Source organism: Streptomyces sp. NPDC005791 (genome assembly GCF_042871485.1).
Taxonomy (GTDB): domain Bacteria; phylum Actinomycetota; class Actinomycetes; order Streptomycetales; family Streptomycetaceae; genus Streptomyces.
In genome coordinates, this window is the sequence record NZ_JBIAIP010000005.1 from 338519 (window position 1) to 396189 (window position 57671).

The 57671-nt window shown below is 74.1% G+C and carries 19 protein-coding genes (2 of these 19 running past the window's edge); 11 read left to right on the forward strand and 8 right to left on the reverse strand.

The window, feature by feature from the left end; genetic code table 11:
- Both ACFYSH_RS13160 and ACFYSH_RS13165 read left to right on the forward strand, forming a co-directional pair.
- Nucleotides 1-1890, forward strand: partial view of an SDR family NAD(P)-dependent oxidoreductase gene (locus ACFYSH_RS13160; RefSeq protein ID WP_388752267.1) — the 3' portion only. The gene continues 8925 nt to the left of window position 1, outside the view; 1890 of the gene's 10815 nt are visible here — the last part of the coding sequence; its start codon lies off the left edge, out of view; the stop codon is at nt 1888-1890.
- Nucleotides 1891-2009: 119 nt separating this feature from the next.
- Nucleotides 2010-12557 (forward strand): SDR family NAD(P)-dependent oxidoreductase, encoded by a 10548-nt coding sequence (locus tag ACFYSH_RS13165; protein ID WP_388752269.1) that lies wholly within the window; start codon nt 2010-2012, stop codon nt 12555-12557.
- Between the two features lie 232 nt (nt 12558-12789).
- Here ACFYSH_RS13165 and ACFYSH_RS13170 read toward each other — a convergent pair whose 3' ends face one another.
- Nucleotides 12790-15561: an AAA family ATPase gene (locus ACFYSH_RS13170; RefSeq protein ID WP_359478150.1), complete on the reverse strand. Its 2772-nt coding sequence runs from the start codon at nt 15559-15561 to the stop codon at nt 12790-12792.
- Between the two features lie 639 nt (nt 15562-16200).
- Between ACFYSH_RS13170 and ACFYSH_RS13175 the strand changes: the two genes are divergently transcribed.
- The 4 genes from ACFYSH_RS13175 to ACFYSH_RS13190 all read left to right on the forward strand — a co-directional run bounded on the left by ACFYSH_RS13175 (nt 16201) and on the right by ACFYSH_RS13190 (nt 45856).
- Nucleotides 16201-21648 carry an SDR family NAD(P)-dependent oxidoreductase gene (locus ACFYSH_RS13175; RefSeq protein ID WP_388752271.1) on the forward strand — a complete coding sequence of 1816 codons (5448 nt, stop codon included), beginning with the start codon at nt 16201-16203 and terminating at the stop codon, nt 21646-21648.
- Complete coding sequence (locus ACFYSH_RS13180; protein ID WP_388752273.1) at nt 21645-26399, forward strand: type I polyketide synthase; 4755 nt, start codon at nt 21645-21647, stop codon at nt 26397-26399. Before ACFYSH_RS13175 ends, ACFYSH_RS13180 begins: the two co-directional genes overlap by 4 nt.
- A gap of 67 nt (nt 26400-26466) precedes the next feature.
- Nucleotides 26467-41949, forward strand: coding sequence for a type I polyketide synthase (locus ACFYSH_RS13185; RefSeq protein WP_359478141.1), 15483 nt, complete (start codon nt 26467-26469; stop codon nt 41947-41949).
- Between the two features lie 13 nt (nt 41950-41962).
- Complete coding sequence (locus ACFYSH_RS13190; protein ID WP_388752275.1) at nt 41963-45856, forward strand: type I polyketide synthase; 3894 nt, start codon at nt 41963-41965, stop codon at nt 45854-45856.
- Nucleotides 45857-45956: 100 nt separating this feature from the next.
- Here ACFYSH_RS13190 and ACFYSH_RS13195 read toward each other — a convergent pair whose 3' ends face one another.
- Nucleotides 45957-46205, reverse strand: a complete 249-nt coding sequence (locus tag ACFYSH_RS13195; RefSeq protein WP_359477757.1) for a hypothetical protein — start codon at nt 46203-46205, stop codon at nt 45957-45959.
- A gap of 466 nt (nt 46206-46671) precedes the next feature.
- Here ACFYSH_RS13195 and ACFYSH_RS13200 point away from each other — a divergent pair, with 466 nt between their 5' ends.
- The 5 genes from ACFYSH_RS13200 to ACFYSH_RS13220 all read left to right on the forward strand — a co-directional run bounded on the left by ACFYSH_RS13200 (nt 46672) and on the right by ACFYSH_RS13220 (nt 52849).
- On the forward strand, nt 46672-47475 hold the full coding sequence (locus ACFYSH_RS13200; protein WP_359477760.1) for an ABC transporter ATP-binding protein: 804 nt from the start codon (nt 46672-46674) through the stop codon (nt 47473-47475).
- Nucleotides 47475-49985, forward strand: a complete 2511-nt coding sequence (locus ACFYSH_RS13205) for an FtsX-like permease family protein (protein WP_388752277.1) — start codon at nt 47475-47477, stop codon at nt 49983-49985. Before ACFYSH_RS13200 ends, ACFYSH_RS13205 begins: the two co-directional genes overlap by 1 nt.
- An 86-nt stretch (nt 49986-50071) precedes the next feature.
- A complete protein-coding gene (locus tag ACFYSH_RS13210; protein WP_388752279.1) occupies nt 50072-51346 on the forward strand; it encodes a sensor histidine kinase in 1275 nt (424 codons plus the stop codon).
- Nucleotides 51310-51954: a response regulator transcription factor gene (locus tag ACFYSH_RS13215; protein ID WP_359477769.1), complete on the forward strand. Its 645-nt coding sequence runs from the start codon at nt 51310-51312 to the stop codon at nt 51952-51954. The genes ACFYSH_RS13210 and ACFYSH_RS13215 overlap by 37 nt, the downstream gene beginning before the upstream one ends.
- A gap of 127 nt (nt 51955-52081) precedes the next feature.
- Complete coding sequence (locus ACFYSH_RS13220; protein WP_359477773.1) at nt 52082-52849, forward strand: alpha/beta fold hydrolase; 768 nt, start codon at nt 52082-52084, stop codon at nt 52847-52849.
- Nucleotides 52850-52972: 123 nt separating this feature from the next.
- Here the strand turns inward: ACFYSH_RS13220 and ACFYSH_RS13225 are convergent, their stop codons facing one another.
- The 6 genes from ACFYSH_RS13225 to ACFYSH_RS13250 form a co-directional block, all read right to left on the reverse strand.
- On the reverse strand, nt 52973-53794 hold the full coding sequence (locus ACFYSH_RS13225) for an endo alpha-1,4 polygalactosaminidase (protein ID WP_388752282.1): 822 nt from the start codon (nt 53792-53794) through the stop codon (nt 52973-52975).
- Entirely contained in the window at nt 53791-54453 is a 663-nt protein-coding gene (locus ACFYSH_RS13230) for a spherulation-specific family 4 protein (RefSeq protein WP_359477779.1), read from the reverse strand. Before ACFYSH_RS13230 ends, ACFYSH_RS13225 begins: the two co-directional genes overlap by 4 nt.
- A complete protein-coding gene (locus ACFYSH_RS13235; RefSeq protein WP_388752285.1) occupies nt 54450-55376 on the reverse strand; it encodes an NAD-dependent epimerase/dehydratase family protein in 927 nt (308 codons plus the stop codon). Before ACFYSH_RS13235 ends, ACFYSH_RS13230 begins: the two co-directional genes overlap by 4 nt.
- Nucleotides 55377-55383: 7 nt before the next feature.
- The gene (locus ACFYSH_RS13240; protein ID WP_359477785.1) at nt 55384-56097 is read right to left on the reverse strand and encodes a nucleotidyltransferase family protein; all 714 of its coding nucleotides are present in this window, start codon (nt 56095-56097) and stop codon (nt 55384-55386) included.
- A gap of 32 nt (nt 56098-56129) precedes the next feature.
- On the reverse strand, nt 56130-57131 hold the full coding sequence (locus tag ACFYSH_RS13245) for an SDR family NAD(P)-dependent oxidoreductase (protein ID WP_359477788.1): 1002 nt from the start codon (nt 57129-57131) through the stop codon (nt 56130-56132).
- A 100-nt stretch (nt 57132-57231) separates the two neighbouring features.
- A protein-coding gene (locus ACFYSH_RS13250; protein WP_388752289.1) for a hypothetical protein crosses the window boundary here: on the reverse strand, nt 57232-57671 show its 3' portion. It continues 967 nt past the right edge of the window; only the last 440 of its 1407 coding nucleotides appear in the window; the start codon falls outside the window, past its right edge — the gene reads right to left on this strand; the stop codon is at nt 57232-57234.

Consider the following 57671-nt stretch of genomic DNA (forward strand, 5'->3'; position numbering starts at 1 on the left):
ACCGAGGGCAGGCCGCTGGCCACCGTCGAGTCCTACGTCACCCGGCCCGTCACCGCCGACCGGCTCACCGGACGCGCGCGTTCCCTCTACGTCACCGAGGGGGAACCGCTGCCGGACTCCGCCGGGCGGCCGGAGCGCCGGACCTGGGCCGTGCTCGGCCCCGACGACGCCGGCCTCGGCGCCCCCGCCCACCCCGGCCTGGCCGCGGTCGACGGCCCCGCGCCCGACGTCGTCGTCCTCCCGGTGCGCGCCCCGCACACCGACGGGGAGCAGCTGCCGGAGATCGTGCGCACCACGCTGGAAGCGACACTCCCGACCGTCCAGGAGTGGCTGGGCGACGAACGGTGGGCCGGCTCGACGCTGATGGTGCTCACCGCCGGAACCCTCGCCGACGCCGCCGTGCACGGGCTAGTACGGGCCGCACAGGCCGAGGACCCGGGCCGGATCGTCCTCGTCGGCCGGCCCGGCCCCGACAGCTCCGTACCGGACCGCGCCGCACTGGCCGCCGTCCTCGACTCCGGCGAGCCGGAGGTGCTGTGGCGGGACGGCCGGGCCCACGCCCCGCGCCTGACGCGCGTCGTGGAACCGGACGCCCCGCGCGCCGCCCGCCCCTGGGGCACCGTCCTGGTCACCGGCGGCACCGGAGGCCTCGGCGCCCTGCTGGCCCGCCACCTCGTCACCCGGCACGGCGTCACCCGCCTGGTCCTGGCCGGCCGACGCGGGCCCGACGCCCCCGGAGCAGCCGAACTGGCCCAGGAACTGGCCGCCCTGGGCGCCCGTACCGACGTCGTCGCCTGCGACGTCGCCGACCGGACGGCACTCGCCGCACTGCTGGCCGCGCACCCCGTCGACAGCGTCGTGCACACCGCCGGCGTCCTCGACGACGGGCTGGTCCCCTCGCTGACCCCCGAGCGTCTGGACACCGTGCTCCGGCCCAAGGCGGACGCCGCCTGGTACCTGCACCAGCTCACCCTCGACCGGGACCTGGCCCACTTCGTCCTGTTCTCCTCGGCCGCCGGCACCATCGACGCCGCGGGCCAGGGGAACTACGCCGCCGCCAACGTCTTCCTCGACGCCCTGGCCGCCCACCGCGCCGCCCTGAACCTGCCCGCCACCGCGCTCGCCTGGGGCCTGTGGGCCGGCGGCGGCATGGGAGCCGGCCTCGACCGGGACGACGTCCAGCGGATCGAACGGTCCGGCATCGGCGCGCTCGACCCGGCAGAGGGCCTCGAACTGTTCGACGCGGCCCTGGAATCGGGGCTCCCCGCCCTGGTGCCGGTCCGGCTGGACACCGCCGCCCTGCGCCGCCGCGGTGACGACGTACCCCCCGTGCTGCGCACCCTGGCCGGAGTCACCGCCCGCGCGGCGCAGGACGACCGGATCCGTACCCTCGGGGAGCGCCTGGCCGGGCTGCCGGAGGCCGACCACGGGCACACCGTGCTCGAAGCGGTCCGCACCGAGGTCGCCGCGATCCTCGGCCATGACGGCCCCGCGGCGGTCGACCCCCGGCGCGCCTTCACCGAGCTGGGATTCGACTCACTCGCCGCGGTCGAACTGCGCAACCGGCTGAACGCCGTCAGCGGACTGCGCCTGCCCTCCACCCTCATCTTCGACTACGCCACCCCGACGGCCCTCGCGGACCACCTGCTCGACCGGCTCGCCCCGGACTCCGGCCCGCAGCCCGCCGAACCGAGGGCCGACGACGAGGTGCGGGACCTCATCGCCCGGATCCCGGTCGCGCGGATCCGCCAGGCGGGACTGCTCGAAGGGCTGCTGAAACTCTCCGCGCCCGCACCTGCCGAGGCCGCCGCCGAGCCGCCCATGGACATCAAGTCCATGGCCGTCGCCGATCTGGTGCGCGCCGCCCTCAACCGCAGCAGCCCCGAATGACCCGATCCGGTGCCGGACGACGCGCCGCGTCCGGCGCCGGCGATCCACGTCCGGCGCACCTCCATCGCACCTCCACCGCATCATCAGCGCCGCCGAGTCAGCAGGGAGCGACACCGACCGTGGACACATCCGTCGAGCAGATCGTCGAGGCGCTGCGCGAGGCCATGCTCGAGAACGAGCGGCTGCGCCGGCACAACGACCGGATATCCGAAGCCGCACACGAGCCCGTAGCCGTCGTCGCCATGAGCTGCCGCTACCCCGGCGGCGTCAGCACACCCGAACAGCTGTGGCAGCTGGTCGACGCCGGAGTGGACGCCGTGGGCGACTTCCCCGGGGACCGGGACTGGGACGTCGACGCCATCTACGACCCCGACCCCGACGTGCCGGGCCGCACCCATGTGCGCGAGGGCGGATTCCTCCACGACGCTCCGCGGTTCGACCCGGGTTTCTTCGGCATCAGCCCGCGCGAGGCCGTCGCCATGGACCCCCAGCAGCGGCTGCTGCTGGAGACCGCCTGGGAGGCGTTCGAGCGGGCCGGCATCGACCCGCACACCCTGCGCGGCAGCCGCACCGGCATCTACGCCGGCGTCATGTACCACGACTACGGCAGCTGGCTCACCGACGTTCCCGAGGGCGTCGAGGGCTACCTCGGCAACGGCAACCTCGGCAGCGTCGCCTCCGGCCGCGTGTCCTACACCCTCGGCCTGGAGGGTCCGGCCGTCACCGTCGACACCGCGTGCTCCTCCTCGCTGGTCGCCCTCCATCTGGCCGTGCAGGCCCTGCGCACCGGTGAGTGCGGTCTCGCCCTGGCCGGCGGGGTGACCGTCATGTCCACCCCGGACACCTTCATCGACTTCTCCCGCCAGCGCGGCCTCGCCCTGGACGGCCGCTGCAAGTCCTTCGCGGAGGGTGCCGACGGCACCGGCTGGGGCGAGGGCGTGGGGCTGCTGCTGCTGGAGCGGTTGAGCGACGCCCGCCGCAACGGCCACGAGGTCCTCGCCGTCATCAAGGGCTCGGCCGTCAACCAGGACGGTGCCTCCAACGGCCTGACCGCGCCCAACGGCCCCTCCCAGCAGCGCGTCATCCGCGCCGCCCTCGCCGACGCCCGCCTGGAACCCCACCAGGTGCACGCCGTGGAGGCGCACGGTACCGGAACCCCGCTCGGTGACCCGATCGAGGCCCAGGCACTCCTGGCCACCTACGGCCAGGACCGCCGCGAGGAGCCGCTGTGGCTGGGCTCGGTGAAGTCCAACATCGGGCACACCCAGGCCGCCGCCGGAGTCGCCGGCGTCATCAAGATGGTGATGGCCATGCGCCACGGCCGGCTGCCCCGGACCCTGCACGCCGAACGCCCCACCACCCAGGTGGACTGGGAGGCCGGAGCCGTCGAACTGCTCGGCGCGCCCCGCGAGTGGCCCGCCCCCGGTGAGCCCCGCCGTGCCGCCGTGTCCTCCTTCGGGATCAGCGGCACCAACGCCCACGTCATCGTCGAGGCGGCCCCCGAGCCCGAGCCGCGCGCCGAGGAGCCGGTCTGGGACCGCCCCCTGCCGCTGGTGCTGTCCGCCCGTGACGAGCCGGGACTCGCCGCGCAGGCCCGCCGCCTCCTGGACCACCTGGAGGCGGGCACCGACCCGGTGCCCGACGTCGCCCACTCCCTGGCCACGTCCCGTGCGGCCCTGGACCGGCGGGCCGTCGTCGTCGGCGCGGACCTGAGCGCCGTGACCGCCGGCCTCACCGCCCTGGCCGAGAGCGACCCGGCGTCCGGAGTCGTGCGCGGCGCACCGGCCGGGGAGTCCCGCATCGCGTTCGTCTTCCCCGGGCAGGGGTCCCAGTGGGCCGGCATGGCAGCCGACCTCCTGGACGCCTCTCCGGTGTTCGCCGCCACCATGGCCGACTGCGCCGAGGCCCTCGCGCCCTTCACGGACTGGGACCTCGTCGAAACCGTGCGCGAGCGCCGCCCGCTGGAGCGCGTGGACGTCGTACAGCCCGCGCTGTGGGCGATCATGGTGTCGCTGGCCGAGGTGTGGCGCGCGCACGGGGTGCGTCCCGCCGCCGTCATCGGCCACTCCCAGGGCGAGATCGCCGCCGCGTGCGTGGCCGGCGCGCTCAGCCTGTCCGACGGGGCCCGCGTCGTGGCCCTGCGCAGCCAGGCCATCGCCGAGGCGCTCTCCGGCCGCGGCGGCATGATGTCGGTGGCCCTGCCCGAGTCCCGGGCACGCGAACTCGTCGCGGCGCACGACGGGCGGGTCTCCGTGGCCGCTGTCAACGGCGCCTCCTCGGTGGTGCTCTCCGGGGACGCCGACGCCCTCGACATCCTGCGCGAGACGATCGTCGCCGACGGCGGACGCGCCAAGCGGCTGCCGGTGGACTACGCCTCGCACTGCGCCCACGTCGAGTCGATCCGCGAACGGCTCCTCGCCGACCTCGCGGACGTCCGGGCGAGGCCCGCCGACGTGCCGTTCTACTCCACCGTCACCAACAGCGTGCTGGACACCACCACGCTGGACGCCGGTTACTGGTACACCAACCTGCGCCGGAGCGTCCTGTTCGAGCCGACCACCCGGTCCCTGCTCGAGGCCGGCTACGGGGTGTTCGTCGAGTGCAGTCCTCACCCGGTGCTGCTCAACAGCATCGAGGAGACCGCCGACGCCGCGGACGCGGCCGTCACCGGCCTCGGCTCGCTGCGCCGCGACGACGGCGGCGCCGAACGCCTGCTCACCTCGCTCGGAGAGGCGTTCGTGGCCGGCGTCCCGGTCGACTGGTCCCCGGTGTTCGCCGGGATGCCGGTGCGGGCCGCCGACCTGCCCACCTACGCCTTCCAGCGTGAGCGCTACTGGCTCGGCCGGTCCGCGGCCGCCGGCGACGTCACCGCCGCCGGGCTCCGGAGCGCCGACCATCCGCTGCTGGGCGCGGCCGTCCCGGTCGCCGGCGGCGGCACCCTGTTCACCGGCCGGCTCTCGTTGTCCACCACGCCCTGGCTGGCCGACCACGCCGTCTCCGGCACCACCCTGCTGCCCGGTACCGCGCTGGTGGAGCTGGCGCTGAGCGCCGGCCACGGCCTCGGCTGCGGGCACATCACCGAACTCACCCTGCAGGCCCCCCTGCTGCTGCCTGAGCGCGGTGCCGTCCAGCTCCAGCTGCACGTGGCGCCCACCGACGACCACGGGCACCGCGCGGTGACCGTCCACTCCCGCCCGGAAAGCGACGACGAGGCCTCCTGGACCCTGAACGCCTCGGGCCTGCTCGCACCGCAGACCGCGCCGCCCGCCTTCGACCTCGCGGCCTGGCCGCCCCCCGGCGCCGCACCGGTCCCTGCGGACGACGCCTACGCCGAACTGGCGGCCCTCGGTTACGACTACGGGCCGGCCTTCCAGGGCCTGCGCGCGGCCTGGCGACGCGGCGAGGAGACGTACGCCGAAGTGGAACTCCCCGGCGAGGCCGGCGGCTTCGGCCTCCACCCGGCCCTGTTCGACGCCGCCCTGCACGCCGACGGTCTCGGCGCGCAAGGCCAGGGGGCGGCCCGGCTGCCCTTCGCCTGGACCGGTGTGTCGCTGTACGCGGCCGGGGCCACCGCCCTGCGGGTCCGCCTCCGCGGCGGCGACACGCTCTCCCTGGAACTGGCCGACCCCACCGGCGCCCCGGTCGCCGCCGTCGAGGCACTGGTCTCCCGCCCGGTCGACGGCGGAGCGCTGGCCTCCCCGGTCCACGCCGACGACCTGTACCGGCTGGACTGGCCCGCGGTGCCCGCTCCGGCCGCGGCGACCCCCGGCCACGCCCTCCTGGACGAGAGGGGTACGGCCGCGCTCGCACCACTTCCCGACTGGGTGGTCCTGCCGGTGACCGGCGGCGACGAGCCGGTGGCCTCGGTGCGCGAGGCGACCGAACGGGTCCTGACCGCCCTGCACGACTGGCTGGCGGACGACCGGACGGCCACGTCCCGTCTGCTGGTCCTCACCGACGGCGCGGTCGCCACCGGCGAGGAGAGCGCCGTCGATCTGGCGGGCGCCGCCGTGTGGGGCCTCGTCCGAGCCGCCCAGGGCGAACACCCTGACCGGGTCGTCCTCGTGGACGGGGACCCGGGAACGGCGGACGGCCCGGACGGTGACCGCGTCGCCGCCGCCGTACGCGCCGCCGCGGCGAGCGGCGAACCCCAACTGGCCCTGCGCGGGGACACCGTCCGGGTGCCCCGGCTGGCCCGCGCCGTAGTACGGGGGAGCGCCGCCACGCTCGACCCCGACGGCACCGTACTGATCACCGGCGGCACCGGCGTGCTCGGCGCCGTGGTCGCCCGGCACCTGGCCACCGGACACGGTGTACGCCGCCTGGTCCTGGCCGGCCGCAGCGGCATCGCCGCGGACGACTTCGCCGACCTCACCGAGCGGGGCGTCCAGGTCGTCGTCGCCCGCTGCGACGCCGCCGAGCGCGACGAACTGGCCGCGCTCCTGGCCGACGTGCCCGCCGCGCACCCCCTGACCGCCGTCGTGCACCTCGCGGGCGTCCTCGACGACGGGCTGGTCACCGACCAGACCCCCGAGCGCCTGGACGCGGTGCTGCGGCCGAAGGCGGACGCGGCCTGGAACCTGCACGAACTCACCCGGGACATGGACCTGGCGGCGTTCGTGCTGTTCTCCTCGGCGGCGGGCACCGTCGACGGAGCCGGACAGTCCGGGTACGCCGCCGCCAACGCCTTCCTCGACGCCCTCGCCGCGCACCGGGCCCCCCTGGGGCTGCCGGCGCTCTCGTTGGCCTGGGGTTTCTGGGAACAGCGCACCGGCATGACCGCCCACCTCACCGACGCCGACGTCGAGCGCATGACGCGCGCGGGGGTGCGGCCCCTGCCCACCGAGGAGGGGCTGCGGCTGCTCGACACGGCGCTCGCCGCCGACGAGCCGTTCCTGCTGCCGATCGGCCTGGATCTGCGCGCCCTGCGCGGCGCCGACGACGTCCCCGCCCTGCTGCGCGGCCTGGTGCCCGCACCCGCCCGCCGGGCCGCGGCCGCCCGGGCCACCGGGTCCTCGCTCGCCGACCGGCTGGCCGCCCTGGGCCCGGCCGAACGGGACGCGGAGCTGGTGGAGCTGATCCGCACCCAGGTGGCCGCGGTCCTGGGCCACGGCAGCGACATGGTGCTCGACCCGCGACGCTCCTTCCGCGAGGCAGGGTTCGACTCGCTCACCGCGGTCGAACTGCGTAACCGTCTGGGCGGCGCCGTCGGCCTGCGGCTGCCCGCCACCCTCGTCTTCGACCACCCCGACGCCGACGCCCTGGTGCGGTACCTGAAGACGGAACTCCTCGGCGACGACGCCGGGGACGCCCCCGGTGCCGCGGTACCGGAGACCGAGTACGCGGCGGACGAACCCGTGGCCATCGTCGGCATGGCGTGCCGCTACCCCGGGGGAATCACCACCCCCGAGGAACTGTGGCGGCTGCTGGCCGACGGCGGGGACGGCATCGGCGCCTTCCCCGACGACCGGGGATGGGATCTGGACGACCTGTACGACCCGGAGCCCGGCAAGCCCGGCCACTGCAGTACCCGTTCGGGCGGATTCCTGTACGACGCCGCCGACTTCGACCATGACTTCTTCGGCATCGGCCCCCGCGAGGCCCTCGCCATGGACCCCCAGCAGCGGCTGCTGCTGGAGACCTCCTGGGAGGCGCTGGAGCGCGCCGGCATCGACCCGCACAGCGTGCGCGGCAGCCGCACCGGGGTGTTCGCCGGCGTCATGTACCACGATTACGGCAGCCGGCTGCGCGACGTCCCGGAGGCCGTCCGCGACTACCTCGGCAACGGAAGCCTCGGCAGTGTCGTCTCGGGCCGGGTCGCCTACACCCTCGGACTGGAGGGGCCCGCCCTCACCGTCGACACCGCCTGCTCCTCGTCGCTGGTGGCGCTGCACCTGGCCGCGCAGGCGCTGCGACGTGGTGAGTGCACCCTGGCGATGGCCGGTGGTGTCTCCGTGATGTCCACCGTCGACACGTTCGTCGACTTCAGCAGACAGCGCAATCTCGCCGCGGACGGCCGCGTGAAGTCCTTCGCCGAGGAGGCGGACGGCACCGCCCTGTCGGAGGGCGCCGGTGTGCTGGTGTTGGAGCGGTTGTCGGATGCGCGGCGGGCGGGGCATCGGGTGTTGGCGGTGGTGCGTGGGAGTGCGGTGAATCAGGATGGTGCGTCGAATGGTCTGACGGCGCCGAACGGTCCGTCTCAGCAGCGGGTGTTGCGGCAGGCGTTGGTGTCCGCGGGGGTTTCGGCGGACGAGGTGGATGTGGTGGAGGCGCACGGTACGGGTACGGAGTTGGGTGATCCGATCGAGGCGCAGGCGTTGTTGGCGACGTACGGTCAGGGTCGTCCGGTGGGGCGTCCGTTGTGGCTGGGGTCGGTGAAGTCGAATCTTGGTCATACGCAGGCGGCCGCGGGTGTGGCTGGTGTGATGAAGATGGTGTTGGCGTTGGGGGAGGGGGTGTTGCCCCGGACGTTGCACGCGGGTGTGCCGTCGCGGAAGGTGGAGTGGGGTGCGGGGCATGTGCGGTTGCTGGAGGAGGAGCAGGCGTGGGTGCGGGGTGAGCGGGTGCGTCGTGCGGGGGTGTCGTCGTTCGGGATCAGTGGTACGAACGCGCATGTGATCCTGGAGGAGGCACCTGCCGAGGACACACCGGACACCTCCTCCGACACCGAAGCGGCCCCCCTGCTGCCCGTGGTCGTGTCCGGGGCCACCCCCGAGGCACTGGCCGCCCAGGCCGGCCGGCTGCGCGCCGTCGCCGACGAACGGATCACCGACCTCGTCCACTCGCTGGCCACGGGCCGTGCCGCCCTGACCCACCGGGGCGCGGTCGTCGCCCGTGACCGGGACGAACTGCTGGCCGGTCTGACCGCGCTGGCCGACGGCACCGCCACCGACGCCGTGGTGCGCGGCCGGCCCGTCGCAGGCCGCACGGCCTTCCTGTTCACCGGCCAGGGCGCCCAGCGTCCCGGCATGGGCCGTGGCCTGTACGACGCCCACCCCGCCTTCCGGCGGGCCCTGGACGAGGTCTGCGAGGCCCTGGACGCGCACCTGGACCGCCCGCTGCGCGAGGTCATGTGGGCCGAACCGGGAACCGACGCGGCCGAGTCGCTCGACCACACGCTCTACACCCAGAGCGCCCTGTTCGCGGTGGGAACGGCCTTGTACCGCCTGCTGGAGTCCTACGGCATCCGCCCGGACCGGCTGGCCGGCCACTCCATCGGCGAACTGACCGCAGCGCACGTCGCCGGTGTGTGGGATCTCGCGGACGCGGCCCGGCTGGTCACCGCGCGCGGCAGGCTCATGCAGGCCCTGCCCGCCGGTGGCGCCATGCTCGCCGTGGACGCGACCGAGGACGAGGTGCTGCCGCACCTGGGCCCCGACGTGTCCCTGGCCGCCGTCAACGGCCCGCGCGCGGTCGTGGTCTCCGGTACGCGGGCCGCGGTGGACGCGGTCGCCGCAGCATTCGCCGACCGCCGCACCAAGCGGCTGCGGGTCAGCCACGCCTTCCACTCGCCCCTGATGGACCCGATGCTGGCCGAGTTCGAGAAGGCGGCCCGCGAACTGCGCTACGCGGCGCCCGCGATCCCGGTCGTCTCCGACGTCACCGGCACGTACGCCACCGAGGACGACCTGTGCTCGCCCGAGTACTGGGTACGTCACGTCCGCGAGGCGGTCCGTTTCGGGGACGTGATCCGCGCCCTCGAGGACGACGGCGTCCGCACCTTACTCGAACTCGGTCCCGACGCCGTCCTGTCGGCCATGGGCACGCACGCCCTCGCCGACCCGGAGCGGTCGGTGTTCGTACCGGCCCTGCGCCGTGAGCGCGACGAAGAGGTGACGTTCGCCTCCCTCGTCGCCACCGCCCATGTCCGCGGCCTTGCCGTCGACTGGCAGCGGGCCCAGGACGGCACCGGCGTCCGTCGCGTCGACCTGCCGACGTACGCCTTCCAGCGGCAGCGGCTGTGGCTGGCGGACGGGCCCGGGACGGCCACCGACGCCGGCGGGCTCGGACAGACACCCGCCGGGCACCCGATGCTCGGCGCCGTACTCACCCTGGCCGCCGCGGACACGGTCGCGCTGACCGGCCGCCTCTCCCTGGCCACCCACCCCTGGCTGGCCGACCACGCCGTCGCGGGAGTCGTCCTGGTCCCCGGGAGCGCCTTCGTGGAGCTCGCCCTCCAGGCCGGCGACCGCGCAGGCTGCCCGTACGTGGAGGAACTGACCCTGGAGCGCCCGCTGGTCCTCCCCCGGCACGGTTCCGTGCAGCTCCAGGTGACCGCCGCGGCCCCCGACGCCGACGGCCGCAGGCAACTGACCGTGCACGCCCGGTCCGAGGGCGCCGACGGTGACTGGACCCGGCACGCCACCGGCGTCCTCGCCCCGCGGCCCGCGCCCGAACCGGCCACCGTCGCCGTCTGGCCGCCCGAGGGCGCCGTGCCCGTCGAGGTGAGCGGCCTGTACGACCACCTCGCCGAGCAGGGCTACGGCTACGGCCCGTTGTTCCGATGCCTGCGCGCCGCCTGGCGGCTCGGGGACGAGGTCTACGCCGATCTCGTCCTCCCCGACGCCGACGCGGCCGACGGCTTCGGACTGCACCCGGCACTCCTCGACTCGGCTCTGCACGCCATCGACCTGCTCGACGGCCAGGACCCGACCGTCATGACCCTGCCCTTCGCCTGGGAGGGAGTCACCCTGTACGCCACCGGTGCCACGGCCCTGCGGCTGCGGCTCACCCCGCACGGCAGCGACCACATGACCCTGGGCCTGTACGACGCCTCGGGCGCACCGGTCGCCGAGGCGGCGTCGCTGCGCATCCGCCAGGTGACGGCCGAGCAGCTGAACGCGGCCGCGCCCGACCCCGGCGACCTGTTCGCCCTGCGCTGGACCCCGGCGCACGTGTCCGCCGGCGGGGCGGTGACCGAGCCCCGCACGCTGACCGTGACCGTGGACGACACCGCGGAAGGCGACCTGCCGGCCCGGGCCCGCGAGACCGCCGTGCGCACCTTGGCCGCGCTGCAGGAACACCTGGCCGCGCCGGCGGACGGCGACCCCCTGGTCGTCGTCACCCGGTCCGCGGTCGCCGTCACCCTCGACGGGGCACCGGACCCGGCCCAGGCCGTCGTCTGGGGCCTGGTGCGGTCCGCCGCCGTCGAGCACCCCGGCCGGTTCGTGCTGGTGGACACCGACGGCGACGCCGCATCCGTCGCGGCGCTGCCGGCCGCCGTCGCGACCGGTGAGCCCGAACTCGCTCTGCGCGGCGGCACGGTGTACACGCCGGAGCTGACCAGGGCCGACGAGCCCGGGACCACGCCCGCCATCTCGCTGAACCCGGAGGGAACCGTCCTCATCACGGGCGGCACCGGCAGCCTCGGCCGCCTGCTCGCCAGGCACCTGGCCGAGCACCACGGCGCCAGACACCTGCTGCTGGTGGGACGTGGCGGCCGGAAGGCGGACACGGAGGGGTACGAGGAGCCCGTCGCGCCCGGCGCGCGGATCAGGGTCGCCGCATGCGACACCACCGACCGTGCCGCGCTGGCCGAACTGCTGGCCTCCGTCCCCGAAGCCCATCCGCTGACCGCCGTCGTGCACGCCGCCGGTGTCCTGGACGACGGTCTGCTCACCGACCTCACGGCCGCGCGCACGGAGACGGTGATGCGGCCCAAGACCGACGCCGCCTGGCACCTGCACGAGCTCACCCGCGACCTGGAGCTGGACGCCTTCGTCCTCTTCTCCTCCGCCGCCGGCACCCTGGGCGCGGCGGGACAGGCCAACTACGCGGCGGGCAACGCCTTCCTCGACGCCCTCGCCGCCGGCCGGCGGGCGGAGGGCCTGCCCGCCCTGTCACTGGGCTGGGGGCTGTGGGACACCGGCGACGGCATGGCCGCCGGGCTCGGCGAGGCAGAGATGCGCAGGCTGGCCCGCGACGGCATCCTGCCGCTGCCCGCGGACCGGGCGCTGTCCCTGTTCGACCGGGCCCTGGCCACCGACGGCCCGATGCTCCTGCCGATGCGCGTCCAGGTCACCGAGGACGCTCCGGCTCTGGTCCGAGCCATCGCACCGGCACGGACGACGACTCCGGCCCGCCGGGACGTCCGAGCGGTGGAGACCGTCCCGGAGGCGGCGGAGCCGTTGTCACGGCGGCTGGCCGCGCTCGGCGCCGCGGACGGCAGGCGACTGCTGGTCGACACGGTGTGCCGGCACGTGGCCGACGTCCTCGGACACGGCTCCGGCAGTGCCGTGGACGCCGAACGTCCGCTGGGCGACCTCGGCGTGGACTCGCTCGCCGCGCTGGAGCTGCGCAACCGTCTCGCCGCCGAGACCGGGCTGCGGCTGTCCACCACGCTCACCTTCGACTACCCGACGTCCGAAGCCCTCGCCCAGCACCTCTTCGAGGAACTGGGCGGGGCGGACGAGGAACTGGTCGACGTCGAGGCCGAGGTGGTACGCCTGGAGACGGTGCTGGGAGCCGCGTTGGGCTCCGAGGAGCTCGACGACGAGCGGCGTGCCCGGGTCGCCGCACGCCTCAGGGCCCTCACCGCCCGCTGGGACGGTTCGGCGCAGTGGCAGGAACCCGCGACGGCCGACGGTGCGGGCGGGAAGCGGCTGGAGGCGGCCACGGCCGACGAGCTCTTCGGCATCCTCGACGACGAACTCGGCAGCTTCGGCTGACCCGACGACGGGTGGAACGACGGGACGGATGAGCCCGGGGCGCCGGACACGCGCCCCGGGCTCACCCATGCCCGCCCCCGCGGGGGCGGGCCCCCGGAGCGGGGAGTCCGCCCGCCGGGTCATGCGAAGCCCTGCCGAACGGCCGAAAAGGCCCCCTCCGGAGCCTCGAGGAGACTCGCGGAGGGGGCCGTGCGGCGCAGGTGGACGGGATTCGGGCGGGGAGGGCCGGAGGTCAGCCCACCGAGGAGTGGGTGGCCCAGCGGTCGGACAGTTTCGGGATGCGGTGCTCCAGCATCTTCGGCGGCAGTTCGGACCGGCTGGCCACGTTCAGCTTGCGGTAGACCCTGGTGAGGTGCTGTTCCACCGTGCTGATGGTGACGTGCAGCCGGCCGCTGATCTCGCGGTTGGTGTACCCCAGCGCGGCCAGGCCCGCGACCCGGCACTCCGCGTCGCTCAGGATGGCCGGGCCCTCGGCCTCGGACCCGTCGGACTGCCCGGGCTCCTCCAGCAGATGCGCGTCGACGGGCGAATCGACGCTGCACGCCTTCGCCTCACGGGCCGCCTGGCGGGCGACCAGCCGGGCGCGGGCGTACTCGCCCAGTTCGTAGTGGGCCGCGGACAGGTCGGCGTAGGCCTGGGCGAGGGTGTGCTGGTCGCCGCACAGCTTGAGCAGGTCGACCGCCTCACGCAACAGTGAGGCCCGGCGGTGCGGCTTGCTGGTGGCGGCCAGCATCCGCAGCGCCATCGCCCGTGCGCGGGAACTGTGACCACCGGGAAGCCGCAGCTGTTCCTCGGCGCACTCCCGGGCGGTGCGGGCCTTGCCGATCCGCAGATTGGCCAGGGCCAGGTCGGACCGCCAGGGGATGCCCTTCTGGAGGCTGGAGTTCCCCTGCCTCATCAGACCGCTGCACGTCTCGAAGTCGTTCAGCGCGGCGAACGGCCGGCCGGTGAGCAGGTAGTGGTGCCCCCGGGCCCGCAGGTATTGGATGCCGAAGACGGTGCGGAACATCGGCTCGGGGACGTCCCGCTTGAGCACCCGCTCGGCCTCGTCGTAGGCGCCCATGGCGGCGTGGGCGAAGATCGCCGTCGACAGCGGGAGCCCGGCGAGGACTCCCCAGCTTCCCTCGTGCAGGCTGCTCAGCGCCCTGTCGGCGCCTTCGGCCGCGGTCGCCATGTCTCCGCGCAGCAGCGCGATCTCCGCACGTACGCTGCCGAGCAGCGCCTGCCACGTGGTCGCCCGGCGCTCGACCGCGGACTCCAACAGCGCGTCGCACGCCTCGGCGGCGACCGCGGGCCGGTCGGCGTGGGCGATGGCGAGGAGCGCCATCGCCACCAACTCCAGGTTGAGATGGTCCAGTTTGCGGCCCTGCAGGGCCTGGGCCACGGCCGCCGCGGAGTCGTCCGTGGCGACGCCGCCGACCAGTACCGCCACCTGCGCGGCCAGTCCGCCCGTGCGGTCGGCGGGAGCCCGGCGGCGTGGGTCGGCGCCCGTGCGTTGCGGGCTTCTGGCGGGCAGCGCGACTCCGTAGAACCACTGCCGTACGAACTCGACCTCGACGAGGATCTGCGCGTCGGCGGGGGAGCGCGCGGGCACCAGGGTGGCCACGGTCTCGGCGGCCAGCTCGGTGTCGCCCTGCCACAACATGTGCCGCATGACGGTCGCGGTGTCGCGCATGCTCAGCGCGCCGTCCAGGGCGGGCCCGCGCAGCGGCTCCAGGTGGGCGCCCGCCGCAGCGGGGTTGACGCGCCACTCCGCCCGGGCGAGGGCGGCCGACAGGGCGTTGCGTTCCTGCGGGTCGGTGCAGTCGCGCAGTACCAGGTTCAGATAACTGCCGCACAACTCCACGTCGTCCGCGGCCAGGGCCTGCTCGGCGGCGGCGCGCAGCACGCCGGGACCCCACGGCTGCGGGAGCGGGACCTGGTCCGCGGCGCTCAGGTGCCGGGCCACGTCGCCGGCGGGCGCGCCGCAGCGGTACAGCAGGTCGGCGGCGCGTGTGTGCAGCGCGGCGCGCGTGGTGGTGTCCATGCTGTCGAGCACCGCGGTCGCCGCGGCCGGCAGCCGGAAGACGTGACCGTCGAGCAGCCCCATGGAGTTGAACGCCTCGACGGCCTCCTCGACCCCGGCGGGCGTGGTGTCGGCCAACTGGCTCAGGACGCCGGAGGAGGCGGGTGTGCCGAGGGCCGCGAGGGTCCGGATCACCTGCTTGTGGCGCGGCTCACCGCTCTGGACGAATGACCGCACGGCCTGGCGGTAGGCGGTGCCGGCGATGGGGCGGGCGATGTCGCGGCCGAAGCGGGTGCTGTCGTCCAGGAGGGCGTGCACCAGCAGGGGGTTGCCGGCCGTGGCCCGGTGGAAGGCGCGGCCCGCTCCGGCCGGCGGGGCGGCTCCCGACTGGGCGGCGATCAGTTCGCCGACACCACGCTCCGACAGGGGGCCGAGACGGGCCCGGCGGTGCGGTCGGCGGATCAGCTCGGCGTGGGCGGCCGAGCGTCCGGTGCCAGGGTGGCCGGAGGTGGCGCACACCACGAGGACGGGCCGGGACCGGCTCCTGTCCAGCAGATGGACGAGGGCGCTCAGCGAGGCCTCGTCCATGAGATGGGCGTCGTCCACGGCCACCACCAAGGGGCGTCGGCCGTCCGCGAGCCGCAGCAGCGCCTCCGTCGTTCCCGGCTCGGGATCGCCTCGGTGCCCGAAGCGCCGGGAGAGAGCCTTCGTATGCCCGCCCGCCGGTCGTGCGGCGTTCGACGGGACGGGCTCCACTTCGCCGTTACGCAATAATTGCCGCAGCAGACTCATCGGCCGGTCGCGCTCGGCCGGGTGTGCCGTGCCCTGAAGTATACGCGCGCCGGATCGGTCCGTAGCAGCCAGAAATTCGTGCAGAAGTTGGGTCTTACCGGAGCCGGGGCCGCCCGTGACTATCACCAGGCGCCCAGATCTTCGAGTGCTTTCGGTAAACGCCTCGTTAAGTATGTGTAATTCTTTGGAGCGGTCGAAAAGGCGCATGGTGTTCCCCCTGTGTCCAGTAACGCCCGTGGAGTCGCGCCCGTCTGGGGTGAAGTGCTGTCATGCAGGGCCGACCAGGCTCCCCCGCTCGGCCGTGGTGCGGTGCCGAGGGTCGTCGCCGCGTCCTTGCGGCGGCAGCCGGTCGGTGTCGCGGTCCAACCTTACGGCGGGTCCGAATAAGGGTGCCGTCAAAATGAGGGTCAGTCATTTATGGCGTGATTCGATCGGTTCGGTAAGTCTTTCCGGAGGGTAGGAAAAGAGCTACTTGATCAAACAAACAGCGAGGGTATAGGTCGTTGCCAACGTTGTCAACCAGGCCCTTCCGGAAGCTACTTCTCACTCATAGTGCCGGTGCGAGGCGACTTTCTCCGGTCCGGCAATTTACCGGGAAGTAAAGAAAGGACTCGGGCCGCGACGCGCCTCTACCGGGCACGGTTCCACCTCTGAGCTGCCCGTTCGGGCATACCGTCCGGCATGCCCCCCGTACCGGCTCACGGGCCCCTGGGGGCCGTAGGGGTATCAAGCGCCACCGCCCCCTACCTAGCCTCCGTCAACGGAGGGGGAAGCGGACCGGGATCCCGTCCGGAGACAGTCCGCAGGACCGAGGCCCACTTTCGATCCCGATCGGATGGCGCGCTGGTGAACAACGAAGAGCAGCTGCTCGACTACCTCAGGCGGACCACGGCTGACCTGCGGGAGGCACGACGCCGGCTGCGCGAGAACGAACAACGCGCACACGGCCCGGTGGCGATCGTCGGCATCGGCTGCCGCTACCCGGGCGGGGTCACCTCGCCCGAGGACTTGTGGAACCTGGTGGCGACGGGAACCGACGCCGTGGCGGAGTTCCCAGGCGACCGCGGCTGGGACGTGGACGCCCTGTACGACCCCGACCCGGACCGGGCCGGCACGACCTACGCACGCACCGGTGGCTTCCTGTACGACGCCCCCGACTTCGACTACGACTTCTTCGGCATCAGCCCGCGCGAGGCCCTTGCCATGGACCCGCAGCAACGGCTGCTGCTGGAGACCTCCTTCGAGGCGTTCGAGCGGGCCGGCATCGTCCCGGCCTCCCTGCGCGGGAGCCGCACCGGCGTGTTCGCCGGTGTGATGTACAACGACTACGCCACCCGCCTCGACACCGTCCCCGACGACCTCGACGGCTACCTCGCCAACGGCAGCGCCGCGAGCATCGCCTCCGGGCGCATCGCCTACACCTTCGGCCTGGAGGGCCCGGTCGTCACCGTCGACACCGCGTGCTCCTCCTCGCTGGTCGCCCTGCACTGGGCGGTGCGCGCACTGCAGGCCGGTGAGTGCTCCCTCGCGCTGGCGGGCGGGGTCACCGTGATGTCCACCCCCGAGACGTTCGTCGACTTCAGCAGGCAACGGGGCCTCGCCCCCGACGGCCGCTGCAAGGCCTTCTCCGCCGCCGCCGACGGCACCGGCTGGGGCGAGGGCGCCGGCATGCTGCTCGTGGAACGCCTGGCCGACGCCCGGCGCAACGGTCACCCGGTGCTCGCCGTGGTGCGTGGCAGCGCTGTCAACTCCGACGGCGCGAGCAGCCGGCTCACCGCGCCCAACGGCCCCTCGCAACAACGGGTCATCCGCCAGGCGCTGGCCGGCGCCGGCCTCACCGCCGCCGACGTCGACGTGGTCGAGGCACACGGAACCGGGACCTCGCTCGGAGACCCGATCGAGGCGCAGGCGCTGCTGGCGACGTACGGGCGTGAACACCCCGCCGACCGGCCGCTGCTGCTGGGCTCCGTCAAGTCCAACCTCGGTCACACCCAGGCCGCCGCCGGCGTCGCCGGGGTCGTCAAGATGGTCATGGCCATGCGCCACGGCGAGGTACCGCCCACCCTCCACGTCGACACCCCCACCGACCAGGTCGACTGGGACGCGGGAGCCGTCGAACTCGCCCTGGAGAAGAGCCCCTGGCCCGACACCGGCGGCCCGCGCCGCGCGGCCGTCTCCTCCTTCGGCATCAGCGGCACCAACGCCCACGTCGTGCTGGAGCAGGCACCCCTCGAAGAGGAACCGGCGGCCTCCGACACGGAGGCGAAGCCCGCCGCCGCGGTGGCGGAACCCCGTGCGAGCGCCACCGCCGGCACACCGGTGCCCTGGATCGTCACCGGCCGCAGCCCTGAGGCCCTCGCCGGCCAGATCACCCGCCTGCGTGACCACCTCGCCGGACGTGACGACACCGCACCGGCGGACATCGCCCTCTCGCTGGCCACCACCCGCACCCACTTCGAGTACCGCGCCGTCGCCGTCGGCAACGACACCGGTGAGCTGCTGGACGCTCTGACCGTCGCGAGTCCGCTCACCCCGGTCGGCGGCAGGACGGCGTTCCTGTTCACCGGGCAGGGCGCCCAGCACCCCGGCATGGGTCGCGTCCTGCACCGCGCCTACCCGGTCTACGCCGAGACGTTCGAAGCGGTGTGCGCTCTCGCCGACCCCCATCTGGAGCGCCCGCTCGGCGAGCTCGTCGACGGGGACTCCGCGCTGCTGACCCGCACCGACCACGCGCAGATCGCGATCTTCGCCACCGAGGTGGCCATGTACCGGCTGCTGGAGTCCTGGGGCGCGGTGCCGGACTACCTGGCCGGCCACTCCGTCGGTGAACTGGCCGCCGCGCATGTCGCCGGAGTGCTCTCCCTGCCGGACGCGGTCTCCCTCGTCCTGGCCCGTGGCGCCCTGATGGCGGCGCTCCCGGCCGGCGGCGCCATGGCCGCACTGCGGGCGACCGAGGAGGAGGTCGCTCCGTACCTGGACGAGCACGTCGGCCTCGCCGCCGTCAACGGCCCCCGCTCCGTGGTGATATCGGGGACCGAGGAGGCCGTCGACGCACTCGCCGCCCGCCTCGGACGCGGTAAGCGGCTCTCGGTGTCCCACGCCTTCCACTCGCCGCTGATGGACCCGATGCTGGAGGCCTTCTCCGAGGCCGCCGCCCGGTGCGACTTCCAGGAGCCCCGGATCCCGATCGTCTCCACCCTCACCGGAGCCCTCGCCGGCCCTGGCGAGCTCACCACCTCCGGCTACTGGGTGGACCACGTCCGCCGCCCGGTCCGTTTCGCCCCCGCCCTCACCGCCCTGCACGACCTGGGCGTCCGGGCCTTCCTCGAGGTCGGCCCGGACAGGGCGCTCACCGCCCTGGCCGCGGAGTGCCTCCCCCCGGACAGTGTGTGCGTGCCCGGCCTGCGACGCGACGGTGACGAGCCGCGCGACCTCGTCACCGCGGTGGCCCGGCTGCACGCCGCCGGGGGGACCCTCGACTGGGACGCGTTCCACGCCCCTCACCACGCCCGGCGCACCGACCTCCCCACCTACGCCTTCCGGCGGACCCGCCTGTGGCTCGAAGCCGCGGCGGGCGGCACCGGCGACGCCGACGGACTCGGGCAGCAGGCCACCGGCCATCCGCTGCTGACCGCCGCGACCGAACTGCCGGACACACAGGGCGCGGTCCTCACCGGACGGCTGTCCCTGTCCTCCCATCCCTGGCTCGGCGACCACGCCGTCCACGGCACCGTCCTGCTGCCCGGCACCGCCTTCGTCGAGATGGCGCTGCGGGCCGCGGCACAGACCGGCTGCGACACCGTCGGGGAACTCACCCTGCACGCCCCCCTCACCCTGCCGGAACAAGGTGCCGTGGCCGTACAGGTCGCCGTCGACGCGGAACGGGACGGGCGCCGCGAACTGACGGTCTGGTCCCGCCGCACCGACACCCCCGACGCCCCGTGGACCCGCAACGCCGCCGGCGTGCTGAGCACCGTGCCCCCCGACGTGACACCGCCCACCGAGCCGGCCGTCTGGCCCCCCGCCGGTGCGGAGGCCGTCGACCTGGACGGGCTCTACCCGCAACTCGCCCGCACCGGCTACGGCTACGGCGAGGTCTTCCAGGGACTGCGCACGATGTGGCGCAGGGGCGAGGAACTGTACGCCGAAGCCGCTCTGCCCGACGGAGCGCGCACCACCGCCGGCGCCTTCGGTCTCCACCCGGCCCTGCTGGACGCCGCCCTGCACGTCAACCTGCTGGACCTGCCCGGCGGACAGGCCGTGCTGCCGTTCGCCTGGAGCGGCGTCACCCTGCACCGGGCGGGCACCGACCACCTGCGCCTGACCCTGTCCCAGGCAGGCAGCGACGCCGTACGCCTCGACCTGGCGGACGGGGACGGCACACCCGTCGCCACCGTCCGCGGCCTCGTGGCCCGGCCCGTCACCGCCGACCAACTCACCGCGGACGCCGACGACCCCCTGTACCGGGTCGACCTCGTCCCGGCGCCGGGCGCGGCACACCCGGCGCCGACCGACCTGGCCGTGTGCGGCGCCGACGTCGGCCTCGACGCGCCCCGGCACCACGACCTGGCCGCACTGGCGGACGCGGGCGAGGTCCCCGGGACGGTCGTCCTGGCCGTACCCACCGACCCCGACCCCGCCACCGGCGCCGATCTGCCGCAACGGGCGCGGGACCTGGTCGCCACGACCCTGGACACCCTGCGCCACTGGCTCGACGACGAACGCTTCACCGGGCGCACGCTCGCCGTCCTGCTGCGCGGTGACCACCTCACGCACGCCCCGCTGTTCGGCCTGGTGCGCGCAGCGGCGGCCGAGAACCCCGGCCGTTTCCTGCTGATCGGCAGTGACGGCACCGCCACCCCGCAGGCCGCCCTCGCCACCGCGGCGGCCTCCGACGAGCCGGAGACCGCCGTGTGCGACGGCGAGGTACGCGTGCCACGGCTGGCCCGCGCCAAGCCCGGCGGCCCCCTCACCTGGGACCCGGACGGCACGGTGCTCATCACCGGCGGCACCGGCGGCCTGGGCGCCCTGATCGCCCGTCACCTGGTCACCGAGCACGGCGTACGCCGACTGCTGCTGGTCGGCCGGCGCGGTGCGGACGCTCCCGGTGCGGCCGACCTCCGTGGCGAACTCGGCGCGCTCGGCGCCGAGGTCACCCTCGCCCGCTGCGACGTCGCCGACCGCGCCGACCTCGCCGCGCTGCTCGACCGGCACCCGGTCCGCGCCGTGGTCCACGCCGCCGGCGTCGTCGACAACGGCGTCCTGGCCACCCTTGACGCGGACCGGGTCGAGCGGGTCCTGCGGCCCAAGGTGGACGCAGCCTGGCACCTGCACGACCTGACACGGGAGTCGGACCTGTCCGCGTTCGTCCTGCTGTCCTCCACGGCGGGTCTGCTCGTCGGGGGCGGGCAGGCCAACTACGCGGCCGCCAACACCTTCCTCGACGGCCTCGCCGCCCACCGCCGCTCCCTCGGCCTGCCCGGCGTCTCCCTGGCCTACGGCCTGTGGGCATCGGGCGGCGGCATGAGCGCAGGCATCGAAGCGGCCGACCTGGAGCGGCTGCGCCGCCTCGGCCTGCCGCCCCTGACGCCCGCGCAGGGACTGCGTATGTTCGACGCGGCCCTCGGTGCCGAGGACGCCGTCGTGGTCCCCGTCCGGCTGGACGGCGCGGCCGTACGGGCCCGGCCGGACGGCGTCCCCGCGCTGCTGCGCGGACTCGTCCGCCCCGCGGCGCGTAAGCCCGGCGCCGAGACCGCCGGCGGCACCTCGTCCGCCTCCTGGCGCGAGCGGCTCGCCGCCCTGCCCGACACCGAACGCGACCGCACCCTGCTGGACCTGGTCCGCACCCATGTCGCCGGCGTGCTCGGGCACCCCTCACCGCAGTCGGTGGACCCCGGACGTGCCTTCCAGGAGATGGGCTTCGACTCGCTCGCCGCCGTCGAACTGCGCAACCTCCTCGCGGGCGCCACCGGCCTGACCCTCCCGGCGACGCTGGTCTTCGACCAGCCCTCGCCCCGCACACTCGCCGCCCACCTCAAGACCGAACTCGTCCCCGGACCGGCCGACCTCGCCCGGTCCGCCCTGACCGAAGTGGACCGGCTGGAGGCCGCGCTGCTCGCGCTGCCCGACCAGGACGGCAGCCACGCGCGCGTCACCGCACGCCTCGAAGCACTGCTCCGCGGCTGGCAGGACGCCCGCGGCGGCGACGCGGCGCCCGAGTCGCCGCAGGACTTCGGCGAGGCCAGCGACGCAGAACTCTTCGCGACGATCGACAACGAACTGGGAGCCCTGTGATGGAAGACCCGGCCACGGCTGACAAGCTCCGCGACTACCTGAAGCGGGCCACGACCGAGCTGGAGCGCAGCCGCCGCCGCGTACGGGAGCTGGAGGAGCAGAACCACGAACCCGTCGCCATCATCGGTATGGGCTGCCGCTACCCCGGCGGGATACGCACCCCCGAGGACCTGTGGCGCATCGTCGACGAGGGCGTCGACGTCGTCTCCGACTTCCCCACCGACCGCGGGTGGGACGTCGACGCCCTCTACGACCCCGAGCCCGGGGCCCCGGGCAAGACCTATGTGCGCCACGGCGGCTTCCTGTACGACGCCGCCGAGTGCGACCCCGCCTTCTTCGGCATCAGCCCCAAGGACGCACCCGGCACGGACCCCCAGCAGCGCATGCTCCTCGAGGTGACCTGGGAGGCCTTCGAACGGGCCGGCATCGACCCCACGGCCGTCAAGGGCACGCAGACCGGTGTCTTCGTCGGCCTGATGCACCACGACTACCTCGGCGGCACCATCTCCGGCAGCATCGTCTCCGGCCGGATCGCCTACACCCTCGGGTTGGAGGGCCCGGCGGTCACCATGGACACCGCCTGCTCCTCCTCCCTGGTCGCCCTTCACTCGGCGATCCAGTCACTGCGCAAGGGTGAGTGCTCCCTCGCGCTGGCGGGCGGGGCCGCGGTCATGGCCAGCCCCGAGATGTTCGTCGAGTTCAGCGAGCGCCGTGCCCTGTCGCCCGACGGCCGCTGCCACTCCTTCTCCGACGACGCCGCCGGCGCCGCATGGGCGGAGGGAGCGGGCATGCTCCTCGTCGAGCGGCTGTCCGACGCCCGCCGCAACGGGCACAAGGTGCTCGCCGTCGTCCGCGGCAGCGCCGTCAACCAGGACGGTGCCTCCAACGGCCTGACCGCGCCCAGCGGTCCGGCCCAGGTCCGGGTCATCCAGCAGGCGCTCGCCGACGCCCAGCTGGCCCCGCACCACATCGACACGGTCGAGGCCCACGGCACCGGCACCACGCTCGGCGACCCCATCGAGGCACAGGCCGTCATCGCCGCCTACGGGCAGGACCGACCCGAGGGCCGGCCGCTGTGGCTGGGCTCCATCAAGTCCAACATGGGCCACGCCCAGGCGGCCGCCGGAGTAGGCGCCGTCATCAAGATGGTCATGGCGATGCGCCACGGCACCCTCCCCAGGACCCTGCACGTCGGCACCCCCACCACCGCCGTCGACTGGAGCGCGGGCGACGTCGAACTGCTCACCGAGCCCCGCCCCTGGGGCGGCGACGGCCGGCCGCGCCGCGCCGGCGTCTCCTCCTTCGGTATCTCCGGCACCAACGCGCACACCGTCCTGGAGGAGGCCCCGCCCGAGGGGGACGACGAGGGCACCCTCCACCGCACCGAGCTGCCCGTCGTGCCGTGGCTGCTCTCCGGCAAGGGCGCCGACGCCGTACAGCGGCAGGCGGAACGGCTGCTGGCGGTCGCCGGTGGCCTCGACCCGTACGACGTCGGTCACTCCCTGGCCACCACCCGCTCCCTGTTCACCCACCGCGCGGCCGTCACCGGACGCGACCGGGACGAGCTGCTGGCCGCCCTGCGCCAGGTCGCGGACGGCACCAGCACGCCCGTCGTGGCCCCCGAGCCCGGCCGCCTCGCCGTGCTCTTCTCCGGACAGGGCTCGCAGCGCCCCGGCATGGGCCGCACCCTGCACGCCGCCTTCCCGGTGTTCGCCGCCGCCTTCGACGACATCTGCGCGGCCTTCGACGTACATCTCGAACGGCCCCTGCGCGAGGTCATGTTCGACGAGGACGCCGACGGCGCCGACGCGCCGCTGCACCGCACCGTCTACACCCAGGCGGCGCTGTTCACGTTCGAGACCGCCCTCTACCGGCTGCTGGAGCACTGGGGCGTCCGCCCCGACCTGCTCGCCGGACACTCCATCGGCGAGATCGTCGCCGCCCATGTGGCAGGCGTGCTGGACCTGAAGGACGCGGTCACCCTGGTCGCCGCCCGGGGCCGCCTCATGCAGGACCTGCCGGCCGGCGGCGCGATGGTGTCCCTGCGCGCCACCGAGGCCGACGTCACCGCGCTCCTCACCGACGGGGTCGACATCGCCGCCGTCAACGGCGCGCGCTCCGTCGTGGTCTCCGGCGACGAGGACGCCGTCCTCGCCGTCGCCGCCCAGGCCGAGAAGAGCACCCGGCTGAAGGTGTCCCACGCCTTCCACTCGCACCGCATGGACCCGATGCTCGAGTCCTTCCGCGAGGTACTGGCCGGCCTCACCTTCCACGAGCCCGCGCTCCCGGTCGTCTCCAACGTCACCGGCCGGATCGCCGACGGCCTGGCCGACGCCGAATACTGGGTACGGCACGTCCGCGAGGCCGTCCGCTTCCACGACGGGGTCACCACGCTCGCCGCCGAGGGCGCCACCCGGTTCCTGGAGATCGGTCCCGACTCGGTGCTCAGCACCATGGCGCAGGACGTGGTCCCCGACGCCATCGGCACCCAGCGGCGTGACCGCGCCGAGGACGCCGCCCTCGTCGACGCCCTCTGCCGCCTGCACCTCACCGGCACCGGTCCCGACTGGCGGACCGTATTCGCCGGCGGCCGCACCGTCGACCTGCCCACCTACCCCTTCCGCCGGGACCGGCACTGGGAGGACGCCCCCATCCTGCAGGCCGAGCGGCAGGCCGGGTCCGGCGGCGACGCCGGCGACCCCTTCTGGGACCTGGTGCGCGAGCAGGACGTGAGCGCCGTCGCCGCCACCCTCGGCCTCGACGACGAGCGCTCCGTCGCCGCCGTCGTGCCCGCCCTCGCCTCCTGGCACGGCCGGCGGCAGGCACACGCCGCGGCGGACGGGCTGCGCTACCGCGTCGCCTGGGAACCGCTGGCGCCTTCCGCGACCCCGGCGCTCGGCGGGACCTGGCTGGCCGTCGTGCCCGAGTCCACCGCCGACGCACCGTGGACCCGCGGCGTGCTCGAAGGCCTGGCCGGACAGGGACTGGACGTCGACACCCTTACCGTGCCCGACACCGCCGACCGCGTCGCACTGGCCGCCGTGCTCACCGGCCGCGCCCCGGCCGACGGCGTCCTGTACCTGCCCGCCCCGACGACGCCGCCGGACGCCCTCGCCGCCCTCGTCCAGGCGCTCGGGGACGCCGGCCTCGAAGCCCCGTTGTGGTGCGCCACCCGGGACGCCGTCGCGCACGGAACCGGCGCCACCGTCACCGGCTTCGCCCAGGCCGCGCTGTGGGGCCTCGGCCGGGTCGCCGCGCTGGAGCACCCCGACCGGTGGGGCGGCCTCGTCGACCTTCCCGCCGAGGCCGGCCCGTCGGCCGTGGCCCGTCTCGCCGCGCTGCTCGGCGACGCCGGTGGCGAGGACCAGGTCGTGATCCGGGACTCCGGCGCCTACGGACGCCGCCTGGAGCACGCCCCGGCCCGCGCGGGCGCCCCCTGGCAGCCGTCCGGCACGGTGCTGGTCACAGGCGCCACCGGCGCGGTCGGCGCGGTCGTCGCCCGACGGCTCGCCGCCGAGGGCGCCGAACACCTGCTGCTCACCTCCCGACGCGGCCCCGACGCGCCGGGCGCGGCCGACCTGGTCCGTGAACTCACCGCCACCGGTACCGGCGTCACCCTGGCCGCCTGCGACGTCGGCGACCGGTCCGCACTGGCCGGTCTGCTGGACTCCGTACCGGCGGAGCACCCCCTGACGGCCGTCGTGCACCTGGCCGGCGCCCTCGACGACGGGGTCCTGGACGCCCTGGACGCCGACCGGTTCGCCCGTGTCCTCGGCCCCAAGGCGGACGCCGCCCGTCACCTGCACGAACTGACCGCCGGCCTCGGCCTGTCGGCGTTCGTGCTGTTCTCCTCCCTGACCGCCACCGTCGGTGGCGCCGGTCAGGCCAACTACGCCGCAGCCAACGCCTACCTGGACGCACTGGCCGAGCACCGCCACGCGGCCGGACTGCCCGCCACGTCCGTGGCCTGGGGCCCCTGGGGCGGTGACGGCATGGCTGCGCACGGCGCGGTGCGCAGCTCGGCCCGGGCGATGGGTATGTCCCTGCTCGCCCCGGACACCGCACTCACCGCGCTGCGCCGCGCCCTGGACGGCGGCGACACCACCGTCACCGTCGCCGACGTCGACTGGTCCGTGTTCGCCCCCGCGTTCACCGCGACCCGTCCCAGCCCGCTGCTGTCCGCACTGCCCGGGGCCCGGCGCACCACGAGCGGCCCGGACGGCGCGAACGCGGCCGACGGTTTCGCGGAGAAGCTCGCGGGACTCACCGGAGGGGAGCGCGAGCGCGCCCTGCAGGACCTGGTCTGCGGCCAGGCGGCCTCCGTCCTCGGGTACGGCGACGCCGGCGCCGTCGAGCCGACCAGTGCCTTCCGCGACCTCGGCTTCGACTCGCTCACCTCGGTCGACCTGCGCAACCGGATCAGTGCCGCCGCCGGAGTCGCGCTGCCGGCCACGCTCATCTTCGACTACGCCAACCCCGCCGCCCTCGCCAAGTACCTGGGCACCGAACTCGCCGGTGCGGACACCTCCGTGGACTCCGTGGTCGCCGAGCTCGAACGGGTCGCCGCCCGGCTGGGCGACCTCACCGCCGAGGACCTGGAGCAGAGCCGGGTCACCACCCGTCTGCAGTCCCTGCTCAACGACCTGGACAAGACCCTCGGCCAGGATGCGGCAGTGGTCACCGGCCGTCTGGAAGAGGCCTCCGCCGACGACGTCTTCGCGTTCATCGACAACGAACTCGGCTCCGCGTGACCCCGCACTCCCACGACATCCCGGCCCACCCGCAGTTCACCTCTTCGCACAGGAGTGGCGACACCCGATGAACAACGACGAAAAGCTGCTCTCCTACCTCAAGCGGGTCTCCGCCGATCTGCACCAGACCCGCCAGCGGCTGCGTGAGGTGGAGACCCAGGACCGGGAACCCATCGCCATCGTCGGAATGAGCTGCCGGTTCCCCGGCGGGGTCACCACCCCCGAGGAGTTCTGGCAACTGGTCCACGAGGGCACCGACGCCATCGGGGAGTTCCCCGGGGACCGCGGCTGGGACGCCGACGCGCTGTACGACCCGGACCCGGACGCCACGGGGAAGACGTACTCCACGCGCGGCGGCTTCCTGAGCGATGCCGCGGGGTTCGAGCCGGACTTCTTCGGCATCAGCCCTCGGGAGGCCGTCGCGATGGACCCCCAGCAGCGTCTGCTGCTGGAGGTGTCGTGGGAGGCACTGGAACGTGCCCGTATCGCCCCCGACTCGGTGCACGGCGCCCGGGTCGGGGTGTTCGCCGGCACCAACGGCCAAGACTACCGTGACCTGTTGGCGCGGATGCCGCAGGACTCCGAGGCCGCGCTCGGCACCGGCGCCCTGGCCGCCGTGATCTCCGGCCGGATCTCCTACACCCTCGGCCTCGAGGGACCGGCCGTCACCATCGACACCGCCTGCTCGTCGGCGCTCGTCGCGGTGCACCTCGCCGTACAGGCGCTGCGCGGCAAGGAGTGCACCCTCGCCCTAGCGGGCGGCGCCACGGTCATGTCCACCCCCAACTCCTTCGTCGCCTTCAGCCGCCAGCGGGGCCTCGCCCCGGACGGCCGCTGCAAGTCCTTCGCGGACTCGGCCGACGGCACCGGCTGGGGCGAGGGCGCCGGCATGCTCCTGCTGGAGCGGCTGAGCGACGCCCGCCGCAACGGCCACGAGGTCCTCGCCGTCATCAAGGGTTCGGCCGTCAACCAGGACGGTGCCTCCAACGGCCTGACCGCACCCAACGGCCCCTCGCAGCAGCGGGTCGTACGTGCCGCGCTGGCCGGCGCTCAGCTCACCCCGGCCGACGTCGACCTGCTGGAGGCGCACGGCACCGGCACCACACTCGGCGACCCCATCGAGGCTCAGGCCCTGCTCGCCACCTACGGGCAGGACCGGCCGCAGGACGCACCGCTGTGGCTGGGCTCGGTCAAGTCCAACATCGGCCACACCCAGGCCGCCGCGGGCGTCGCCGGGATCATCAAGGTCGTCATGGCGATGCGGCACGGCGTGCTGCCGCGGAGCCTGCACGCCGAGGAGCCGTCCGCCAAGGTCGACTGGAGCCAGGGCAACGTCCGCCTGCTGACCGCCAACCGCCCCTGGACCGACCCCGGGCGCCCGCGGCGTGCCGCGGTCTCCTCCTTCGGGGCGAGCGGCACCAACGCCCACACCATCCTGGAAGAGGCGCCCGCCGAGGAGGCAGCCGAGGAACCCGTCGAGGCACCCGCGCCGCGCACCGCGCCGCCGCTGGTGCCGTGGGTGCTCTCCGGCCGCACCGAACGAGCGCTGCGGGAGCAGGCCGCCCGCCTGGCCGAGGCCGTCACCGACGCCGACCCCGTGGACGTGGCGCACTCGCTGGCCGTCACCCGCACCGCCCACCCGTACCGGGCCGTGGTCCTCGGCGCCGGCCGGGACACGCTGCTCGACGCGGTGACCCGCGTCGCCGAGGGCGGCCGTGCCACCGCGCTCGGCCGCGTCCGCAAGGGCCAGACGGCCTTCCTGTTCACCGGCCAGGGCTCCCAGCGCCCCGGAATGGGCCGCGAACTGCACACCCACTTCCCGGTCTTCGCCCGCGTCTTCGACGAGATCTGCGAACTGACCGGCGACGCGGACCTGCGCGAGCTGGTCCTCGGCGACGATCCCGAGCCGCTGAACCGCACGGCCCGCACCCAGACCGCGCTGTTCGCCTTCGAGGTCGCGCTCTACCGGCTGGTGGAGTCCTGGGGCCTGACCCCCGACTACCTCGCGGGCCACTCCATCGGCGAGATCGCCGCCGCCCACGTCGCGGGCGTACTGGACCTGGCGGACGCCACCACGCTGGTGGTCGCGCGCGGCCGGCTCATGCAGGCCCTCCCCGAGGGCGGCGCCATGATCGCCCTGCGCGCCACCGAGGAGGCCGTCCGCCCCCTGCTCACCGACGGGGTCGGCGTGGCCGCCGTCAACGGGCCGGACTCCGTCGTGATCTCCGGCGACGCCGCCGAGGCCGAGGCGGTCGCCGCGCGGTTCGAGAAGAGCCGCCGGCTGAAGGTGTCGCACGCCTTCCACTCCCCGCTGATGGAACCGATGCTGGACGAGTTCCGGTCCGTGGTGTCGTCCCTGACCTACCACCGGGCGACGGTCCCCGTGGTGTCCAACGTCACCGGGCGGCTCGCCACCCAGGACCTCGGCACTCCCGAGTACTGGGTACGGCACGTGCGCGAGGCCGTCCGCTTCCACGACGGGATCCGCGCCCTCGCCGCCGAGGGCGTCACCCGTTTCCTGGAGATCGGCCCCGACGCGGTACTGACCGCCATGGCCCGCGAGTGCCTGGCCGTCACCGAGGACGAGCCCGCCGCCGACGACGCCGTCCTGGCCGCCGCCACCCGCCGCGGACGGGACGAGACCGAGACCCTGCTCACCGCCCTGGCCCAGCTGCACACCGGCGGCGCAGGCGTGCGCTGGGAGAAGCTGTTCACCGGGGCCCGCACCGTCGACCTGCCCACCACGGCCTTCCAGCGCGAGCGGTTCTGGCCCGAGACGGCCGACCCGGTCGGCGACGTGGGGTCCGCCGGACTGGACTCCGCCGACCACCCGCTGCTCGGCGCCGCCACCGTGCTCGCCGACTCCGACGGCGCGGTCCTGACCGGCCGGCTGTCCGTGCGCACCCACCCCTGGCTCGCCGACCACGTCGTCGGCGGCTCCGTCGTCGTCCCCGGCACCGCCATGGTGGAACTCGCGGTCCGCGCCGGCGACCAGGTCGGCTGCGGACGGCTGGAAGAACTGGCCCTGGAGATACCGCTGGTGCTGCCGCCCGCCGACGGCATCCGCGTCCAGGTCGCCGTCGGCACCCCCGACCCGGCAGGTGCCCGCACGGTCCAGATCTACGCGCGCGCCGAGAACCCGGCCGCCGACGAACCCTGGACCCTGCACGCCTCCGGTCTGCTCGCCGACGGCACCGCGGTCCCCGGCGCCCGGCTGGACGTCTGGCCGCCGCAGGACGCCGAGGAGCTCGACCTCACCGGCCTGTACGAGCGGCACGCCGCGGCGGGCCTCGACTACGGGCCCACCTTCCGCGCGCTGACCGCCGCCTGGCGGGACGGCGACGCGGTGTACGCCGAGGTCCGCCTTCCGGAGCGGCCGGCCGCCGACGCCCCCCGCTTCGGCCTCCATCCCGCGGCCTTCGACGCCGCCCTGCACTCCCTGGCCCTGCTCGGCGACGGATCCGGTGACGACACCGCCCGACTGCCGTTCATGTTCGCCGGCGTCACCCTGCACGCCGTGGGCGCCTCGGTCCTGCGGGCCCGTATGACGCCCGCCGGCGACCACGCCTTCGCCGTCGACCTGGCCGACGCCACCGGCGCTCCCGTCGCCACCGTCGACTCCCTGGCCTCCCGCCCGCTGACCCGGCTGCGCGGCGAGCAGGACACCGTCGCCGAGGCGCTGTTCGCCCTCGACTGGCAGCCGCTGGCGCTCGACCACGACGCCCCCGCCGCCGAGCACCGCCTGCTGGAGGTCCCGTCCGGCTCCGACGCCGAGGCGGTGCGCGCCGCGGTGCACACCGCGCTCGTCGCCCTCCAGGACGACGACCCCCGACCGCTGGCCGTCGTCACCCGGGGCGCCGTCTCCACCGCGGGCGAGGACGCGCCCGACCTGGCCGGCGCGGCGGTGTGGGGCCTGGCGCGCTCCGCGCAGTCCGAGAGCCCCGGCCGATGCGTCCTGCTCGACCTCGAACCCGGCACCGACCCCCACACCCTGCTGCCCGCGGTCCTCGCCACCGGCGAGCCACAGGTCGCCGTACGTTCCGGCGCCGCCCACGCGGCCCGGCTGGTACGCGCCGAGCCGGTCGAGGACGCGGCGGGCCCGGCCCTCGACCCCGAGGGAACCGTCCTGCTGACCGGCGCCACCGGCGGACTCGGCCCCGTACTCGCCCGGCATCTGGTCACCGCCCACGGCGTGCGTCACCTCGCCCTGGTCAGCCGAGGCGGCCGCGCCGACGAGCTCGTGGCGGAACTCAACGCGCTCGGCGCGAGCGCCACCGTGCACGCCTGCGACGTCGCCGACCGCGACGCCCTCGCCGCACTCCTCGCCGGCATCGGAAAGGACCGTCCGCTCACCGGGGTCGTGCACGCGGCGGGTGTCCTCGACGACGGGGTGGTGTCCTCACTGACGCCCGAGCGCCTCGACGCCGTACTCGCACCGAAGGCACTCGGCGCCCTCCACCTGCACGAGCTGACCCGTGATCACGCCCTGTCCGCCTTCGTGCTGTTCTCCTCCGTCGCCGGCACCGTCGGCGCACCGGGACAGGGCAACTACGCCGCCGCCAACGCCTGCCTCGACGCGCTCGCAGCCCACCGCGACGCGAACGGCTCGCCCGCCCTCGCCCTGGCCTGGGGGCCCTGGGCCCCGACCGGTGGCATGACCGGCGCCCTGGACGAGGCCGACCTCGCCCGCATGTCCCGCGGCGGCATGATCCCCCTGTCCGCCGAGGAGGGCACCGCCCTGTTCGACCGGGCACTGAGCACCGGCCGCCCCGCGGTGGCCCCCGTACGCCTGAACCTGTCCGCGCTGCGCGCCCAGGGCGGCGAACTCGCTCCCGTACTCCGTGCCCTGGCAGGGCGTCCGGTGCGCCGCGAGGCCGCCGCCGAGGACACCGGCTCCGGATTCGCCGAGCGCATGGCCGCCCTCGGTGGGACCGAGCGGGCCGAGGCCCTGCTGCACACCGTCCGCGCCCATGTCGCCGCCGTCCTCGGGCACGCCGGACCGGACACCGTGGAGACCGACCGGGCCTTCAAGGACCTCGGCTTCGACTCGCTCGCCGCGATCGAACTGCGCAACTCCCTGTCCGCCGAGACGGGGCAGCGGCTGCCCGCCACCCTCGTCTTCGACCACCCCTCGCCCGAGGCGCTCGCCACCCACCTCGCGACCCTGGTCGCCGGAGCCGACGGAGCCGTGCGCCGCACCCGGCGCACCGGACGGGCCCGCGCCGACGAGCCGCTGGCGATCGTCGGCATGGCCTGCCGCTACCCGGGCGACGTCCGCACACCGCAGGACCTGTGGCGGCTGGTCGCCGACGGGACCGACGCCATCGCCCCGTTCCCCGCCAACCGCGGCTGGGACGTCGACCGCATCGTCGACCCCGCCCGGCAGCGCCCCGACACCTCGTACGTCGGGGAGGGCGGGTTCCTCTACGACGCGGGCGACTTCGACGCCGCGTTCTTCGGCATCAGCCCCAAGGAAGCGCTCGTCACCGACCCGCAGCAGCGTCTGCTGCTGGAGGCGTCCTGGGAGGCGCTGGAGCACGCGGGCATCGACCCGCACTCCCTCAAGGGCAGCCCGACCGGCGTGTTCGCGGGCGTGCAGTACCACGACTACTTCGGCAGCTTCGGCTCCGGCAGCATCATCTCCGGCAGGGTCGCCTACACCCTCGGCCTGGAAGGCCCCTCGCTGTCCGTCGACACCGCCTGCTCCTCGTCGCTGGTGGCGCTCCACCTGGCCGGGCAGTCGCTGCGCCAGGGCGAGTCGTCCCTCGCGCTGGTCGGTGGTGTCGCCGTCATGGCCACGCCGGAGACCTTCATCGAGTTCAGCCGGCAGGGCGCCCTCGCCCCCGACGCCCGTACCCGCGCGTTCGCCGACGCGGCCGGCGGCACCGTGTGGGGCGAGGGTGTCGGCGTGCTGGTGGTGGAACGTCTCTCGGACGCCCGCCGCAACGGCCACCCGGTCCTCGCCGTCGTCCGCGGCACCGCCGTCAACCAGGACGGTGCCTCCAACGGCCTGACCGCGCCCAACGGCCCCTCCCAGGAACGCGTCATCCTCCAGGCCCTGGAGAACGCCCGCCTCACCACCGCCGACGTCGACGTGGTGGAGGCGCACGGCACCGGTACGACCCTCGGCGACCCCATCGAGGCGCAGGCGCTGCTGGCCACCTACGGCCAGGGCCGGCCCGAGGACCGGCCGCTGTGGCTGGGGTCGGTCAAGTCCAACATGGGACACACCCAGGCCGCGGCCGGGGTCGCCGGTGTGATCAAGATGGTCATGGCGATGCGGCACGGCAGCCTGCCCAGGACCCTGCACGTCGACGAGCCGTCCGGCAAGGTCGACTGGGAGGCCGGGCAGGTGCGCCTGCTGACCGAGGAACGGGCCTGGCCGCAGACCGGCCGGCCACGCCGGGCCGGGGTGTCGTCCTTCGGGATCAGCGGCACCAACGCCCACGTCATCCTCGAACAGGCCCCGGCAGCCACGGAGCCCGTCGCGGCACCGGGCTCCGACGCCGCCCCGGGACCCGCCGTCCCGTGGCTGCTGACGGCGAAGTCGCCCGCCGCGCTCGCCGGACAGGCCGCCGCGCTGCTCGGCCACCTCGACGCACACCCCGGACTCGACCCCCGGGACGTCGGCTGGTCGCTGGCCACCAGCCGTGCCCACTTCGCGCACCGTGCCGCCCTCACCGGCACCGACGCCGCCGCACTGCGCGCGGCGCTCACCGCACTGGCCGACGGCGGCTCCGCCCGCGACCTCGCCGAGGGCACCGCCACCGGACGGGCCCGGCCCGTCTTCGTCTTCCCCGGCCAGGGCTCGCAGTGGTCCGGCATGGCCACGGAACTCCTCGCCGGATCTCCGGCGTTCGCGGCCCGCATGGACGAGTGCGCCGCGGCCCTGGAGCCGTACATCGACTGGGACTTCGCGGCGGAACTGCGCGGTGGGCTCGACCGGGTCGACGTCGTCCAGCCCCTGCTGTGGGCGGTGATGGTGTCCCTGGCGCACACCTGGAGCGGCTACGGCGTCGCCCCGGCCGCGGTCATCGGTCACTCCCAGGGCGAGATCGCCGCCGCCTGCGCGGTCGGAGCGCTCTCCCTGGCGGACGGCGCGCGCGTGGTCGCCCTGCGCTCCCAGGCCATCGCCGAGCTGCTGTCCGGCTCCGGCGGCATGATGTCCGTGGGCGAGGGCGCCGACACGGTCCGCGCCCGGCTCGCCGACTGGGACGGCCGGTTGTCGGTCGCCGCGGTCAACGGCACCGCCTCCACGGTCGTCTCCGGTGACTCCGACGCACTCGACGAGCTCCTCGAGCGGCTGCGCGCCGAGAAGGTACGCGCCAAACGGCTGCCCGTGGACTACGCCTCGCACAGCTCACACGTCGAGTCCCTGCGCGCACGCCTCGCCGAGGACCTGGCAGGCATCGAACCGCGCAGCACCGACGTGCCGTTCTACTCCACCGTCACCGGCGCGCCGATCGACACCGCCGAACTCGGCGCCGAGTACTGGTACACCAACCTCCGCGGCACCGTGCTGTTCGAGCAGGCGGTGCGCGGCGCCGTCGCCAACGGCCACACCCTGTTCGTGGAGTCCAGCCCGCACCCGGTGCTGACCGTCGGTATCCAGGAGACCGACGACGCGGTCGCCGCCGTCGGCTCGCTCCGCCGCGACGAGGGCGGCCGGGACCGGCTGCTCGTCGCCCTCGGTGAGGCATTCACCCACGGTGCTGTGGTCGACTGGGCCGCGGTCGCCGAGGGACGCCACGCCCGCCTCGTCCCCCTGCCCGCGTACGCCTTCCAGCGCGAGTGGTACTGGCTCGACAGCACCACCACCGGCGCCGACGTCACCTCCGCCGGGCTCGCGGCCACCGACCACTCCCTGCTCGGCGCCGCCATGGCACGGGCCGGCAGCGAGGAGGCCGTCCTCACCGGCCGCCTCTCGGCGGGCACGCACCCCTGGCTGAACGACCACCGGGTCGGGGACCGGCTGCTGTTCCCCGGCACCGGACACCTCGAACTCGCCCTGCGCGCGGGCGACCAGGTCGGCTGCGGCGACCTGGCCGAGCTCACCCTCCACGCCCCGCTGGTCCTGCCCGACCACGGTGCCGTCCAGCTCCAGGCCGTCGTCGGCCCGCCCGACGGCGCGACCCGCCCGCTGACCCTGTGGTCCCGTCCCGAGAGCGCCGACGAGGAACTGCCCTGGACCCGGCACGCCGACGGGCTGCTCGCGCCGACCGGTACCCTCCCGGTCGACGTCGAACCACTCACCTCCTGGCCGCCGCACGACGCCGAACCTGTTCCCCTCGACGGCCTGTACGACGAACTCGCCGCCCTCGGACTCGGCTACGGCCCGCTGTTCCAGGGCCTGCGCGCCGCCTGGCGCACCCAGGACGCCGTGTACGCCGAGGTCGCCACCGACGCACCCGTCGACGGCTTCGGGCTGCACCCGGCCCTCTCCGACGCCGCCCTGCACACCGTCGGACTCACCGACGCCGCCGCCGACCAGGCGCTGCTGCCGTTCGCCTGGTCCGGAGTACGGCTGCACGCCACCGGGGCCACCGCGCTGCGCGTGAAGGTCCGCGCCACCGGCGAGGGCACCGTCGCCCTCACGTTCGCCGACCCGGCCGGCGCCCCCGTCGCCACCGTCGGCTCCCTCACCCTGCGCCCGCTGCGTACCGACCTGGTGGACGCGGCCGCCCGGTCCGCCGGGTCCGGCGCACTGCACCGCGTCGACTGGATCCCCGCACCGGCGGCCCCCGAGGGGACCGCGCACACACCGTGGGACGGGGAGGTGCTCCACGCCCCCGCGGGCGTCGACGCCACCGGGACACGCGCCGCCGTCGCCGCCGTCCTGGACGGGCTGCGTGACCGGCTCGCCGACGAACAGGGCGGCGACAGCCCCCTCGTCGTCGTCACCGGCACCGACCCGGCCGGCGCCGCGGTCGGCGGGCTGGTCCGCTCGGCCCAGTCCGAGAACCCCGGCCGCATCGTCCTGGTCGAGAGCGAGGCGGACCCCGGCCCTGACCGTCTCGCCGAGGCCGTCGCCGGTGGCGAACCGCACCTGGCCCTGCGCGACGGCGCCTGGTACCTGCCGCGCCTGGCCCGCGTTCCGGACACGGCCGCCGTGGCCACCGCCCCGGACGCCGAAGGCACCGACCCCACCGACTCCGGCCTGGGCACCGGCACCGTCCTGCTGACCGGCGCGACCGGCGCCCTCGGCGGGATCATCGCCCGTCACCTGGCCGGCCGCCGCGATGTGCGCCACCTGCTGCTGCTCAGCCGGAGCGGCGCCGACGCCGGCTTGATCACCGAGCTGACCGAACTGGGCGCCGAGGTCACCGGGGTCGCCTGTGACGCCGCCGACCGCGACGCACTCGCCCGGGTGCTGGCCGAGATCCCAGCCGACCGGCCGCTGACCGCCGTGATCCACGCGGCCGGCGTCCTCGCCGACGGCGTACTCGACTCACTCACCCCCGAACGCGTCGACACGGTCTTCCGGCCCAAGGTCGACGCCGCCTGGAACCTGCACGAACTCACCGCGGACCTCGGTCTGTCGGCGTTCGTGCTCTTCTCCTCCTCCGCCGCCACCCTCGGCTCCCCGGGCCAGGGCAACTACGCCGCCGCGAACGCCTACCTCGACGCTCTCGCCGCCCACCGGCACTCCCACGGCCTGCCCGCACACTCCCTGGCCTGGGGCCTGTGGGAACAGGCGAGCGGCATGACCGGCACCCTCGACGAGAACGACCGGGCGCGCATCGCCCGCGGCGGTGTCGCCCCGCTGCCGACCGAGGAGGGACTCACCCTGTTCGACGCCGCCCTGCGCGGCACCGAACCCGTCGTCCTGCCGGTCCGGCTGGACACCGCCGCGCTGCGCGGCCAGGGGGACGCCCTGGCCCCGCTCTTCCGCGGACTGGTACCCGTACGCCGCGCCACCGCCGGACACGCGGCGGCCCCGGGCGGCGCGGACTCGCTGCGTGACCGGCTCACCGCGCTGCTGGAGCCGGAGCGGGAACCGTTCCTCACCGAACTCGTGCAGAGCCGGGTCGCCACCATCCTCGGATACCGCTCCGCCCAGGACGTCGGCCGCACGCTGCCCTTCAGGGAGCTGGGCTTCGACTCGCTGGCCGCCGTCGAACTGCGCAACGGACTCGCCGCCGCGACCGGACTGCGACTGCCCGCCACCCTGGTCTTCGACCACCCCACCCCGGCGGAACTCGCGCGGTTCCTGCTGGGCGAACTGACCGGTGCCCTCGACCGGGCCGCACCCGCCCCCACGGCACGCGCCGCCGACGACGAACCCATCGCCATCGTCGGCATGGGCTGCCGCTTCCCCGGCGACGTCTCCTCCCCGGAGGAGCTGTGGCGCCTGGTGGCCGAAGGCCGTGACGCGGTAGGAGAGTTCCCCGCCGACCGTGGCTGGGACGTCGAGACCCTCCACGACCCGACCCTGGACCGGCCGGGCACCAGCTACACCCGGCACGGCGCCTTCCTGTACGGCGCGGCCGACTTCGACCCGGCGTTCTTCGCCATGGACGAGGAGGAGGCCCTCGTCACCGACCCCCAGCAGCGGCTGCTGCTGGAGACCTCCTGGGAGGCACTGGAGCGGGCCTCCATCGACCCGGCCACCCTGCGCGGCTCCGACACCGGTGTCTTCGCCGGCGTCATGTACCACGACTACTTCGGCAGCTTCGGCTCCGGGAGCGTCGTCTCCGGCCGGGTCGCGTACACCTTGGGCCTCGAAGGGCCGACCCTGTCCGTCGACACCGCCTGCTCCTCCTCACTGGTGGCCCTGCACCTGGCCGCGCAGGCGCTGCGCCAGGGCGAATGCTCGCTCGCCCTGGCCGGGGGAGTGACCGTCATGGCCACCCCCGGCACGTTCGTGGAGTTCAGCCGGCACCGGGGTCTCTCCAGCGACGGCCGCTGCCGCCCCTTCGCCGACGCCGCGGACGGCACCGGCTTCGGGGAGGGAGCGGGCGTGCTGCTGCTGGAGCGGCTCAGCGACGCCCGCCGCAACGGCCGGACGATCCTCGCCGTGCTCCGAGGCACCGCCGTCAACCAGGACGGTGCCTCCAACGGCATCACCGCCCCCAACGGCCCCGCCCAGCAGCGCGTCATCCGCCGCGCCCTGGAAGCGGCGGGCGTCGCTGCGGCGGACGTCGACGTCGTCGAGGCCCACGGCACCGGCACCACCCTCGGCGACCCCATCGAGGCCCAGGCCCTGATCGCCACCTACGGCGCGGAGCACACCGAGGAACGCCCGCTGTGGCTCGGCTCGGTCAAGTCGAACCTGGGCCACACCCAGGCCGCCGCCGGCGTCGCCGGCGTCATCAAGATGGTCCAGGCGATCCACCACGAGACCCTGCCGGCCAGCCTCGGCATCGACCGGCCCTCCCGGCACGTGGAGTGGGAGGGCGGCAACGTCCGCCCGCTGACCGAGTCCCTGCCGTGGCCGGACCCGGGCCGCCCGCGCCGCGCGGGCATCTCCTCCTTCGGCATCTCCGGCACCAACGCCCACGTGATCGTCGAGGCACCGCCCGCCGCGCCACCCGCCCCCGCCACGCCGCCCGCCGTACCCGCGACGGATGCGGTGCCGTGGCTGCTGTCCGGTCACACGCCCCAGGCGCTGCGCGCCCAGGCCGGCCGGCTGCTGGACCACCTGGCCGGCCACCCGGACGCCGGTCCGCACCGGATCGCCGGAGCCCTCGCCCACGCCCGTACCGCACTCGGCCACCGCGCCGCAGTCGTCGGGCACACCCGCGAGGACCTGACCGCCGGCCTGCGGGCACTGGCCGAGGGACGCACACCCCCGGCCGGTACGGCCGGTCCCGCGACCGACGGCAAGCTGGCCCTGCTCTTCTCCGGCCAGGGGTCCCAACTGCCCGGCATGGGCTCCCGGCTCGCTGCCGCGTTCCCCGCCTTCGCCACCGCCTTCGACGAGGTCCGCGCCCACCTGGACCCGGTCCTGGACCGGCCGCTCGGCGACGTCCTGGGCTCCGCGGAACTGCTGGAGCGCACCGAGTACACCCAGCCGGCCCTGTTCGCCTTCGAGGTGGCCCTGTTCCGGCTGCTGGAGTCGTTCGGCGTCCGGCCGGACCTGCTCGCCGGGCACTCCGTCGGCGAGTTCGCCGCCGCCCACGTGGCTGGTGTCCTCGGCCTCCAGGACGCCTGCCGGCTCGTCGCCGCCCGGGGCCGTCTGATGCAGGCGCTCCCCGCAGGCGGCGTCATGATCGCCGTACGCGCCGGAGAGGACGAGGTCGCGCCGCTGCTCGGGGACGGAGTCGGCCTCGCCGCCGTCAACGGACCCGACTCCGTGGTGGTCTCCGGTCCGGCCGGCCCCGCCCGCGCGCTCGCGGCCCGTTTCGACCGGAGCAAGGAACTGGCCGTCAGCCACGCCTTCCACTCGGCCCTGATGGAACCGATGCTCGAGGAGTTCCGCGAGGTCGCCGAGTCGCTGTCGTACGGATCACTGCGCATCCCGCTGGTGTCCACCGTCACCGGCGCCCCCGTGGCCGCCGACGAACTGTCCACCCCCGACTACTGGGTACGGCACGCCCGCGAGGCGGTCCGTTTCGCCGATGCCGTGTCCGCCCTGCACGACGCGGGCGCCCGGCACTTCGCCGAGGTGGGACCCGGCAGCGCGCTCACCGCCGCAGCCGGTGACTGCCTGCCCGAGGACACGGCCCCCGTCGTCGCGCTCCAGCGCAAGGACCGCGAGGAGACCGAGGCCCTGGTCACCGGGCTCGCCGCGCTGCACGTGCACGGCGTCACCGTCGACTGGACGGGCCTGCTGCCCCACCGCGACGGCTCGGACCTGCCCACCTACGCCTTCCAGCGCGACCGTTACTGGATGACCGGCGACCCGGGGCAGCCCGGACCCGCCGTCGGCCACCCGCTGCTGGGTGCCGCCGTCGAACGCGCCGACGCCGACGCGGCCCTGCACACCGGCCGGCTCTCGCTCTCCGCCCAGCCGTGGCTGGCCGACCACGCCGTCGGCGGCGTACCCCTGCTGCCGGGCTCGGCGTACGTCGAGATGGCCCTGGCCGCCGGGGCACGCCTGGACTGCCCCGTGGTGGAGGAACTGACCGTCGCCGAACCGCTGGTGCTGCCCGAGCACGGCAGCGTCCGCCTCCAGTGCACCGTCGGCGAACCGGACACCACCGGCGTACGCACCTTCACCGTGTACGCCGCGGCGGCCGACGACGACCCGTGGACCGTCCACGCCACCGGCGTGCTGCGCCCCGTGGCCCCGGCGCCCGCCCCCGACCTGACGTCCTGGCCGCCGCCCGGCGCCGAATCCGTCGACCTGGACGACGTCTACGGCCGGCTCGCCGCTCTGGGCGCCGAGTACGGGCCCCGATTCCAGGGGCTGCGCGCCGCCTGGCGCCTGGGCGACGAGGTGTACGCCGAGGTCGCCGTCGACACCGACGGCGTCCCCTTCGGACTGCACCCGGCGCTCCTGGACTCCGCGCTGCACGCCATCGGACTGCGCGCCGGGGCCCCGGAGCGGATGGCGCTGCCGTTCGCCTGGAACGGCGTCGAACTGTACGCAGTGGGCGCGACGGCCCTGCGGGTGCGGATCGCGCCGTTGGGATCCGGCGCCGTACGGATCGACGCCGCCGACGCCGGCGGCCGGCCCGTGGTCCGGGTCGCGTCGCTGACGCTGCGGGAGGTCGACCCCGCGCGGATCGCGGCGAAGGCCACGGGCGGGCACGAGGACCTGTTCGCCCTCGACTGGGTGCCCGTCGCCGTTCCGACCGCACCGCAGGCCGGCCGTTGGGCCGTCCTCGGCTCCGGCCACGAGGACCTGACCGCCGCGCTGGCCGGGGAGGTCGCGGAGGTCGCGAGCGTCACCGGACTGCCGGAGGCCGCGGCCCAGGCCCCTGACACCCTGGTCGTCCCGCACCCCGGCGGACGGGCTCCCGAGGAGATCCGGGCCGGAGCCCGGCGGGTGCTCGCCCTGGTTCGGGACTGGCTGGCCGACGAGCGGTTCGCCGCCACCGGCCTCGTCGTCACCACCCGAGGGGCCGCCGGCCCGGATCCCGCCGAGATCACCGACCCCGGCGCCGCCGCCGCATGGGGCCTGATCCGCTCGGCCCAGTCCGAGCACCCCGACAGGATCGTCCTCGCCGACCTCGACGACACCGACGCGTCACGCCGTCTGCTGCCCTCCGCCGTCGCCTCGGGCGAACCCCAACTGGCGCTCCGCAAGGGCACGGTGAGTGCCCCGCGCCTCGTCCGCGCCCCGCGCCGGGACGGGCACGTCCCGGCCGACTGGACGGGCACCGTACTGATCACCGGCGGCACCGGCGCTCTCGGCCGGGAGGTGGCCCGCCACCTGGTCACGCAGCACGGCGCCACGCGGCTCGTCCTGCTCAGCCGCGCCGGATCCGACGCCCCCGGAGCCGGGGAACTCCAGGAGGAACTGACCGCCCTGGGTGCGGACGTCACCCTCGTCGCCTGCGACGCGTCCGACCGCGCAGCCCTCGCCCAGGTGCTGGACGACCACCCCGTCACCGCGGTGGTGCACACCGCCGGTGTCCTGGCCGACGGCGTCCTCACCTCGCTGACGCCGGAGCGACTCGACACGGTGCTGAAGCCCAAGCTGGACGCCGCCTGGCATCTGCACGAACTCACCGCCGACCGCCCGCTGACCGCGTTCGCGCTGTTCTCGTCCGCGGCCGGCCTGTTCGGCAGCCCGGGCCAGGCCGCCTACGCCGCGGGCAACGCCTTCCTCGACGCCCTCGCCGCACACCGGGTCGCCCTCGGGCTGCCCGGCGTCTCGCTCGCCTGGGGAGCCTGGGCGGGCAGCGGAGGCATGGCCGACCGCCTCGGCGACACCGACGCGCGCCGCATGGCGTCCGGGGGCGTGCTCACCCTCGACACGGCGGCGGGCCTGACCCTGTTCGACACCGCCGTGGGACGCGAGGAGCCGGTCCTGCTGCCCGCCCGCCTCGACCTGAGCGCCCCGAGCGACGCCGGTCGTACAGCCCCGCTGCTGCGCGGCCTGGTGCGCGCTCCCCGCCGTACCGGTGCCACCGCGTCCGTGGCCTCGGCGGCGCTCCGCCGTGAGCTGGCCGCCCGTACCCCCGAGGAGCGCACCACCCGGCTGCTCGAACTGGTGCGGGACGAGGCCCGGCAGGTGCTCGGGACAGAGGAGTTCGAGGCGGATCTCCCCTTCAAGGACCTCGGCTTCGACTCACTGACCGCCGTCGAGTTCCGCAACCGGCTCAACGAGGCGACCGGGCTGCGGCTGTCCGCCACGCTCGTCTTCGACCACCCGAGCCCGGCTGCCCTCACCGACCACCTCGCCGGCGAACTGGCGCCGTCCGCCGCCGAGGCCCCGCGCGAGGAGGACACCGTCCGCGCCGCGCTGGCCGCCCTCCCGGTGGCCAGACTCCGCGAGGCCGGACTGCTGGACAGCCTGCTCGAACTCGCCGGGCTGCGCCCCGAGCGGGAGCAGTCCGCGAACGACGCGCCCAGCCGCCCCGCGATCGACGCGATGGACGCCGAGAGCCTGATCACCCTGGCGCTCGACGACCTCGTCGCCGACGACGACGCCCTGTAGAAGGAAGAGAACCATGGCCGAGGCCGAGAAGCCGGACACCAGGATGGTCGAGGCGCTGCGCGCCTCGCTCAAGGAGATCGAACGGCTGCGGGAGCGCAACCGGGCTCAGACCGCCGCCGCCCGGGAACCGATCGCGATCGTGGGCATGGCCTGCCGCTACCCGGGCGGAGTCCGTTCGCCCGAGGACCTGTGGCGCCTCGTCGCGGAAGGCCGCGAGGGCATCGGCGCGTTCCCCGACGACCGGGGCTGGGACCCGGACCTGTACGACCCGGTGCCCGGCACACCGGGCCGCTCCTCCACGGGGGAGGGCGGATTCCTCTACGACGCCGGGGACTTCGACGCAGCCTTCTTCGGTGTCTCCCCGCACGAGGCACTGGTGATGGACCCGCAGCAGCGGCTCCTGCTGGAAGGGTCCTGGGAGGCGCTGGAGCACGCCGGCATCGACCCGTCGTCGCTGCGCGGCAGCGCCACCGGGGTGTTCGCGGGTGTCATGTATCACGACTACTTCGGCAGCTTCGGCTCCGGCAGCGTCGTCTCGGGCCGGGTCGCCTACACCCTCGGACTGGAGGGGCCCGCCCTCACCGTCGACACCGCCTGCTCCTCCTCCCTGGTCACACTCCACCTGGCCGCGCAGGCGCTGCGCCAGGGCGAGTGCACCCTCGCCCTGGCCGGCGGAGTGACGGTCATGGCCTCACCGGGCACCTACGTCGAGTTCAGCCGGCAGGGTGCCCTCTCGCCGGACGGCCGGTGCCGGTCCTTCTCCGACGACGCCAACGGCACCGGGTTCTCCGAAGGACTCGGTGTGCTGGTGTTGGAGCGGTTGTCGGATGCGCGGCGGGCGGGGCATCGGGTGTTGGCGGTGGTGCGTGGGAGTGCGGTGAATCAGGATGGTGCGTCGAATGGTCTGACGGCGCCGAACGGTCCGTCTCAGCAGCGGGTGTTGCGGCAGGCGTTGGTGTCCGCGGGGGTTTCGGCGGACGAGGTGGATGTGGTGGAGGCGCACGGTACGGGTACGGAGTTGGGTGATCCGATCGAGGCGCAGGCGTTGTTGGCGACGTACGGTCAGGGTCGTGCGGTGGGGCGTCCGTTGTGGCTGGGGTCGGTGAAGTCGAATCTTGGTCATACGCAGGCGGCCGCGGGGGTGGCTGGTGTGATGAAGATGGTGTTGGCGTTGGGGGAGGGGGTGTTGCCCCGGACGTTGCACGCGGGTGTGCCGTCGCGGAAGGTGGAGTGGGGTGCGGGGCATGTGCGGTTGCTGGAGGAGGAGCAGGCGTGGGTGCGGGGTGAGCGGGTGCGTCGTGCGGGGGTGTCGTCGTTCGGGATCAGTGGTACGAACGCGCATGTGATCCTGGAGGAGGCACCTGCCGAGGACACACCGGACACCTCCTCCGACACCGGGACCGAACCCTCCGCACCGGCCGTGATGCTGCCGCTGTCCGCCCGTCAGGCGCGCTCCCTCCCCGCACAGGCCGAGCGGCTGCGCGACTTCCTCGACGCCCGCCCCGGTCTGCCGCTGTCCGCCGTCGCGCGGGCTCTGGGCACCCGGCGTGCGGCCTTCGGCCACCGGGCCGTCGTCGTCGGCGGTGACCGGGAGCAGCTCCTGGCCGGCCTGGACGCCCTGGCCACCGGCCGTCCGTCCGCCGCCGCCGTCACCGGAAGGGCCCGCACCGGTGGCCGCACGGCCTTCCTGTTCACCGGCCAGGGCGCCCAGGGTCCCGGCATGGGGCTCGAACTGCGCGCCCGATACCCGGTGTTCGCCGAGACGTTCGACGCGATCGACGCCCATGTCGGCCTGGATCTGGCCGGCGTACTGCGCGGTGACGACCCCGAGGCGGTGCATCGTACGCAGTACGCGCAGACCGCCCTGTTCGCCTACGAGGTGGCCCTCTTCCGGCTGCTGGAGTCCTGGGGTGTACGGCCCGACGTTCTGTCGGGGCACTCCGTCGGGGAGATCGCCGCCGCCCATGTCGCCGGAGTGCTGGACCTGGAGGACGCCTGCGCCCTGGTCGCCGCGCGCGGCCGGCTCATGCAGGCCCTTCCCGAGGGCGGCGCGATGGTCGCCGTACAGGCCGGCGAGGACGAGGTCCGCCCGCTGCTGGACGAACGGGTGGGCCTGGCGGCGGTCAACGGACCGGCTTCGGTCGTCCTGTCCGGGGAACGGGACGCGGTCCTGGCCGCGGCCGCGACGTTCGCGAAGACCAAGCGGCTCAGCGTCTCGCACGCCTTCCACTCCCCTCTGATGGACGCCATGCTCGACGACTTCCGCGCGGTCGCCGAGCGGCTCACCTTCCGCGAACCCCGCGTCGACGTGGTCTCGGCGCTCACCGGACGCCCCGCCACCGGGGAGCAGCTGTGCGACCCGGAGCACTGGGTACGGCACGTGCGCGGTACCGTCCGCTTCGCCGACGCCGTCGCCACCCTCGCCGGATCGGGGGTCACCCGCTACGTCGAGGTCGGTCCCGACGCCGTCCTGACCGGGCTCGTCCGTGAGTGCGCGGGCGAGGGTGACGCCGTCTTCGTGGCCCTCGGCCGGCGCCGGGGCGCCGAACCGGCGGTCCTGCTGTCCGGGCTCGCCCGGCTGCACGCCGACGGCCTGCCCCTGGACTGGGCCGCGATCTTCCCCGGTACGGCCCGCGCAGAACTGCCCACGTACGCGTTCCGGCAGGAGCGGTACTGGCTGGATGCCGACGTCCCCCTCACGATGGACCGGCCCGCCACGCAGCCGGCCGCCGGCCCGGTCGAAGCCGTCGCCCCCGCCGCGGTCCCGGACGTCCGGGACCTGCGGGAGCGGCTGGCGTCGGCCCCGGAGCCCGAGCGGGAAGCACTGCTGGCCGACCTGGTGCGGGCCCGGACCGCCGCGATCCTCGGCCACGAGGGACCGCACGCCGTCGAACCCGACGACGCCTTCCTGGAGATCGGCATGGACTCGGTCTCCGCGGCCGAACTGCGCGGAGCCCTCGGCGACGCCCTCGGCGTCACCGTCGCCGCCGGGGCGGTCTTCGACCACCGCACGCCCGCCGCGCTCGCCGCCCACCTGCGCGAGCGTCTCGCCGGGGGCGGCGTCGACGGGCCGGCGGGCGACGACATCGAATCGGTCAGCGGGCTCGTACGGCGTGCGGCGGCCGGAGACGGCTGGGAAAGAGCCATCACGCTGCTGCACAGCGTGGCGGACATCCTGCCGGGCTTCTCCTCGGCGGCCGAGTTCGGCGACGTGAGCGATCCCGTACGCCTGGCCACGGGAGACGAGGGGCCCCGTCTGTTCTGCCTGCCCTCGCCGATGGCGCTGGGCGGCGCCCACCAGTACGCCCGGTTCGCCCGCCACTTCCACGGCCGACGCGATGTCCTGGTGCCGGATGTGCCCGGCTTCGTCCCCGGCGAGCCGCTGCCGCGCTCCGCCGCGGCGGTCGTGGAGGTCGTGGTCGAAGGTGTCCGGCGGGCCTGCGCGGACGGCCGGCCCTACGTGCTCCTCGGCTACTCCTCCGGCGGGCAGTTCGCCCACGCGGTGGCCGAGGCGATGGAGAAGGCCGGCACTCCGGCTTCGGGAGTGGTCCTGCTGGACACCTATCTGCTGGCCGACGACGGGACCGAACAGCTTCGGCGCGAGATGTTCAACGGCATGCTGGACCGTGAATCGTCCGTGGGTGGCTTCGGTACCGCGCGACTCGCCGCGATGAGCCGCTACAGCGACCTGATCCAGGACTGTCTGCCGGGCGCGCTGACCGCTCCGGTGCTGTTCGTCAGGCCGGAGGACCCCTTCGCGCCCGGGCTCGACGGCTGGCAGGCGGCCTGGGAGGGCACGCACGAACTCGCCGAGGTGCCCGGCACGCACTTCACGATCATGGAGGACCGGGCCGAGTCCACCGCCGGAGCGGTGGAGAAGTGGCTGTCCGGCATCGTGGCGCTCTGACGCGGAGAGCGCCGGAAGTGGACCGACGGCCGTGGATCACGCACCGGCCGCCGGGCCCGCCGCGGGGCGGCGGCCGGAAGGCCGCGGCCCCGCGGCTCCGTCACTCACCCGCCGCCCGGAAATGCGACATCCAGGCCTCGATATCACACCGAATGCTGTCCGGATCCACACCCAGTCGCACAGATATGTCTTCCGCGGCCACTTCCGTCTGCCAATCACTGCGCTGCAGGGCCAGCCACATCGTCGTACCGCGGGGACCACATCTGTGGCGTCTCCCGGTGAGCGGCACGAACAGTTCCAGGTGCCCGTCGGGCTGCACGCTGGCGATCAGCCCGTGGTCACGCCCCATGCCGCACCGACCTCGCGTGTGCGGTGCCGCAATACCTCTCGGCCGTGAAGAGGCCGGCTGTCCTGGACACAGAGAATCCCATCCCTCGGCGATTTTCGGATACTGCGACGTTACCCGTTCGTTCGCAGTGTGGCACTGGAGGTGACCGCACTTTTGCGGTGGGGTAAACGATTCGGACAGGGCGACGCAATATGCACCGCGCCACGGACATTTCTGCCCCCTTGACGGAATGCCGGAAACGCTTTTGCAGAAATGCGCCACACTGTGACTCCTTTTCAGACATGCGTTTCGCGGACTTATCCATCCATGACATAAAACAGCCGCACGGCTTCAGATACATGAGCCCGGAGGTAGAGAAACCTCTACCTCGAATCGGCGGTATAAGGCCAATGTGCGGCGGCCCCGCCCCTCCTAATCTGATCCACAGACACCGCGTGGGAAGCGCGCCATCTCATTGGGGAGCCCGATGCACACATCACAGGACCTTCGCCACGCGGAGGCGGTACGGCTGGACACCGTGTCGAAGATCTACGGACGATCCGACAGCCAGGTGGCCGCGCTCAACGAGCTCTCCATGAGCTTCGCCCACGCCACCTTCACCGCGGTGATGGGCCCGTCCGGTTCCGGCAAGAGCACCTTCCTGCACTGCGCCGCAGGCCTGGTCCGGCCCACCTCCGGGACCGTCACCGTCGGCGGCACGGACCTCGCCGGCCTGGACGACACCGAGCTGACCATGCTCCGCCGCGACCGGATCGGCTTCATCTTCCAGTCGTTCAACCTGCTGCCCGCCCTGACGGTGATGCAGAACATCACCCTGCCGCTGCAGCTCGCCGGCAAGCGGCCCGACAAGAACCTGATCCGCACCGTGGTGCAGCGCGTGGGCCTGGCCGAACGTCTCGGCCACCTGCCGTCCGAGCTGTCCGGCGGCCAGCAGCAGCGCGTCGCCATCGCACGGGCCCTGGTCACCCAGCCCGCCGTGGTCTTCGCGGACGAGCCCACCGGAGCCCTGGACACCCGCACCGCGTCGGCCGTGCTCTCCTTGCTGCGCGAGTCCGTCGACACGGCCGGCCAGACCCTGGTCATGGTCACCCACGACCCGGTGGCCGCCTCCTACGCCGACCACGTGGTCTTCCTCGCGGACGGCGCCTTCGCCGGCGAGCTGCACCGGCCGACGGCCGACGCGGTCGCGGCGCGGATGACCCGGCTCGGGGCCTGGGACGACGAGAACCGCCAGCAGACCGCACCGATGACGTCCGGAGGGCTGTACTGATGTGGCGGCTCGCCCTGCGCACCCTGAAGTTCCGGCGGACCAGCTTCGTCGCGACCTTCCTCGCCATGTTCCTCGGCGCCGCGATCGTGATCGGCTGCGGCGGTCTGATGGAGACCGGTGTCCGGATGGCCGCCGACCCGCTGCGCCTGAGCGGCGCCCCGGTCGTCGTCACCGGCGAACAGTCCCACGACGGGGCCGCCCTGACCGAACGGCGCCGCATCGACCCCGCGCTCGTCGGTGAGGTGGCCCGCGTGGACGGTGTCCGCGAGGCCGTCGGCGACGTGTCCTTCCCCGCCACCGTCCTCAAGGACGGCAAGGCACTGACCGGCGAGGACGCCTCGTTCGGCCATGGCTGGGCCAGTGCCCGGCTCACCCCCTATACCCTCGCCGCCGGTGGAACCCCCGCCGCCGGTGGCGAGGTCGTCCTCGACGCCCAGCTCGCCGAGCGCGCCGGTGTCCGCCCGGGCTCCGCCGTCGACATCGTCGTCCAGGGCGACACCCGGCGGTTCACGGTCAGCGGTGTCGCCGGCCAGCGCGGCGACGACAACCCCGACGCCGCGGTGTTCTTCGACGACGAGCAGGCCCGCACCCTCGCCGACGGCCGCATCGACTCGATCGGTGTGGTGCCGGAGAACGGCGCGGACACGGCGGCGGTCGCCGACGTGGTGCGATCCACCGTCGGCGACCGGGCCGAGGTGCTCACCGGCGAGCGGCGCGGCCTGGCGGAACTGCCCGGCACCCTCTCCAGCCAGCGCACCGTCGTGATCCTGGCGGCCATCTTCGGCTCGTCCGTGGTGCTGATCGTGATGTTCGGTGTCGCCTCCACCCTCGGGCTGTCGCTCCAGCAGCGCACCCGGGAGATGGCTCTGCTGCGGGCCGTGGGCTCCACCCCGCAGCAACTGCGCCGCATGATCCTCATCGAGACCGCGGTGCTCTCGGTGGCCTCGGTCCTGCTCGCCCTGTACCCGGGATACCTGCTCGGCCGGCTGCTCTTCGGCGTACTCACCTCCAGCGGTGTCGTCTCGTCGGCGATCGTCTACCACGCCGGCTGGATGCCGATGGCCGTCGGTGCCGTCGTCACCGTGCTCGCCGCGGCCGGGGCCACCCGCTTCGCGGGCCGTCGCGCCGCCCGTACCGAACCGGTCGCCGCCCTGGCCGAGTCCGCAGCGGGCACCCGCTGGTTCAGCGTGCCGCGGCTGCTGATCGCGCTGTTCTTCCTCGCCAACGGGATCGGCCTCGCCGTCGCCACCGCCACGGTGATGGAGGACGGCCCCACCCTCGCCAGCACCGCCGGACCCGCCTCCGTGCTGTTCTGCATCGGTCTGGCACTGCTGGCCCCCGGCATCACCAAGGCGATGGTCGTGCTGCTGCGACTGCCGGTGCGCGCCTTCTCCGGCATCCCCGGCATGCTCGCCCTGCGCAACGCCACCACGGCCAACGTCCGTATGGCGGGCGCCGTCGCGCCCATCGTCCTGCTCATCGGCATCGCCACCGGCACCCTCTACATGCAGGCCACCGAGGACCACGTCTCCCAGAGCTCCTACGACCGCAACGTCCTGGCCGACTACGTCCTCGACTCGACCACGGGCGGATTCGCCCCCGGCGTCGTCGACCAGGTCCGGTCGACCCCCGGTGTGGCCGCGGCCTCGGAGTTCGTCACCAGCCGCGGATTCGTCGAGGCCTCCGACGGATCGGTCGACACCGAACTTCGGGGCGTGTCCGCCGACGGCGTGCGGCAGAACCTTGATCTGCGGCCCGTCGCCGGATCACTGTCCGGCCTGCGCGGCGACACCGTCGCCCTCTCCGACAAGAAAGCCGAGGAATACGGCGTGAAGGTCGGCGACCGGCTGCCGCTGCGCCTCGGTGACGGCACCGCCGTACGCCCCACCGTCGTCGCCCTCTACGCCGACAACCCGAAGCAGCAGTACCTCACCCTCCCGGTGGCGACCCTGGCTCCGCACACGAGCGACGGGCTCCCGCTCCAGATTTTGGTCCGGTCCGAGCCGGGCGGTGCGGCCGAAGTCCGCGACGCACTGGCCGGGCTGGCGGCGGGCGTGCCCGGCACCGAACTGGACGACGGGGACTCACTGGCCGGCCGGAACAACCAGATCCAGCAGATTCTGGTCGCCGCGAACTATACGATCGTCGCCATGATCGTCGGATACGCCGCCATCACCGTCGTCAACACCCTCGTGGCGGTGACCCGCAAGCGCCGCGCCGAGTTCGGCCTCCAGCAGCTCACGGGCGCGACGCGCCGCCAGGTGATCAGCATGCTGACCGTCGAGGGCGTACTCATCGGAATCATCTCCACCGTCCTCGGCACGATCGCCGCGGCGACCACCATCGTGCCCTACAGCATGGTCAAGTCCGACTCCTACCTGCCCTCCGGATCCCCCGGCATCTACCTCGCCATCGTCGGCGGGTCCCTGGTGCTGGTCTTCGGCGCCACCCTCCTGCCCTCGTGGCGCGGCATGCGCACACCCGCCGTCGACACGGTGAAGGCCGCGTGAGCCGTATCCGAACCGGGCCGTCCCCGGCACCCCCGTCCGGGGACGGCCCTTCCCCCGCCCTTGCCCGCGGGTGGGAGGGCGGGCGCGTGCGACTGGGCCGGGCGGCCCAGGACACCCTGGTCGGCGCGCAGATCGCCGCCGGAGCCCTGGCCTCGATCGTCCTGTTCGTCACGACCTCGTACTTCGTCATCCTGTGCCTCATCGGGATCGGCTTCCTCGCCCTGCCCCACCTGACCGTCGCGGTGCGCTGGGTCTGCGACCTGAACCGGCGTGCCGCGGCCCGCTCCGGAGTCCCGGTGGAACGGCCGTACCAGCCCGAACCGGAGCACATCGAACGGGACATCGTCGGGTGGGTGCGACGCTGCAAGTGGATCCTGGCCGACCCGGCGAGCTGGCGGGACCTGCTGTGGCTGCTCCTCAACAGCGCCGTGGGCCTGCTGCTCGGCAGTGCCCCGGCCGCGCTGCTGTACTACGCGGGGGAGGGGCTGGCGCTGGCCCTCGGACTGTGGCGGCCCGCCGCCGCCGACGGTGCGGGCCGCTGGTACGCGTTCATCACCGTCGACAGCTGGCCCGCCGCCCTCGCCGCGGCCCTGGCGGCCCTCGCCGTGTTCGCCGGCTGGCTCCACCTCAGCCCCTGGGTGCTGAAGGGCTACGCCTACTTCGTCCTGTTCCTGCTGGGCCCGACCCAGCGCGCCCGTCTGTCCTCCCGGGTGCGGCACCTGGCGGAGACGCGTTCCGGAGCGCTCGACATCCAGGCCGCCGAACTGCGCCGCATCGAGCGCGACCTGCACGACGGCGCCCAGGCCCGGCTGGTCAGCCTCGGTCTCACCCTCGGCGCCGTAGACCGGCAGCTGGACCGGAACACCGAGGAGGCCCGCCGGCTGCTGCACGACGCGCGCAGCTCCTCCGTGCAGGCGCTGCGTGAGCTGCGCGGCCTGGTCCGGGGCATCCACCCCCCGGTGCTGGCCGAGCGTGGACTCGCCGACGCCGTACGGGCTCTGGGCCTGGCCAGTCCACTGCCCGTCACGGTCACGGCGGACCTGGCCGGGAAACTGCCCGATCCGGTGGAGTCCGCCATCTACTTCTCGGTGTCGGAGCTGCTGACCAACGCGCTCAAGCATGCCGATGCCCAGCAGGTCGAGGTGGCCCTGCGGTACGCGGACGGCGCTCTGCACGGGCAGGTCACCGACGACGGCCGAGGCGGCGCCGAGATGTCGGCCGGGAGCGGCCTGGAGGGTATCCGGCGGCGGCTGGCATCCTTTGACGGCGTCCTGGAGATCAACAGTCCCCCGGGCGGTCCGACCGTCATGACCATGGAGTTGCCGTGCGCGTTGTCCTCGCAGAAGACCTCTTCCTCCTGAGGCAGGGAATCATCCAACTGCTGGAGGCCTACGACTGTGAGGTCGTCGCCGCCGTCGACAACGGGACGGACCTGAGACAGGCCATCGCCGAACACCGCCCCGACCTGGCCGTGGTGGACGTCCGCCTGCCCCCGACGTTCACCACCGAGGGCCTGCAGGCGGCCCTGCTCGCCCGCCGCGAGCAGCCCGGTCTGCCGATCCTCGTCCTCTCCCAGCACGTCGAGCAGATGTACGCCCGCGAACTGCTGGCCGACGGCACCGGCGGCATCGGCTACCTGCTCAAGGAAAGCGTCCTCGACGACGAGCAGTTCATCGACGCCGTCCGCCGGGTCGCGGCCGGCGGCATGGCCATGGACCCCGCCGTCGTGGCCCAGCTGATGACCTCCCACTCCCGCGACGAGCCGCTCGCCGCGCTCACCGCCCGGGAACGCGTCGTGCTGGAACTCATGGCGGAGGGCTGCTCCAACACGGCCATCGCCCAACGGCTGACCGTCACCGAGGGCGCGGCGGCCAAGCACATCTCGAACATCTTCTCCAAGCTGATGCTCCCCCCGTCGAGCGACAACAACCGTCGTGTGCTGGCGGTCCTGGCCTACCTCAACGCGTGAGTCCCGCCGGCCGCCTCCCGGCCTGGGGGCGGTAGGGGGTGTGGTCCGCGCGCCCGGCAGGGCAGACTGCTGGAGCACGCTCGGTGCGGCCGGTCCGCGCCGTCGCAACGAAGGGAACCCGCACCCCATGACCACGACGGCCGAGCTCAACCGCCTGTGGATACGCCGCTACCATCCCCGTCCGGACGCGGCGGTCAGGGTGGTGTGTCTGCCGCACGCGGGCGGCTCGGCGAGCTTCTACCGGCCGGTGTCGGCAGGCCTGTCCGCCGACACGGACGTGCTCGCCGTGCAGTACCCGGGCCGTCAGGACCGGCGGGCCGAGCCCTGCGTGGCCACGATCGCCGAACTGGCCGACCAGGTCACCTCCGTACTCCTGGAGTGGACGGACCGCCCGCTGGTCCTGTTCGGGCACAGCATGGGCGCGACCCTCGGCTTCGAGGTGGCGCGTCGGCTCGAGCGCGACCACGGCGTGGTGCTCCACGCCCTGTTCGCCTCCGCACGCCGGGCCCCCGCCGCGCCGCGCACGGAGTCCGTCCATCTGCGGGACGACGAGGGCGTCATCGAGGAGATGAAACTGCTGAGCGGTACGGACTCGGCCGTACTCGAGGACCCGGAACTGATCCGGATGGCCCTTCCGGCGATCCGCGCCGACTACCGTGCCGCCGAGACCTACGTCTACGAGCCGGGCCCCGCCCTGAACTGCCCCGTGTGGAGCCTGGTGGGTGACGACGACCCCAAGGTCACCCTCGACGAGGCACGGGCCTGGTCGCAGCACACGGAGCAGGCCTTCGAGTTCCGGGTCTTCCGAGGCGGGCACTTCTACCTGGCCGCCCACCAGCAGGAGATCATCCGCCTGATCGCCGACCGGGCGGCGGTACCGGCGGTCACCGGCTGACCGGGCGGACACGCACAGGCCGGCCCGCGTGACCCGACCGGGCCGGCACGGCGCCCGACCGGGTCCGCGGGGTCGGCGTCGGCACGGCACAGCGCCGCCCTGGCCGCGGGTATCTCCCGCCGTTCAGCAGGCCCTGCGCCAGGTCCCCAGCTCCCATTTCTTCCGCATGGAGGAGAGCCCCAGCCTGCGGGACTCGGGACAGAAGCGGTGGGTCGGCTCGGTGTACTCGACGTGGAAGACGGCCTTGCCGGCCTCGATGAACGGTGTGAGCCGAGCGCACTCACCGTACTGCGCGCACTGCTCGTTGACCGCGAAGTCGAAGGTGTCCACGAGCTGCGGGATCTGGGGCAGGTCGTTCTTCAGACCCACCGACAGTCCTCGTTCGTGAGCGATGTCGGCGATCATACGGTTGTACCTCAGCTGGTCCCTCGCGGTGAGCGGGAAGCCCGTGTCGTCGGCGTACCCCTCCACCAGGTCGGGCTCCACCGCGTCGAACCCCTTGTCCCGGCACATGTCGAACCGCCGTTCCATGATCGGCCGCAGCACGGATATCTGCCGGATGTCGAGCCAGAGCTCCCCCTGCCAGCCGTTCGGCCCGCCCAGCAGCGAGCGGGGGAAGGCATCCTTGTCGGGCCGGTACTCCTCCCGGGCGCCCACGTTGATGTAGCAGATCACCTTGCGGCCCGCGCGGTGGAGCCGGGCGACGTCCGCGGCGTCGTTCTCGAAGCCGTCGATGTCGTAGACCGGTACATCGGCCGCCGCGGCGTCGACCTTCCCGTCGAGCTGCCACTGCCATTCCAGCCCAGGACGAGGCTGCCACCGCTCCTCCCGCGGCCCGCCCGACTCCGTGCCGCCGCCCGTACCGGAACATCCGGTCAGCGCGGTCGTCACCGCGACCGCCAGCACGGTCGCCAGGGCCGCCCACGTCCGAGCTCCGTGCCTCACGCCTGCGCCCCGGTCAGCACCGGCGTCAGCCGGGCCCACGGGTTGGGCGGTTCACCGCTCACCGGGCCCGACACCGCCGCGCCCCGCGCGTGGGCGGTGTGCACGGCCAGCGGGGCCAGCGCCTCGGGCACGCCGTACACCAGGTGGCAGAAGCGCTCGGGCGCATGGCGCGCCGTCCAGTCGGGTCTGCTGAACGCCGACACGTAGGTGGACCAGGGGCCCTCGAACGTGACGACGAGATCGGCGATCCGGGCGTAACCGGGGGCCGGGTGCACGCCCGGGTTGAGGACCACGAGCGACGCGCCCTGCCGGCGCAGTGTGCGCACCAGTCTCCGGAAGGCGGGCAGCGCGTCCCCGGCCGCGGGCACCCGGTCCAGGAAACAGCCGTCGGTGGCGTACCACTCCCGGTGCCGGGCGGCATCGGCGGTGACCTCCGCGGCGGGCCGTGTGCCGTAGTCGGTGTCCACGTAGCCGAGCAGCCGGGCGCCTGCTCCGCGCAGTGCGCCGGCCACGGAGACGAAGGCGGGATCGGGAGCGCCGCCCGGCCCGTCCGCGGGATTGAGCACGACCGCGTAGGTGCGGTCGGCCGCCGCGATGAGCCGGTGCCAGGCGCCCGGATCCACGACCGGGTGGACGTACAGCGGGATCAGCAGGCTCACGACAGGGGTTCGCCTTCCTCGCGTGGGGACGGGGGACGGGCGCCGGCGGACCACAGCGCCGCCAGCGACTCCCGGAGCGTGTACGAGGGACGCCAGCCGAGGGCCGTCCGGGCGGCGGAGATGTCGGAACACTGCCAGGACACCTGCTCCGAGCGGGCGGAGCCGGCGCCCTGTTCCTCGACGTGTCCGCGGAAGTCGGCGATGTCCGCGAGCGTGCGCACCATCCGACGCACGGGCACGGCGTCGCCGCCGCTGATGTTGAGCACGCGGGGCAGCGGCCCGGGCGCGGTCACCGCGTGCTCCACCGCCCGCGCCACGTCGCGTGCGTCGACGAAGTCGCGGTACGCCGACAGGTCCCCGAGGCGGAGCACCGCGTCCGGGGCCGTACCCGCTTCGCGCAACAACCGGGCGACCCGGCCGGGCAGCCCGGTGGGCGGCGCCCCGGGCCCCACCGGATTGCCGACCCGGAGGACGAGCGCGTCCAGGGCTGAGGCGGAGACGGTGACCGTGCCGGCCAGTTTCGTGGCCCCGTAGGCGCCGACCGGGCGGGTGGCCGCCGACTCCGCCGTCGGGACCCGGCCGGTGCCCGGGCCGTACTCGGCGGCCGAACCGAGATGGACCAGCCGGGCCGAGGGACAGGCCAGGGCCATCGCCGTGCACAGGACGGCGGGCCCCCGGGCGTTGGCCTCCGCGAGCGTCACCGGGTCGCCGCCGGTGGCACCGGCGCAGTTGACCACGGCGTCCGGCGCCACCGACGCCAGGGTCTTCGCGAGCCGGTCGGCGGAATCGGTGGCGAGGTCGACGTGGACGCCGACGGCGGGGGACCGGCCGCCGGTGAGGACCCGTGCGCCCCGGAGGGCGCCGAGCCGCTCGACGACGTGGGTCCCCAGATAGCCGGTGGAACCCAGGACGAGAATGCGCATACGGTGCTCAGGCTCCCTTGAGCAGCAGGGACTTGCGGCTGGTGAACTCCGCGTTGGCACGGTCGTAGTCGTCGGGACGGCCGATGTCCAGCCAGTAGCCGTCGAAATCGTAGGCGTGCGGCGGGTTGCCGGAACCCAGCAGGTCCAGCACCAGCTCGTCGAAGCCCAGCGGCAGCCCGGCGGTGTACCCGTCGAGTGTGGCCCGGGACAGCCCGTACACCCCCATGGAAACGCGGTAGTCCATGCTCGGCTTCTCCGTGAAGCCGACGACCTTGCTCGCGTCGGTGGTCAGGACCCCGAAGTCGATGCGCACCTGCCGCGCGTACGTGGCGATGGTGAGGGGCGCTTCGGAGACCTGGTGGCGGTGGAGGACGTCGGCGTAGTCGAGGTCGGTGAGGATGTCCCCGTTCATCACCAGGAAGTGCTCCGGCAGCCGCTCACGCATCATCAGCAGCGGGCCCATGGTCCCCAACGGCGACTCCTCGGTGGAGTAGTCGACCCGCAGGCCCCACTGGGAGCCGTCGCCGACGTAGGCCCGGATGATCTCGCCGAGATGGCCTATGGCGATGGTGCAGCCGGTGAAGCCGGCCGAGGCGAGCTGGCGCAGGACGATCTCGAGGATGGCGTGCTGGTCACCGATGGGCACCAGCGGCTTGGGCAGTGCCGTGGTGTAGGGCCGCAGCCGAACGCCCTTGCCTCCGGCCATGATCACTGCGTACATGGGTCTTCCCCTTGCTCGACGTGCCGGATGTGTCAGATGTTGTAGATGCCGGTCTTGTAGCGGGCGAGGTTGGCCGGTTCGCGGAAGAAGGCCACCGTGTGCGCGAGGCCCTCCTCCAGGTCGTGCGCCGGGCTCCAGCCGGTCGCCGCGCGCAGCCGGCCGGCGTCGGCGACCAGTCGCATGACCTCGGAGTTCGCCGGCCGCAGCCGCTGCGTGTCCTCGCGGACGTCGAGCGTGGTGTCCATCACCTTGCCGATGAGGGCGACCAGGTCGCCGACGGAGATCTCACCGCCTGTACCGGCGTTGAAGGTGCGGCCCACGACCTGCTCGGCGGGCGCGGAGCCGACCGCCAGGAACGCCTGCGCGGTGTCCTTGACGAAGGTGAAGTCGCGGGTGGGACGCAGGTCGCCGAGGGTGATGGTCCGCTCCCCGGCCGCGACCTGGCCGATGACGGTCGGGATCACCGCCCGCATGGACTGCCGGGGCCCGAAGGTGTTGAACGGCCGCAGCGTCACCACCGGGGTGTCGAAACTGGCGTGGTAGCTGTCGGCCAGCCTGTCCCCGCCCGCCTTCGAAGCCGCGTACGGGGACTGGGTGTTGATGGGGTGGTCCTCGGTGATCGGCACGGTCTGCGCGGTGCCGTAGGTCTCACTGGTGGAGGTGTGCACCAACCGGGGTGTGCCCGCGGCCCGTACCGCCTCCAGCACGTTCAGGGTGCCGGTGACGTTGGTGTCCACGTAGCTGTGGGGCGCCCGGTAGGAGTACGGGATGGCGATGAGCGCGGCCAGGTGGTAGACGCTGTCGGCCCCTTCCACGAGATGGCGGACCGACCCCGGGTCCCGGACGTCGCCGAGGACGATCTCGACCTGCTCCAGGACATCGGGGGAGAGGGTCTCCAGCCAGCCGTACGAGGAGAAGGAGTTGTACTGCGCCATGGCCCTCACCCGGTGCCCGGAGGCGACGAGTGCCTCGGTGAGGTGGGAACCGATGAAGCCCTCGGCTCCGGTGACGGCGGCGAGCGGTGGAGCGGTCAAGGTGGTGTCCTTCCAGTGGTTGACGGTCGGTCGCGGGCCGGGGGAGACCCCGGAGGATGGTTGGCGGCGCGGTGGCGCGTGCGCGGTCGGTGGAGCGGTGTCAGCCGTGGGCGGCCGGGCGGCCCAGCTGTCGTACGGTCACCGCGGTGAGACAGAGCGCGGCGGCGCCGCAGCCCAGCGGCAGCGCCGCGGAGCCCGGTGGAGCGCCGGTCAGCATCACCGCGCCGGCGAACACCGCCGCGGTGAGACACAGGACCACCGGCGGCCAGGCGGTGCCGAAGGCCTGAAGCAGCAGGGAGATCCACAGCGTGGCGGCGAGCAGCAGCAGGGTGACGGGCTCGGCGTCCACGAGCAGCGCCGCCGGCGCGAGAGGACCGAGGTACACCAGCAGGCAGCCGGCGAGAACGGCGGCGGAACGGACCCGGAACGCGGCGGGTGTCCTCGTGGACCGCAGGGCCGCCACCGACAGTCCGCGGTAGCGGTACAGCAGCCACTCGGCCGGCCCCATGCTCAGGGTCAGCACGATCACGGCCCAGGGAT

What these genes read in the sequence shown, in the direction of transcription:
- ACFYSH_RS13185 (WP_359478141.1), top strand. Translation starts at nt 26,467, where the DNA reads ATGAACAACGACGAAAAGCTGCTCTCCTACCTCAAGCGGGTCTCCGCC.
- ACFYSH_RS13235 (WP_388752285.1), bottom strand. Translation starts at nt 55,376, where the DNA reads ATGCGCATTCTCGTCCTGGGTTCCACCGGCTATCTGGGGACCCACGTC.
- ACFYSH_RS13205 (WP_388752277.1), top strand. Translation starts at nt 47,475, where the DNA reads ATGTGGCGGCTCGCCCTGCGCACCCTGAAGTTCCGGCGGACCAGCTTC.
- ACFYSH_RS13170 (WP_359478150.1), bottom strand. Translation starts at nt 15,561, where the DNA reads ATGCGCCTTTTCGACCGCTCCAAAGAATTACACATACTTAACGAGGCG.
- ACFYSH_RS13190 (WP_388752275.1), top strand. Translation starts at nt 41,963, where the DNA reads ATGGCCGAGGCCGAGAAGCCGGACACCAGGATGGTCGAGGCGCTGCGC.
- ACFYSH_RS13200 (WP_359477760.1), top strand. Translation starts at nt 46,672, where the DNA reads ATGCACACATCACAGGACCTTCGCCACGCGGAGGCGGTACGGCTGGAC.
- ACFYSH_RS13195 (WP_359477757.1), bottom strand. Translation starts at nt 46,205, where the DNA reads ATGGGGCGTGACCACGGGCTGATCGCCAGCGTGCAGCCCGACGGGCAC.
- ACFYSH_RS13240 (WP_359477785.1), bottom strand. Translation starts at nt 56,097, where the DNA reads ATGTACGCAGTGATCATGGCCGGAGGCAAGGGCGTTCGGCTGCGGCCC.
- ACFYSH_RS13220 (WP_359477773.1), top strand. Translation starts at nt 52,082, where the DNA reads ATGACCACGACGGCCGAGCTCAACCGCCTGTGGATACGCCGCTACCAT.